The 55,822-nt window shown below is 70.2% G+C and carries 60 protein-coding genes and 1 riboswitch (1 of these 61 cut by a window edge); of the genes, 38 read left to right on the forward strand and 22 right to left on the reverse strand.

Annotation, left to right across the window (positions count from 1 at the left end):
• From ABZ656_RS11715 to ABZ656_RS11725, 3 genes are all read left to right on the forward strand, one after another.
• A partial coding sequence (locus ABZ656_RS11715; RefSeq protein WP_360266894.1) for a putative Ig domain-containing protein occupies positions 1-657 on the forward strand: 657 nt, incomplete at its 5' end.
• A gap of 872 nt (positions 658-1,529) precedes the next feature.
• Positions 1,530-2,534 (forward strand): permease, encoded by a 1,005-nt coding sequence (locus tag ABZ656_RS11720; protein ID WP_360266897.1) that lies wholly within the window; start codon positions 1,530-1,532, stop codon positions 2,532-2,534.
• The gene (locus ABZ656_RS11725) at positions 2,531-3,259 is read left to right on the forward strand and encodes a TIGR03943 family protein (protein ID WP_360266900.1); all 729 of its coding nucleotides are present in this window, start codon (positions 2,531-2,533) and stop codon (positions 3,257-3,259) included. The genes ABZ656_RS11720 and ABZ656_RS11725 overlap by 4 nt, the downstream gene beginning before the upstream one ends.
• An 896-nt stretch (positions 3,260-4,155) precedes the next feature.
• On the opposite strand, the gene rpsN is transcribed toward ABZ656_RS11725, so the two are convergent.
• Both rpsN and rpmB read right to left on the reverse strand, forming a co-directional pair.
• On the reverse strand, positions 4,156-4,461 hold the full coding sequence (gene rpsN / locus ABZ656_RS11730; RefSeq protein ID WP_360266903.1) for a 30S ribosomal protein S14: 306 nt from the start codon (positions 4,459-4,461) through the stop codon (positions 4,156-4,158).
• Positions 4,461-4,697 carry a 50S ribosomal protein L28 gene (gene rpmB / locus ABZ656_RS11735; RefSeq protein WP_360266906.1) on the reverse strand — a complete coding sequence of 79 codons (237 nt, stop codon included), beginning with the start codon at positions 4,695-4,697 and terminating at the stop codon, positions 4,461-4,463. Before rpmB ends, rpsN begins: the two co-directional genes overlap by 1 nt.
• Before the next feature lie 75 nt (positions 4,698-4,772).
• On the opposite strand from rpmB, the gene rpmG reads away from it, so the two are divergent.
• The 4 genes from rpmG to rpsR all read left to right on the forward strand — a co-directional run bounded on the left by rpmG (position 4,773) and on the right by rpsR (position 6,737).
• A complete protein-coding gene (gene rpmG / locus ABZ656_RS11740) occupies positions 4,773-4,937 on the forward strand; it encodes a 50S ribosomal protein L33 (protein WP_009192555.1) in 165 nt (54 codons plus the stop codon).
• Positions 4,938-4,942: 5 nt separating this feature from the next.
• Complete coding sequence (locus tag ABZ656_RS11745; RefSeq protein WP_168500112.1) at positions 4,943-5,200, forward strand: type B 50S ribosomal protein L31; 258 nt, start codon at positions 4,943-4,945, stop codon at positions 5,198-5,200.
• Positions 5,197-6,372 (forward strand): GTP-binding protein, encoded by a 1,176-nt coding sequence (locus ABZ656_RS11750; RefSeq protein WP_360266911.1) that lies wholly within the window; start codon positions 5,197-5,199, stop codon positions 6,370-6,372. The genes ABZ656_RS11745 and ABZ656_RS11750 overlap by 4 nt, the downstream gene beginning before the upstream one ends.
• A 122-nt stretch (positions 6,373-6,494) precedes the next feature.
• The gene (gene rpsR, locus ABZ656_RS11755) at positions 6,495-6,737 is read left to right on the forward strand and encodes a 30S ribosomal protein S18 (protein ID WP_360266914.1); all 243 of its coding nucleotides are present in this window, start codon (positions 6,495-6,497) and stop codon (positions 6,735-6,737) included.
• 75 nt (positions 6,738-6,812) lie between these two features.
• Here rpsR and ABZ656_RS11760 read toward each other — a convergent pair whose 3' ends face one another.
• From ABZ656_RS11760 to ABZ656_RS11800, 9 genes are all read right to left on the reverse strand, one after another.
• Positions 6,813-7,538: a TIGR03943 family protein gene (locus ABZ656_RS11760; protein ID WP_360266917.1), complete on the reverse strand. Its 726-nt coding sequence runs from the start codon at positions 7,536-7,538 to the stop codon at positions 6,813-6,815.
• Positions 7,535-8,560 (reverse strand): permease, encoded by a 1,026-nt coding sequence (locus ABZ656_RS11765; protein ID WP_360266920.1) that lies wholly within the window; start codon positions 8,558-8,560, stop codon positions 7,535-7,537. The genes ABZ656_RS11760 and ABZ656_RS11765 overlap by 4 nt, the downstream gene beginning before the upstream one ends.
• Positions 8,561-8,650: 90 nt before the next feature.
• A complete protein-coding gene (locus ABZ656_RS11770) occupies positions 8,651-9,313 on the reverse strand; it encodes a hypothetical protein (RefSeq protein WP_360266923.1) in 663 nt (220 codons plus the stop codon).
• Positions 9,314-9,461: 148 nt separating this feature from the next.
• Positions 9,462-10,013 (reverse strand): GNAT family N-acetyltransferase, encoded by a 552-nt coding sequence (locus ABZ656_RS11775; protein WP_360266926.1) that lies wholly within the window; start codon positions 10,011-10,013, stop codon positions 9,462-9,464.
• Between the two features lie 170 nt (positions 10,014-10,183).
• A complete protein-coding gene (locus ABZ656_RS11780) occupies positions 10,184-10,507 on the reverse strand; it encodes a hypothetical protein (RefSeq protein ID WP_360266929.1) in 324 nt (107 codons plus the stop codon).
• A 260-nt stretch (positions 10,508-10,767) separates the two neighbouring features.
• Positions 10,768-11,649 carry a metal ABC transporter permease gene (locus ABZ656_RS11785; protein ID WP_360266932.1) on the reverse strand — a complete coding sequence of 294 codons (882 nt, stop codon included), beginning with the start codon at positions 11,647-11,649 and terminating at the stop codon, positions 10,768-10,770.
• Positions 11,646-12,452 carry a metal ABC transporter ATP-binding protein gene (locus ABZ656_RS11790; protein WP_360267096.1) on the reverse strand — a complete coding sequence of 269 codons (807 nt, stop codon included), beginning with the start codon at positions 12,450-12,452 and terminating at the stop codon, positions 11,646-11,648. The genes ABZ656_RS11785 and ABZ656_RS11790 overlap by 4 nt, the downstream gene beginning before the upstream one ends.
• A gap of 74 nt (positions 12,453-12,526) precedes the next feature.
• Positions 12,527-13,465, reverse strand: coding sequence for a zinc ABC transporter substrate-binding protein (locus ABZ656_RS11795; protein ID WP_360266935.1), 939 nt, complete (start codon positions 13,463-13,465; stop codon positions 12,527-12,529).
• A gap of 191 nt (positions 13,466-13,656) precedes the next feature.
• Positions 13,657-14,094 carry a transcriptional repressor gene (locus ABZ656_RS11800; protein WP_360266938.1) on the reverse strand — a complete coding sequence of 146 codons (438 nt, stop codon included), beginning with the start codon at positions 14,092-14,094 and terminating at the stop codon, positions 13,657-13,659.
• Between the two features lie 62 nt (positions 14,095-14,156).
• Here ABZ656_RS11800 and ABZ656_RS11805 point away from each other — a divergent pair, with 62 nt between their 5' ends.
• The 3 genes from ABZ656_RS11805 to ABZ656_RS11815 all read left to right on the forward strand — a co-directional run bounded on the left by ABZ656_RS11805 (position 14,157) and on the right by ABZ656_RS11815 (position 16,039).
• Positions 14,157-14,420 carry a hypothetical protein gene (locus ABZ656_RS11805; RefSeq protein WP_360266941.1) on the forward strand — a complete coding sequence of 88 codons (264 nt, stop codon included), beginning with the start codon at positions 14,157-14,159 and terminating at the stop codon, positions 14,418-14,420.
• Positions 14,421-14,592: 172 nt separating this feature from the next.
• Complete coding sequence (locus tag ABZ656_RS11810) at positions 14,593-14,841, forward strand: hypothetical protein (RefSeq protein WP_360266944.1); 249 nt, start codon at positions 14,593-14,595, stop codon at positions 14,839-14,841.
• Positions 14,842-14,851: 10 nt separating this feature from the next.
• Complete coding sequence (locus ABZ656_RS11815) at positions 14,852-16,039, forward strand: GTP-binding protein (RefSeq protein WP_360266947.1); 1,188 nt, start codon at positions 14,852-14,854, stop codon at positions 16,037-16,039.
• A gap of 177 nt (positions 16,040-16,216) precedes the next feature.
• On the opposite strand, the gene ABZ656_RS11820 is transcribed toward ABZ656_RS11815, so the two are convergent.
• The 3 genes from ABZ656_RS11820 to rpmF form a co-directional block, all read right to left on the reverse strand.
• On the reverse strand, positions 16,217-16,726 hold the full coding sequence (locus tag ABZ656_RS11820) for a hypothetical protein (RefSeq protein WP_360266950.1): 510 nt from the start codon (positions 16,724-16,726) through the stop codon (positions 16,217-16,219).
• Positions 16,727-16,800: 74 nt separating this feature from the next.
• Positions 16,801-17,982, reverse strand: coding sequence for a GTP-binding protein (locus ABZ656_RS11825; RefSeq protein WP_360266953.1), 1,182 nt, complete (start codon positions 17,980-17,982; stop codon positions 16,801-16,803).
• Between the two features lie 6 nt (positions 17,983-17,988).
• The gene (rpmF, locus tag ABZ656_RS11830) at positions 17,989-18,159 is read right to left on the reverse strand and encodes a 50S ribosomal protein L32 (RefSeq protein ID WP_242330402.1); all 171 of its coding nucleotides are present in this window, start codon (positions 18,157-18,159) and stop codon (positions 17,989-17,991) included.
• 184 nt (positions 18,160-18,343) lie between these two features.
• Between rpmF and ABZ656_RS11835 the strand changes: the two genes are divergently transcribed.
• The 5 genes from ABZ656_RS11835 (at position 18,344) to ABZ656_RS11855 (ending at position 22,280) form a co-directional block, all read left to right on the forward strand.
• Complete coding sequence (locus tag ABZ656_RS11835) at positions 18,344-18,640, forward strand: hypothetical protein (protein ID WP_360266957.1); 297 nt, start codon at positions 18,344-18,346, stop codon at positions 18,638-18,640.
• 178 nt (positions 18,641-18,818) lie between these two features.
• A complete protein-coding gene (locus ABZ656_RS11840; protein WP_360266960.1) occupies positions 18,819-19,751 on the forward strand; it encodes a zinc ABC transporter substrate-binding protein in 933 nt (310 codons plus the stop codon).
• Positions 19,751-20,635, forward strand: coding sequence for an ATP-binding cassette domain-containing protein (locus ABZ656_RS11845; protein ID WP_360266963.1), 885 nt, complete (start codon positions 19,751-19,753; stop codon positions 20,633-20,635). Before ABZ656_RS11840 ends, ABZ656_RS11845 begins: the two co-directional genes overlap by 1 nt.
• Positions 20,632-21,450 carry a metal ABC transporter permease gene (locus tag ABZ656_RS11850; RefSeq protein ID WP_360266966.1) on the forward strand — a complete coding sequence of 273 codons (819 nt, stop codon included), beginning with the start codon at positions 20,632-20,634 and terminating at the stop codon, positions 21,448-21,450. Before ABZ656_RS11845 ends, ABZ656_RS11850 begins: the two co-directional genes overlap by 4 nt.
• The gene (locus ABZ656_RS11855; protein WP_360266969.1) at positions 21,447-22,280 is read left to right on the forward strand and encodes a metal ABC transporter permease; all 834 of its coding nucleotides are present in this window, start codon (positions 21,447-21,449) and stop codon (positions 22,278-22,280) included. The genes ABZ656_RS11850 and ABZ656_RS11855 overlap by 4 nt, the downstream gene beginning before the upstream one ends.
• Before the next feature lie 19 nt (positions 22,281-22,299).
• On the opposite strand, the gene ABZ656_RS11860 is transcribed toward ABZ656_RS11855, so the two are convergent.
• From ABZ656_RS11860 to ABZ656_RS11885, 6 genes are all read right to left on the reverse strand, one after another.
• Positions 22,300-22,626 (reverse strand): metalloregulator ArsR/SmtB family transcription factor, encoded by a 327-nt coding sequence (locus tag ABZ656_RS11860; RefSeq protein WP_360267099.1) that lies wholly within the window; start codon positions 22,624-22,626, stop codon positions 22,300-22,302.
• Positions 22,627-22,711: 85 nt separating this feature from the next.
• The gene (locus ABZ656_RS11865; RefSeq protein ID WP_360266971.1) at positions 22,712-23,116 is read right to left on the reverse strand and encodes a (2Fe-2S) ferredoxin domain-containing protein; all 405 of its coding nucleotides are present in this window, start codon (positions 23,114-23,116) and stop codon (positions 22,712-22,714) included.
• Entirely contained in the window at positions 23,113-24,138 is a 1,026-nt protein-coding gene (locus ABZ656_RS11870) for a hypothetical protein (protein WP_360266974.1), read from the reverse strand. Before ABZ656_RS11870 ends, ABZ656_RS11865 begins: the two co-directional genes overlap by 4 nt.
• On the reverse strand, positions 24,135-25,148 hold the full coding sequence (locus ABZ656_RS11875; protein WP_360266977.1) for a GTP-binding protein: 1,014 nt from the start codon (positions 25,146-25,148) through the stop codon (positions 24,135-24,137). Before ABZ656_RS11875 ends, ABZ656_RS11870 begins: the two co-directional genes overlap by 4 nt.
• Entirely contained in the window at positions 25,145-25,363 is a 219-nt protein-coding gene (locus ABZ656_RS11880) for a hypothetical protein (protein WP_360266980.1), read from the reverse strand. Before ABZ656_RS11880 ends, ABZ656_RS11875 begins: the two co-directional genes overlap by 4 nt.
• 8 nt (positions 25,364-25,371) lie before the next feature.
• Positions 25,372-25,842: a Fur family transcriptional regulator gene (locus ABZ656_RS11885; RefSeq protein ID WP_360266983.1), complete on the reverse strand. Its 471-nt coding sequence runs from the start codon at positions 25,840-25,842 to the stop codon at positions 25,372-25,374.
• Positions 25,843-26,095: 253 nt separating this feature from the next.
• On the opposite strand from ABZ656_RS11885, the gene ABZ656_RS11890 reads away from it, so the two are divergent.
• From ABZ656_RS11890 to ABZ656_RS11905, 4 genes are all read left to right on the forward strand, one after another.
• On the forward strand, positions 26,096-27,610 hold the full coding sequence (locus ABZ656_RS11890) for a Y4yA family PLP-dependent enzyme (protein WP_360267102.1): 1,515 nt from the start codon (positions 26,096-26,098) through the stop codon (positions 27,608-27,610).
• Positions 27,607-28,932, forward strand: a complete 1,326-nt coding sequence (locus ABZ656_RS11895) for a pyridoxal-phosphate dependent enzyme (RefSeq protein ID WP_360266986.1) — start codon at positions 27,607-27,609, stop codon at positions 28,930-28,932. Before ABZ656_RS11890 ends, ABZ656_RS11895 begins: the two co-directional genes overlap by 4 nt.
• A gap of 4 nt (positions 28,933-28,936) precedes the next feature.
• Positions 28,937-30,133: an aminotransferase class V-fold PLP-dependent enzyme gene (locus tag ABZ656_RS11900; RefSeq protein WP_360266989.1), complete on the forward strand. Its 1,197-nt coding sequence runs from the start codon at positions 28,937-28,939 to the stop codon at positions 30,131-30,133.
• A 114-nt stretch (positions 30,134-30,247) separates the two neighbouring features.
• Entirely contained in the window at positions 30,248-31,018 is a 771-nt protein-coding gene (locus ABZ656_RS11905; protein ID WP_360266992.1) for a class I SAM-dependent methyltransferase, read from the forward strand.
• Between the two features lie 755 nt (positions 31,019-31,773).
• Here the strand turns inward: ABZ656_RS11905 and ABZ656_RS11910 are convergent.
• A complete protein-coding gene (locus tag ABZ656_RS11910) occupies positions 31,774-32,745 on the reverse strand; it encodes a ferritin-like protein (protein ID WP_360266995.1) in 972 nt (323 codons plus the stop codon).
• A gap of 412 nt (positions 32,746-33,157) precedes the next feature.
• A complete protein-coding gene (locus ABZ656_RS11915; RefSeq protein ID WP_360266998.1) occupies positions 33,158-33,376 on the reverse strand; it encodes a hypothetical protein in 219 nt (72 codons plus the stop codon).
• A gap of 80 nt (positions 33,377-33,456) precedes the next feature.
• A riboswitch (cobalamin riboswitch) is annotated at positions 33,457-33,660 on the forward strand.
• A gap of 27 nt (positions 33,661-33,687) precedes the next feature.
• Here ABZ656_RS11915 and ABZ656_RS11920 point away from each other — a divergent pair.
• The 19 genes from ABZ656_RS11920 to ABZ656_RS12010 all read left to right on the forward strand — a co-directional run.
• On the forward strand, positions 33,688-34,779 hold the full coding sequence (locus ABZ656_RS11920) for a HoxN/HupN/NixA family nickel/cobalt transporter (RefSeq protein WP_360267001.1): 1,092 nt from the start codon (positions 33,688-33,690) through the stop codon (positions 34,777-34,779).
• A gap of 851 nt (positions 34,780-35,630) precedes the next feature.
• Complete coding sequence (locus ABZ656_RS11925; RefSeq protein ID WP_360267105.1) at positions 35,631-36,377, forward strand: YcnI family protein; 747 nt, start codon at positions 35,631-35,633, stop codon at positions 36,375-36,377.
• A 365-nt stretch (positions 36,378-36,742) separates the two neighbouring features.
• Complete coding sequence (locus ABZ656_RS11930) at positions 36,743-36,994, forward strand: hypothetical protein (RefSeq protein WP_360267004.1); 252 nt, start codon at positions 36,743-36,745, stop codon at positions 36,992-36,994.
• Positions 36,994-39,282: a heavy metal translocating P-type ATPase gene (locus ABZ656_RS11935; RefSeq protein WP_360267007.1), complete on the forward strand. Its 2,289-nt coding sequence runs from the start codon at positions 36,994-36,996 to the stop codon at positions 39,280-39,282. Before ABZ656_RS11930 ends, ABZ656_RS11935 begins: the two co-directional genes overlap by 1 nt.
• Positions 39,279-39,821, forward strand: a complete 543-nt coding sequence (locus ABZ656_RS11940) for a copper chaperone PCu(A)C (protein WP_360267010.1) — start codon at positions 39,279-39,281, stop codon at positions 39,819-39,821. The genes ABZ656_RS11935 and ABZ656_RS11940 overlap by 4 nt, the downstream gene beginning before the upstream one ends.
• A gap of 134 nt (positions 39,822-39,955) precedes the next feature.
• Complete coding sequence (locus tag ABZ656_RS11945; protein ID WP_360267013.1) at positions 39,956-40,651, forward strand: hypothetical protein; 696 nt, start codon at positions 39,956-39,958, stop codon at positions 40,649-40,651.
• A gap of 225 nt (positions 40,652-40,876) precedes the next feature.
• Positions 40,877-41,476, forward strand: a complete 600-nt coding sequence (locus tag ABZ656_RS11950; protein ID WP_360267016.1) for a sigma-70 family RNA polymerase sigma factor — start codon at positions 40,877-40,879, stop codon at positions 41,474-41,476.
• A 406-nt stretch (positions 41,477-41,882) separates the two neighbouring features.
• Entirely contained in the window at positions 41,883-42,638 is a 756-nt protein-coding gene (locus ABZ656_RS11955) for an aspartyl/asparaginyl beta-hydroxylase domain-containing protein (protein ID WP_360267019.1), read from the forward strand.
• A gap of 222 nt (positions 42,639-42,860) precedes the next feature.
• Positions 42,861-44,234 carry an MFS transporter gene (locus ABZ656_RS11960; protein WP_360267022.1) on the forward strand — a complete coding sequence of 458 codons (1,374 nt, stop codon included), beginning with the start codon at positions 42,861-42,863 and terminating at the stop codon, positions 44,232-44,234.
• 59 nt (positions 44,235-44,293) lie between these two features.
• Positions 44,294-45,343, forward strand: a complete 1,050-nt coding sequence (locus ABZ656_RS11965; protein ID WP_360267025.1) for a beta-ketoacyl-ACP synthase III — start codon at positions 44,294-44,296, stop codon at positions 45,341-45,343.
• Positions 45,340-45,579: an acyl carrier protein gene (locus ABZ656_RS11970; protein ID WP_360267028.1), complete on the forward strand. Its 240-nt coding sequence runs from the start codon at positions 45,340-45,342 to the stop codon at positions 45,577-45,579. The genes ABZ656_RS11965 and ABZ656_RS11970 overlap by 4 nt, the downstream gene beginning before the upstream one ends.
• 41 nt (positions 45,580-45,620) lie before the next feature.
• On the forward strand, positions 45,621-46,511 hold the full coding sequence (locus tag ABZ656_RS11975) for a TauD/TfdA family dioxygenase (RefSeq protein WP_360267031.1): 891 nt from the start codon (positions 45,621-45,623) through the stop codon (positions 46,509-46,511).
• On the forward strand, positions 46,508-47,056 hold the full coding sequence (locus ABZ656_RS11980) for an FcoT family thioesterase (protein ID WP_360267034.1): 549 nt from the start codon (positions 46,508-46,510) through the stop codon (positions 47,054-47,056). Before ABZ656_RS11975 ends, ABZ656_RS11980 begins: the two co-directional genes overlap by 4 nt.
• 68 nt (positions 47,057-47,124) lie before the next feature.
• Positions 47,125-48,708: a long-chain-fatty-acid--CoA ligase gene (locus ABZ656_RS11985; protein WP_360267037.1), complete on the forward strand. Its 1,584-nt coding sequence runs from the start codon at positions 47,125-47,127 to the stop codon at positions 48,706-48,708.
• 33 nt (positions 48,709-48,741) lie between these two features.
• Positions 48,742-48,999: a phosphopantetheine-binding protein gene (locus ABZ656_RS11990; RefSeq protein WP_360267040.1), complete on the forward strand. Its 258-nt coding sequence runs from the start codon at positions 48,742-48,744 to the stop codon at positions 48,997-48,999.
• A complete protein-coding gene (locus ABZ656_RS11995; protein WP_360267043.1) occupies positions 48,986-53,302 on the forward strand; it encodes an amino acid adenylation domain-containing protein in 4,317 nt (1,438 codons plus the stop codon). Before ABZ656_RS11990 ends, ABZ656_RS11995 begins: the two co-directional genes overlap by 14 nt.
• A 93-nt stretch (positions 53,303-53,395) precedes the next feature.
• Positions 53,396-54,436, forward strand: a complete 1,041-nt coding sequence (locus ABZ656_RS12000) for an ABC transporter substrate-binding protein (RefSeq protein ID WP_360267046.1) — start codon at positions 53,396-53,398, stop codon at positions 54,434-54,436.
• Positions 54,437-54,492: 56 nt separating this feature from the next.
• Positions 54,493-55,458 carry an iron ABC transporter permease gene (locus tag ABZ656_RS12005; protein ID WP_360267049.1) on the forward strand — a complete coding sequence of 322 codons (966 nt, stop codon included), beginning with the start codon at positions 54,493-54,495 and terminating at the stop codon, positions 55,456-55,458.
• Positions 55,459-55,461: 3 nt separating this feature from the next.
• Positions 55,462-55,822, forward strand: the beginning of a protein-coding gene (locus tag ABZ656_RS12010; RefSeq protein ID WP_360267052.1) for an ABC transporter ATP-binding protein. The gene runs 464 nt beyond the window's last position; 361 of the gene's 825 nt are visible here — the first part of the coding sequence; the start codon lies at positions 55,462-55,464; its stop codon lies beyond the right edge, outside the window.

The following is a 55,822-nucleotide window of genomic DNA, read 5'->3' on the forward strand; positions in this document are numbered from 1 at the left end:
TCGGCCAGCGACAGCGCGGGCGCGACCCTCACCTACAGCGCGAGCGGTCTGCCGACCGGCCTGTCGATCAGCAGCTCCACCGGTCTGATCTCCGGTACGGCGTCCACCGCGGGCACCTATCAGGTCACGGTCACCGCGAAGGACTCGACCGGCGCCTCCGGCTCGACCTCCTTCACCTGGACCGTCGGTTCGGGTGGTGGCGGCTGCACCTCCGCCCAGCTGCTGGCCAACCCGGGCTTCGAGTCCGGCAGTACCGGCTGGAGTGCGACCAGCGGGGTTATCACGACCGACAGCGGCGAGGCCGCGCACAGCGGCTCGTACAAGGCGTGGCTGGACGGCTACGGCTCCTCGCACACCGACACGCTCTCCCAGTCGGTGACCGTCCCGGCCGGCTGCAAGGCCAGCTTCACCTTCTACCTGCACATCGACACCGCGGAGACCACCCGCAGCACCGCGTACGACAAGCTGACGGTGACCGCGGGTTCGACCACCCTGTCGACGTACTCGAATCTCAACGCCGCCTCTGGGTATGCGCAGAAGACCTTCGACCTGTCCTCGTTCGCGGGTCAGACGGTCACCCTGAAGTTCAGCGGAGTGGAGGACTCCTCCCTCCAGACCAGCTTCGTCGTGGACGACACCGCCCTGACGACCAGCTGACCCACCCGAGGGGAGCACCCGATCCCGCACGCGGAGACCGTCCGCGTGCGGGACACCCGTTACCCGCTCGGTCGCCCACCGCCTGCGGTATCGGAAGACGCGTTCGAAACCGGGTGCGGATGGGGGCCGCTCACTGGGAGCGGGTGCTCACCGCGCTGATGGCCCAGCCCGACGCGGAAAGGGACCAAAAGTGGCGTCAGCTCGGTGAGTTCACGATCGTGGGGCTCACAGCAATCCGGTCGGGGCACACGACGACAGGGAGCCGGCCGGCGAGCCGGACGACCACGCGATCGGCCCGGTTCCGGGGAGGATGGCCTCTCACTGCCCATGCCCATGGTGGGCCCCGCGGTCACAGGGTGGCGTGTTCAGGACTGGTGGCTGTGACGCCCTTGCGCGCCCGGACGGCCATGGCAACCTTCTCCCGTCCGGACTAATGGGGGGGCTGTTCACTCGATCGAGGGACGCGCCAGCGAGCCTCGTCGGCGGTGAGAACCATGCCCCGTGGTCGTTCATGTCCATGGCCATCATGTAGACGTGCGGCGGCGCCCAGGCAGGACTTCACCCGTGGCTCTCGACCGCGCTGGGCGGCTCACCCCAGCGAGGTACCGGCGAGCGCGAACACGGCAGCCCGCAGAACGGGCAGGGGCGCACGGTGCGTCGTCGGACGGAGCTCGGTCATGCCATGCCCATCATCGGGCATGGCCCGCCGGCTGCGGAGCCGGGATCTCCTAAGTGGCTTCCTGTTCTGGTTCAAGGCATCGCCATGTGGCGGCGTGTGCGCCCGGGTATGGCCGCATTCGTCGCATACCTTCTGCGACGACACCGACATCCGGAGTAAAAGTATGAAAACGGATGAAATGGTTAGCGCGGTCATGCCGTCCGTCGAAGGGACTGCGTCGCCGGGGACACTACGACGCAGGGCACTGCCCTGGCCGCTGGTGGTCATCGTCCTGGCGTCCATCGGCCTGGCGGCGGTGCTCGCCCTCGCCGGCACCTCGTGGCTGGAGCGGCCGGCCGTCGCCGCATGGCGCACCGTCTGCCTGGCCATCACCGTGCAGGCGTTGCCCTTCCTGCTGCTGGGCACAGCCCTGTCCGGTGCGATCAACGCATTTGTGCCGGCCGCCCTGTTCACCAAGGTGCTGCCTCGGCGTCCCGCCCTGGCCGTACCGGTGGCAGGTGTGGCCGGAGCGGTCCTGCCGGGCTGCGAGTGCGCCTCCGTGCCCGTCGCGAACAGCCTCATCCGACGGGGAGTGACTCCGGCCGCAGCCTTCGCCTTCCTTCTCTCGGCGCCCGCGATCAACCCCGTCGTGCTGACCGCGACGGCGGTGGCCTTCCCGGGCAACCCGGCCATGGTCGGCGCCCGGCTGCTCGCTTCGCTGGCCACCGCCGCGGTGATGGGCTGGCTCTGGCTCTGGCTGGGCAAGGAGGAGTGGCTGCGAGCCGCGGTACGGCACACCGGACATCGGCCCGGCGGCAGCCGATGGAAGGAGTTTCGTCTCGGCTTCCAGCACGATTTCCTGCATGCCGGGGGCTTTCTCGTACTCGGCGCGATGGCAGCAGCGACCTTCAATGTGACCGTACCGCGTTCCGTCCTCGACACCTTCTCCGGTTCGGCCTGGTTGTCCGTGCTCTTCCTGGCCGCCCTCGCCGTCGTACTCGCCGTCTGCTCGGAGGCCGACGCCTTCGTCGCGGCCTCCCTCACCGGCTTCTCGCCGACCGCCCGGCTGGCGTTCATGGTGGTCGGCCCCATGGTCGACGTGAAACTGATCGCCCTGCAGGCGGGCACGTTCGGCCGGGCCTTCGCCTGGCGTTTCTCCTCCGTCACCACGGTCGTGGCGGTTGCCGCCAGTGCCCTGATCGGAGGCGCACTGCTGTGAAACGTCACGCACAGGTGGTGCTGCTGGCTCTGATGGGTGTCGGCCTGCTGCACTCCACCCTGTTCACCGACCTGTACCTGCGCTATGTCAAGGAGGGGCTGCGCCCCTTGCTGATCGTCTCCGGGGTACTGCTGTTGCTGCTCGCCCTGGCAGGCGCGGCCATGGACAAAGGCCGCAACGAACATCACAGCCATGCTCACGGCCACAACCACAACACGGCGCCCCGTATCGCGTGGCTGCTGTTCCTCCCCGCTCTCAGTCTCGTTTTCTACGCGCCGCCGCCCCTCGGCGCGTACACCGCGGCACGTTCCAGTGGCACAGTGGTCAAGAAGCAGAAGGAGTTCGATTCGCTGCCCGCCACCTCGCCGCTGCCCATGACCCTCACGGACTTCACCACCCGGGTCCAGCAGGATCGCGAAGCGGCCATCAAGGGCCGTACCGTCCAGTTGACCGGCTTCGTCACGCCGGCCGGACAGGGTGGCGCCTGGGACCTGACCCGGATCATCTTCACGTGCTGCGCAGCCGATGCACGCCCCGTGAAGGTCCGCGTGTACGGAACCAAGGTTCCGCCCGCCAACACCTGGCTGGCGGTGACCGGTGCCTGGCACCCCAGCGGCACGCTCGGCACGAAGTCCGCGGCTGCCGCCCTCGACGTCCGAACCGTCCGCCGCATCTCGCCACCGGTGAACGCCTATACCGACGACCTTCCCCTCATGCCTTCCTAGTCCTGTGACGAGTCCATCTGCCGGCGCGCACCACATCCACATCCGTCCCGCGGACGAAGCCACGCGCTGGCCGAACTGGATTTCGTAGTAGAGGTTGTGTCCCTTCACGAAGCGCTCGGGGGAGGTGCTGTCGGAGTTCGACGGGCCGAAGTACGCGCTGGTCGTGCTGCCCTGGGTGGCGTAGCGCTGGCCGGCGAGGAATTCGTAGGGGAGGGGGAGTCGGGCTGGACGTCGACATCGGTGCGCAGGGCTTGCCCCTTGCGGTGCGGCCGGTGAACGGTGGCTGGTTCACGCGGTAGTGCGGCAGGACGGTTACCAGGTCGCTGTCCGGTGCTGCCGTGGTGCGCAGCGGTGCGCCGTGGAGGTCGAAGTGCTGTTGCCAGTTCCAGTACTGTCCCGGATCTCGTGTACCTCCCGGGGTGCTGGAGGCCACGGGGTGACAGGCGGGCGCGATGGGGGCGCACGCGGGCAGCACGGCATGGCCGCCGGTGGCTCCTCGAACATCCACCAAGGTGGCCGGGGTAAGGGAGTTGTCCGTCGACGCGGCCGCTCCCGCTACGTTCTCCCGGTAGGCGGCGTGCGGGGGGCCTGCCGATCTTCACCGGCGCGGCCCGATCTCCGGGCCGGTGCCACCCGTTGGCGGCCAGGCCCCCCACTTCCGGTCGAGGATTGCTGGGCGTGGCAGAGCTACGTCCAGGGGGCGCACGATGTGAGCGGAATGCCGCATTCCCACTGGCGTCCACCGAACGGGTCTTCACTGCCTGGCGGGCCAGACCCACCGGGCTCGGAAATCGCTGCGCGTGACGGAGGGGGGCCGCCCGACCGGGCGCTCGCAACTGGGAAAGAGTCGCTGCGGCTGCGGTGCGGCCTTGAGGGGTGAGCGGATCGGGTGCGCGTCACCAACTGCTCTTGGTCACGCCGGGGAGCTCGCCTGCGTGAGCCATCTCGCGTACGCGGATGCGGGACAGGCCGAACGTGCGCAGGTAGGCGCGGGGGCGGCCGTCCACGGAGTCGCGATTGCGGAAGCGGGTGGCGCTGGCGTCACGGGGCTGTCGGCGCAGTTCCGCCTGGGCGGCGGCGCGTTCCTCGTCGGAGGTTCCGGGGGAGGAGATGATCGCCTTCAGTTCGGCGCGGCGCGCGGCATAGCGGGCCACGATAAGGCGCCGCTGTTCATTCTTCGCGATCTTGCTCTTCTTCGCCATCAGACCTTCCCTCCCCGGGAGCGGATGCGGGCCACCGCGGCCTCGATACCGATCGTGTCGACCGTCTTGACGCCCTTGGTGGAGAGAGTGAGCCGGACATGGCGGCCTTCGCTCGGCAGCCAGTAGCGCTTGCGCTGGATGTTGGGGTCGAAGCGGCGCTTGCTGCGCCGATGCGAGTGGGAGATGTGATGGCCGAAGCCGGGCTGTCGGCCGGTGAGTTGGCAGTGGGCGGACATGGTTCCTCCTCGTGTGATGGCAGCACAGTAGCAGCTGAGTGAAAATGAAAACCAATCTCATGTATGGTGCTGTCCATGGCCCGTAACGAACTCCGCCCGGTCATCAAGCTGAGGTCCACCGCCGGCACCGGCTACACCTACGTGACCCGCAAGAACCGCCGTAACGACCCTGACCGGCTGACGCTGCGCAAGTACGACCCGGTCGTCGGCCGCCACGTCGACTTCCGCGAGGAGCGCTGAGAGCCGTGAAGCCCGGAATCCACCCCGAGTACCGCCCAGTCGTCTTCCGCGACCGGGCCGCCGACCACGCCTTCCTCACCCGCTCGACCGCCACGAGCGACAAGACCATCGAGTGGGAGGACGGCAACACCTACCCGGTCATCGACGTCGAGATCTCCTCGGCGAGCCACCCCTTCTACACCGGCACCCAGCGGGTCTTGGACACCGCGGGGCGGGTCGAGCGCTTCGAGCGGCGCTACGGACGCGGAGGGAGCAAGCAGTGAGCGGGGACCAGGCGCGGCTGCCGGTCGCGATCGTCGCCGGGTTGCACACGGATGCCCGCCGGGCCGCCGTCGAGGAGATCCTGCGCACGGTTCCCGGCTCGGTCGCGCTGCACCACGACCTGACATCCGCGGTCGACAGTGCGGTGCACCGGACGGTACGCGACGCCGGCGGCCTGCTGGACAGCGGCGACGCACCCCTGGTGAACGACTGTGCGTGCTGCGCGCTGCGCGAGGACCTCGTCCCCGAACTCCTGCGGCTCGCAGGGGAGGGCAGCTACCGGCTGGCCGTCGTGGAACTGTGGGACTCCGTCGAACCGCAGGCCATGGCCGCGGTCATCGCCTCCGCAGGCGTACCGCTGGCGCTGACCGGGGTCGCCACCGTGGTCGAGCCGGCACTCGTCCTGCCGTACCTGTCCAACGGCGACGACCTTGTCGACGTGGGCCTCGCCGCTGCCCCGACCGACCAGCGCACGGTCGCCGACACCTTCGCCCGGCAGTTGGAATACCCGACGGTGATCGCCCTCGTCGAGGACAGTTCGCTCGGGGAGGGTGGTGAGACCGCCGACGAGTCCGACCACGCGTTGCTCGCCCAGCTCACGCCGGGTGCCCGAAAGGTACGCGTGGGCAGTGGCGTCCTGGGGACCGCGCTGGTGGAGGGCTTCGACGTGGCAGCGGCCGCCGCCCGTGTGCATCCCGCGTGCGCGCTGCTGCCGCAGGAGTGCGACGAGCACGGCGTGAGCACCTTCGTCTGGCGGCGCGAACGGCCCTTCCACCCGCAGCGCCTCTACGCGGCGCTGGAGGACCTGACCTGCGCCGCCGCCCGCAGCCGTGGGCGGTTCTGGCTGGCGGACCGTCCCGACACACTGCTGTCGTGGGACGCTGCGGGCGGCGCGCTGTGCGTGGAGTCGGCCGGACCCTGGCTGGCCGGGCTGCCCGATGCCGCCTGGGAGATGGTGCCCGCGGAACGGCGCCTCGCCGCCTCCGTGGACTGGCACCCCGAACACGGTGATCGCTGCCAGTACCTCACCTTCACTTCGCCCGGCCTGGACCGTGACGGTCTGCCGGCCCTGCTCGACTCGTGCCTGCTCACCGACGACGAGTACGCGGCGGGCAGGGAGCGATGGAAACAACTTCCCCACGCCTTCGACGACTTGCTCGACCCCGTGACCTGAATCGTGGCTTTTCCGGCGGCGGCACGCCCGGAAGGGACGGGACTCACTCGTTCCGCCCGGCGCTCCGCCGTAACGCCCGCGCATTCCACCACGCCCCGTTCAAAGAGAGGACCGACCTCACCATGCCCCGACGCACCACCACCGGGCGGCAGACCGCCACGCGTCAGCGCGTCAACCCGCTGGACGCCGCAGACATCACCTACGTCGACTACAAGGACACCGACCTGCTGCGGAAGTTCATCTCCGACCGCGGAAAGATCCGCAGCCGTCGGGTGACCCACGTGACGCGTCAGCAGCAGCGGCAGATAGCGCAGGCCATCAAGAACGCACGCGAGATGGCACTCCTCCCTTACAGCTCGCGATAGCCGAGACAGCCGTACGGACAGCCGCGGCGTCTCCACCGCGGGTCGTCCGGCTGCGACCAGGCTGCGCCGATCGACTCAACGCTTCTCGTAGGGGTCCGACGGCTCCTCGACCTTCGTGACCGTCTTCGCGTCCAGCAGAGGCCAGGCCGCCGTCGAGCCCAGCTTGCCCTTGGGATGCCAGATGCCCGTGACCGTCACCCAGGTGTCCGTGGCCGGGGCGTCCGCGCCACGGATCTGCGCTTTGCTCGTGGTCGCGTCGGCCGCGCAGCAGGAGACCAGGAGCCGGGTGACGTACCACGTGCCGCCATCCCCGTGGGTGACGAAGCCGGTCAGCCGGACCGTTCGGCCCTTCAGCGAGCGCCCGCTGTCGTAGATTGCTCGGGAGGCGAAGGAGGCGACGCTCAGATCGACCGGGTTATCGGCCGGCAGCGCCGGGAACGTGCCGACGCCCTGTGCCGCGCGCTGCGTGTCCTCCCGGGCCGCGCTGTAGGCACCGAGCGCGGGCGGCGGGAAGAGCAGCAGGGCCGCGGCGGGGAGGGAGAGCAGCCAGGCGAAGCGCGGGCCGGTCGTGTGGGTGTGATTGTGCCCGTACTCGTGCGGGTCCTCGTCCTGGTCCGGCACCTCCCGCGCGGCCCTCACTCCCGTCGCCACCCCCAGCAGCACCAACAGCACTCCGGACGCGATCAGATAAGGCCGCAGCCCGGACTGCACGTACCGCAAATACAAGGCACTGAACAGCGAGATCCGCAGCACCGCGGCGCCCACCAGCAGCAACAGCAGAGCCGGCCCGTATCGCCTCACAGCAGCCACCACCCCACGAGCACACTGCTCACCAGCGCGACCACCCAGGTCGCCGACGAGAACCGGACGGCGAAGGCCCGGCCGAACGTACCTGTCTGAAGCGCGATCAGCTTCAGGTCGACCATCGGCCCGACCACCATGAACGCCAGCCGCGCAGTCGGCACGAACCCGCTCAGCGAAGCCGCCACGAAGGCATCGGCCTCGCTGCACACGCACAGCACCACGGCGAGCAGCGCCAGCAGTGGGACGGACAGCCAGGCCGATCCCGTGAAGACGTCGAGGACCGAGCGCGGCACGGCGATGTTGAAGGTCGCCGCTGCCGCCGAGCCGAGTACGAGGAAGCCCCCGGCGTGCAGGAAGTCGTGCTGCAGCCCGGCCGCGAAGGCACCCCTGCGAGAGGTCCCGGATCCGGTCGTACGTGCCTTCGGTAGCCGCAGCCACTTCTCCCTCCCGAAGCGCGCCCACAGCCAGCCCATCACGACGGCTGTGGCGAGGGAGGCAACGAGCCGGGCCGCCACCATGAGCGGCTGCCCGGGGAACGCGATGGACGTGGCGACGAGGACGACGGGGTTGATCGCGGGCGCGGAGAGCAGGAACGCGAGCGCGGCGGCCGGGGCGACCCCGCGCCGCATCAGGCTGCCGGCCACCGGCACGGAGGCGCACTCGCACCCAGGCAGGATGGCACCGGCCGCGCCCGCGACCGGCACGGCGAGGGCCTGGTTCCGCGGCAGCAGTCGGCTGAAGACGCGCTCGGGCACGAAGGCGCCGATGGCGGCGGAGACGACCGTGCCCAGCAACAGGAACGGGACGCCCTGGACGACGACGGCCGTGAACACCGTCCACCAGGCGGCGACGGGCGGGGTGTAGAGGTCGAGCGCGATCGTCGGCCCGAGGACGCTGGCGACCGTGGCGATCGCGGTGAGCGCGAGGCCCCCGAGGACGAGGTACACGAGCGTCCGCACGACGACGCGCACAGCGTCGGCGAGCCCGCCACGCTCCTCCGTGTAATCCTGCTTGCTCACGCCACTCGCTTCGCCGTACGACACAACGGACGCGCCGCACTCTAGCGACGGCGGCTGTGTGCCGGCCGGGCCCTGGCCCGCAGGAATCTGTCAGAGTGACGGCTGCTCTGGTGCCGGACCAGGGGACCTCCTGGTGCCAGCAGTGGTGGCGGGTACCGCAGAGCATGCCAGTGTGCGGGGCGTCAGGCGCACCGGTCCTCTCTCCTGACGGTCTGCCGGATCGGTGTCCGTGCCGGGCGGCGCCGTGGCTGCGTTCGCCGCCCGGCAAGGGGTCCTCAGACGCCCACTACGGGTTCGGACTGCTTGTGCTCGCAGGTGTCGTCGATGCCGTACGCGAACGGGCCGACGGGCGGCAGACTCTCCCGGTCGGCCATGAGGCAGCCGGGTGACGTACCAGGTGCCGCCGTCTCCGTGGGTGACGAAGCCGGTCAGCCGGACCGTACGGCCCTTGAGCGAGCGCCCGCTGTCGTAGATCGCGCGGGAGCTGAAATGGGCCACGTTCAGGTCGACCGGGTCGTCGGCGGCCAGCGCCGGGAACGTGCCGACGCCCTGTGCCGCGCGCTGCGTGTCCTCCCGGGCCGCGCTGTAGGAGCCGAGCGCGGGTGGCGGGAAGAGCGGGAAGAGCAGGAGCGCGGTGGCGGGGAGGGAGAGCAGCCAGGCGAGGCGCGGGCCGGTCGTGGCGGTGGGATCGTGGCCGTGGTCGTGCGGGTCCTCGTCCTCGTCCGGAACCTCCCGCGCGGCCCCGTGGATCACTTCCGTCGCCCCGCCACCCCCTCCGGTGGTCGGACGCGAGCACGCGGTCGTCCGACGGTTCCCCTGTACATAGGTGTCGACGGGTTTTTTGCGCCGCGTTTCCACGGTCGGAACAACTGCCGGTCAGGCAACGGCCGGTCACGGCGGTTCAGAGGCTGAGGCACATGAGGACGTCGTCACGGTCGTCACCAGGGCCCACGCGCAGCGCACCTGGCCATCGGCCCACCTCCGTCCAACCCAGGCTCAGATAGAAGTCCTCCAGCCCGATGCCCGCTCGCGCACTGAGCTGGAGCTGTTCCAGCCCCATGTCCCCTACGGCGATTTCCCGGACACGGGTCATGAGGGCGATCCCGATTCCTCGTCGGCGGAAGTACGGGTGGGTCTGGAGGTGGTTGACCACTCCGCAGTGCGCGACCAGGGGATGGGGATCCCGGCGAACGATCAGCCACCCCGCCAGTGCTCCGTCCACGAGGGCGATGAGGAGTCGGCCGTGGGACGGATCGAGTCCGGCGATGAGCTGGTCCGTCGCCGGGCCGACGTCTCGCAGGGTGACGGGAGGCGGGGGAATCGTGGGCGCGATCACCGCACCGCCCGCGTTGACGACGTCTGTCCAACAACGGGTCAGTTGCCCTCTGAGGTCCGGCGTGATGTCACCCGGCCGGGTGATCTGCAGGAACTCGGGGGAGTTAGGTGCCGGCATGGCTATCACCCTTCCAGAGCCTCCGCGACACTCGCTGGAGCCGCGCACAGAGGGCCATCCTCCGGGGTCAGTGTCAAGAGCTTGGTTCGCATTCCGCCTGGCCGGGCTGGTCCTGAGCGGGCTGCCCGCCTGCTGGTGAACCGGGCGATGTCCAGTTGGCCTCCGGCTCGTCAGCCCGCGTCTTCTCGGTGGTCCGTCAGTCCGGGCTTCAGGACCGTGGCGTTGAATTCGCCTCGGCAGGCGCCGGCTGCGTGGTCGGTGGTCTCGGCACAGATACGGCGGTGCTTGCGGTGTTGTGCGTGCTGGGCGCACAGGTCGTGGCTGCGCCGGCAGGCGAAGAGTTTTGCCTCGACCTGCGTGGTGAGCAGCGCGGGGTCGTGGCTGCTGCCGTGGATGAGGACGCGGCGGGTCGGCGCGGTCACGTCGGCGCAGTCCAGGCCCTGGTTGATCGCGGTGCGCAGGTCGTCGGCGTCCTTACCTGCGTGCATGTCCATGGCAGACGCTCTGCGGCAAGCTCGCACTCGGCGAGCAGATCGGCGACCGGGCGAGAGCCTCGCTGCTGAGATGCTCACGGCGCTGACGCTGTCGAAAATTTCCCTGGTCGGAATCATGGCTGCCCAAGGGCTCACAGCGGGTAGGCGTTGCGCGGTCGACACTGATACCGCGGGCTGGGGGTGGTGAGTGGGCCCGCGACCGGCCTGCCTCGTGCGGTACGCAGTCCATCCCGGCCTGCCGGTCCATGGGGCCCCGTCGGTCAGCTCGGCTGCGGGACTGTCCTCCCGGCTCCCCACCGTCGGGTGCGGTAGGCGCCCGTGAGGCGGCAGACGACGTAGATGGTGAACGAGATGGTCGTGACGTAGGGGCTGATGGGGATGCTGCTGCCCAGGGCGAGAAGGATGCCGCCCTCGATCGAGGCCACGGCGAAGACCACGCTGAGTAGTGGCAGCAGCACCGGGGAGGCGGTGATGCGGGCGGCGGACGCGGCGGGAGTGACCACGAGGGTGAGGACCAGCAAGGCGCCGACGATCTGGACCGACAGGGCGACCGCGAGGCCGAGCACGATCATGAAGGCGACGGACAGCGTATGCACCGGTACTCCGCGGGCCTCGGCGACTTCCGGATCGCTGCTGGCGAAGGCCAGAGGGCGCCAGATGACCGCCAGGGCGATCAGGACCAGGGCGGAGGTGCCCAGCAGCCAGGAGAGCTGCGGGGTGTTTACAGCGACGATCTGGCCGGTGAGGAGGCCGAATTTGTTGGCCGCCCGGCCTTTGTAGAGGGCGAGGAAGAGCACGCCGAGTCCCAGGCCGAACGGCATGAGGATGCCGATCACTGAGTTGCGATCCCGGGCGCGTACGCCCAGGAGGCCGATCGTGAGTGCCGCGACGATCGAACCGACAATCGAGCCCGCCACCACGTTGGCCTCCAGCAGGAGCGCCGCTGACGCTCCCGCGAAGGACAGTTCGCTGATGCCGTGCACCGCGAAGGGCAGGTCGCGCATGATGACGAAGACCCCGGCCAGGCCGCCGACGAGGCCCAGTGCGGCACCGGCGATGAGGGAGTTGCGGACCAGCGTCAGGAGTTCGCCGTAGTGGTCGAAGCTGAAGATCTGCTGCCAGATCCCGTCGGCGAGCGTCATGGGAGGACTCCGTCGGTCTCGTGGGCGTGGTGGGGCGGCGCGGCCGGCTCGTCGGGTGTTCCGATCACCACGATCCGGCCGTGGACGCGGACCACGTCGACCTGGGTGCCGTACAGCTCGGACAGTGACGAGGAGGTCAGGACCTCCTCCGGCGTCCCGACCCGGTAGCCGCCGCGTGCCAGGTACAGCACGCGGTCCACGAGGCCGAGTACCGGGTTGATCTCGTGGGTCACGAAGACCACCGCCGTGCCGTGGGAGCGGCGCCGGACGTCGATCAGTTCGGTGACGGCCCGCTGGTGGTTGAGGTCGAGGGAGAGCAGCGGCTCGTCGCACAGCAGGATCCGCGGGTCGGTCGCCAGGGCCTGCCCGATCCGCACGCGCTGTCGTTCGCCTCCGGACAGCAGGCCGAGGGGGACGTCGGCGTATGCCGAGGCCCCTACCGACTCCAGGATCTCGTCGACGCGCCGGCGGACGGCGCCCGAGCGCAGCCGTGGTCCGAAGCGGTGCCCGTCGATCCCGAAGCGCACGAGGTCGCGGGCGCGCAGCATCGCCTGCGCGGACAGTGCCGCCTGCTGGGGGACGTAGCCGATGTCCCGGCTGGCGTTGCGGGGCGGCCGGCCCAGCACGGTCAGCGTTCCGGCGGACAGCGGCTGTCGGCCCAGCAGGGCCCGTACGAAGCTGGTCTTGCCCGATCCGTTCGGCCCGAGGACGGCCAGGAACTCCCCGGGCCGTACGTCGAGGTCGAGGTCGTGCCACAGGGCGCGCTCGCCGTAGGACAGAGCGGCTCCGCGCAGGCTGATCACCGCGGCGGTGTCCTTGCCGTCGGTTCCGCTTCTGCCCTGGTGGGCCTGGGGCACGGGGGCCACGTCCGGCCGCCTCACTGGTCCAGCGCGCTCGCGAGCGCGTCGACGTTGGAGGTCATCCAACCAAGGTAGTCCTTGCCCTTCGGCAGGGTCTCGGTCACGGGCACGACTGCAATTCCGGCCGCTTTGGCCGCGCTCTCGGCCTTCTCCGTCTGCGGACCGGAGGTCTGCGCGTTGTAGACCAGCGCCTTGACCTGCTTGCCGGTGAACAGCGCCAGGGTGGACTGCAGGACCCGCGGGGAGACGTCGCTGCCTTCTTCGATGGCCTTGCTGAAGTCCGTGGGGGTCTTGTTGACCAGGCCGCTCGCCTCGGTCATGTACAGCGGCACGGGCTCGGTGATGGCGATCCCCTCGCCCCCGTGCTTCTGCTTGATCTGTGCTTCCTTGGTCTCCAGCGGCTGGAGTTTCGCCTTGAAGTCCGCGGCGTTCTTGGTGAAGGTGGCGGCGTTGCCGGGATCGGCCTTGCCCAGGGCGGCGGCGATCTGGTCAGTGACCTTGGCGACGGTGGGGAAGTCGTACCAGACGTGCTCGTTGAGCTCGCCGCCCTTCGGGGCGGTCTTGCCGGAGACCTTGACGGCGTTGACGACCTCGGCGGAGCTGTTGTTGCCGCTCTTCAGCATCTTGTCGACGAAATCGTCGTAGCCGCCGCCGTTCTCGATGACGACCTTGGCCTTGGACAGGGCCAGCTGGTTCTGGGTGTCGGCCTCGTAGGAGTGCGGGTCCTGGGAGGGGTCGCTGATGATCGAGGTGATGTCGACCTTCGCGCCGCCTATCTGCTGGGCGATGTCGCCGTACACGTTCGTGGAGGCGACCACTGGGACCGTGGACGAAGAGGCCGAGCCCTTCGAGGCGCTCCCGCCGCTTCCGGAGTCCGACGAACTGCCGCAGCCTGCCAGCAGGGCCAAGGAGGCGCCGGATATCAGGGCAAGACGTCGGGACGGTGGCGTGCGCATGGATCCTCCACGGCGGATATGAGCAGGAAGGTCTTCGTGAGAACGTGCGTCATCCCGGGTCGACCCCGGTGGGCACCACGCTAGTTGGAAACGAATGTCAAGACCAGATCCGGACCTCGCCGATATGAAAATCGTTGCCAAGGCTTGACTCGGGTGTCCATTTCGACCGCGCGCGACTCGGTGCCCACCGGCTATGAGGGGGTGGCTGCATCGAGAAGCCGACACTGCTCGCAGATCCCCGTGAGCTCCACGGTGTGCTCGATCTCCGCGAATCCGGTGGCGTCGGCCACGCTGTCCGCCCAGCGTTCGACGGTGTCCGCGTCCACGGGCCGGCTGAGGCCGCAGCGGCGGCAGACCAGGTAGTGGCGGTGTCCGTCGGTCGGTCGGGGCCGGTAGAGCCGCTCGCCCGTCCTCTCGCGTACGACGTCGACGCGCCCGCCCTGCTCCAGCGCCCGGAGCGTCCGGTACACGGTGGTCAGTCCCACCGCGGTGCCTTCGAGGGTGAGCGTCGCGTGCAACTCCCTCGCGGAGGCGAAGTCGCGGCATCCGCTCAATACCCGCAGGATGGCGACGCGTTGCTGGGTCGACCGCCAGGCCGGCAGCCATTCCCCGACTGACGATCCATGCATGACGCATGCCTCCCGGGCCGCTGGGATCGGTCCGCCGTACAGGCTAGTTGAACATGATAGCCATGACCATCACTTCGGAAACGGTGGTGCAGCAAGCCATCGACCAACTGGTGGCCGGGGAGGCGGTTGTCGTCGTCGTCCACTGCCTGTCCACCGTCGTGGGCGCCGACCAGATGCTGGTCGTCGAGGCCGGCCGCATCACCCGGCGCGGCACCCGCAGCGACCTGCCGGCGAACCCCGTCGGCTGGTACGCCCGCATGTGGGCCGCCCGGTCGGCGTCCCGTCAGTGGCGCCTCCCCGCGGGCGGTTCCTCCGCCATGATATAAAAATGGAAACCATGTTCATAAGTGCCCCGGAGGGAACCCAGGCATGAATGACGCCGTCCGCGGTCGTCGGGACCGCCCTTTCACCCTCGTCGTCTGTGCGTCTTGTGATCCCACCACCGGCCAGGTGATGGACGGACTGCGCAGGGTTGTTCGGGGCTGCCGCCATGGAGTCATGGTCTCCACCGGATGTCTTACGAAGCTCCTGCACTGCCGCCACGGCCAGGGCCTGTACGCCGCCGTGCAGTCGTGCATGGTGGACCGCAGGCCCACAGGGGCTGTCGTACGGCTGGGTCCGCTCGTCACCGAGGCCGACGCCGAAGCGGTCGGGGCGTGGCTGCTGGCCGGTATGCCGGATGACGGTACGCTGCCCGACCGGCTGCGCGCGGCGCCCGCTCCGCAGCACGTCGCCCACCTCAACTGAGGGAAACGGCGTGCGCAAGGGTTTGTTGAGCGTGGTGGCCGGCAACACACCCGGCGTGCGCGGTGCGGTCGTCGACCGACTGCTGCGGCTGTCGCCGCGCGCCGTTCTCCTGGCCGTATCCATCGAGGGTCGGGAGGCCGGGCATCCGGTCGTGCAGCGCTACCTGTCGGGCGCCGAAGCAACCCGGCCGGAAGCATCGAGGGGCGCGACGGGCGACCCGGTGGTCATCCTGCGCCAGGACCTGCTGGAGCTGCGGCGCACGGCCGAGCCTGCGCACGTCGTCCTCGCCTTGCCCGAGGACGTGGACGTTCTGCCACTCATGGTGGAGCTGTGGCGCGCTCGCGTCGGGAGCGGCTCCCTGGGCGAGTTCTACGACCCGGCACCTGTCGTGGTCGGTGTCGACCCGGTGTCGTTCATGGCGGACATCGGCTGCGTACACCAGTCTCTGCGGCTGTGGACGGGACGAGATCGCAGCGAGCCGCTCAGTCCTGCCGAGGCCGCTGCCCGGCAGGTGGAAGCAGCGGATGCGGTGATCGTTCCCGAGGACGCCTCGGACGGGAGTGAACAGACGTCCGCGTTCGCCGCGCTGGCCGCCCAACTCAACAGCCACGCCCTGCTCCTGACGCCGGTGGAGGCCGGTACGCCGGAGACGGAACTGCCCCAGTCCCTCGTCGGGGCCGGGCGCGAGGGCGCCGCGGAGGAGTGGCAGGCACGGCTGGAGCCGGTGACGGTACCGCGCTCGCGGCAGGGCGGGAGCCGCCGGGTGGGGTCGCTGCTCTGGCAGGCCCGCCGCCCGCTGCATCCCGAACGGCTGGCCGACGCACTCCCCACGGTGATGTCCGGTGTCGTACGGGGCAGGGGGCACCTGTGGCTGTGCAGCCGCCCCGAGTCCGTCGTGACCTGGCGTTCGGCAGGGGCCTACCTGGAACTGAGGGAGGCGGACCGCTGGCTGGAAGCGGCCGACTCACGCGCCTGGAACGCCGCTTCCCCGCAACGGCGCACCCTCGCCTCTTGGTTCTGGGACGTTTACTACGGGGAACGGCGCAACGAGATCGTCCTGACCGGCATCGACCTGGAGCAGGAGGGCATTCGCGCCGCGCTGGACGCGGCCCTGCTCACCGACGCGGAACTGTCACTGGGGCGGGACGGCTGGACGTCGTTCCCCGATCCCCTTCTCAGCAGCACCGATTCCCAGTGACGGGGCTCCCGGTGATCAGAGCAGCCGGACGAGGCTGAGCCGGTACTCCTCGTTTTGAGGCAGTCGCTGGGTCATCGACCTTGCTCAGCGCGTCGTGGTGGTCCTGGGTGTCGATGATGCCGGGGCCTGCGGTGTCCAGGGCCGACAACGAGCCGGGGAAGCGATCGGCGAGGAGATCTACGACGTGGTGGACATGCGCCTTCTGCAGGAAGGGTAGGACGGCCTCGGGGGCGAAGAAGTACGGGCCGTCGGAGCGCGCGGCGACGGTGTCCGCCCACACGCCGTCCGCCACGGAAGGAGCATCGTCCGCCGTGGTGTGTCGGCGAAGAAGGCCCGGCGCAGGTCGATCACGTCGGGCAGGTCGAGTTCGAACGAGCGGGCCCGGCCGTTGTCGGCCCGCTCATAACGGGTGTTGAGACCCGCGCCGATTCCGCCACGGTGCCGGCGGGATGATCGGCGAGGAAGTCGGTGACCAACCGGTCGAAACAGGCTGGTGCGCAGCACCGTGCCGATCAGGCTCGGCAGGTTGTCGAAGCGTGTGAAGTCGTAGTCGATCGAGGTGGCGATCTTCTCGGCCGGGTTGTCGCGTAGGGCGGCGCCCTGCTTGCGGTTCTCCACCGCCCGGCCGTAGAGCGGGATCAGCAGTGCCTCCTGGACCGTGCCCAGACGTACGCCTTGCGGGGGCATTGCAGCCTCCCGGTTTCGGTTCCGTACCGGGTCGGGCGGCGCCGTGGCTGCGTCGGCCGCCCGACCCGGAGTCCTCAGGCCCCCGACACGAGTTCGGGGTGTTCGTGCTCGCAGGCGTCGTGGATGCTGTAGGTCTCCCAGGCGGGAAAGGCGTCGACGCTCGGGGCGGTCTCCTCGGCGGTCATGAGGCACGCCGCCAGGGCGGTGCGCAGGGCTGCGGCCCGCAACTCGGTGCCGATGAAGACCAGTTCCTGGGCGAATGGGGCTTCATCGTCCCGTGCGGTGGACGGCTCGAAGCGGGCCACCGCACCGGCCTGCGACCACAGGCCCGTCACATGCGGACGGCTGGCCAGCGTGAAGAAGCCCTTGGAGCGCAGGACCTGTCCGAAGGTTCCACTGTCGAGCTGTTCGCACACGAAGGTCCACAACCGGTCGGGGTGGAAGGGCAGTTCGGAGCGGAAGACCGTCGACGAGATCCCGTACTCCTCGGTCTCGGGGACGTGGTCGCCGTTGAGTTCCCTGACCCAGCCGGGCGCCTGCTGGGCGCGCTCCAGGTCGAACAGCCCGGTGCCCAGCACCTCCTGGAGGTTCACGCGGCCGTGGGTGGTGGTCACGATCCGGGCGGCGGGGTTGAGACGTCCGAGCGTCGCCCGCAGCCGGTCGGCGGTCCTGGCATCGACCAGGTCGAGCTTGTTGAGAACGATGACGTCGGCGAACTCGACCTGGTCGACGAGCAGATCGCTGACGGTGCGCTCGTCCTCCTCGTACTGGTCGAGCCCGCGCTCGGCGAGCTCGTCCCCGCTCGCCAGCTCGGGGAGGAAGTTCGCCGCGTCCACAACCGTGACCATGGTGTCCAGGCTGGCGACGTCCCCGAGAGTGGCGCCGTCGTCCCGGGCGAAGGCGAAGGTGGCCGCAACGGGCATCGGTTCAGAGATGCCGGAGGACTCGATGAGGAGGTGGTCGAAACGGCCCTCGCGGGCCAGCCGGTCGACCTCCTCCAGAAGGTCGTCGCGCAGGGTGCAGCAGATGCACCCGTTGGTCATCTCGACCAGGCGTTCCTCGGTCCGGGAGAGAGCGGCCTCGCCGCCGCGCACGAGGGCGGCGTCGATGTTGACCTCGCTCATGTCATTGACGATCACGGCGACACGCAGGCCGTCGCGGTTGCCGAGGACGTGGTTGAGCAGCGTGGTCTTGCCCGCGCCCAGGAATCCGGAGAGGACGGTGACGGGCAGTCGGTCGTACGCGTCGTACGGCATCCGCGGTCAGCCCTCGGGGCGCAGCAGCCCGCGCTCGTACGCCTTGGCCAGCCGCTGGGGGACGAGGTAGCTGACGCCGTCGACGGTGATCGGCACGAGCTGCGGCGTCGTGGCCTTCCACTGGGCGCGGCGGTGGCGGGTGTTGCTGCGGGACATCTTCCGCTTGGGGACGGCCATGCGAGTTCCTCCTGTAGGGGCGAGCGCGGCCACGCTACATGAAAATGGATCCCATTATCAAGGCGTCTGGTGGGCCCTCTGGTGCGTGGCGTGGGTGCAGAAAGCGCTCATTGGGGAGCAAGGTTGAGTCAGTGGCGCGAATGCGTCGCGAACGGCTGGCCCCACAGGATGGCTGGAGGGGCTCATGACCACTGCGCACGCTCTCCATCCCGACCACACGCATGAGCATGGAGAGGGCTGCGGCCACGTCGCCGTCCCGCATCGGGGCCACGTGGGCTACGCCCACGACGGACACCTGCACCGTGTCCACGAAGGCCACGCGGACGAGTGCGAACCCGCCGGGCGCGCCGCGCATGAGGGGCATGCGCACCAGCGCGGCGAGGGGTGCGGTCACGTCGCGGTGCCGCATGGGGATCACGTCGACTATGTGCATGACGGTCATCGGCACGCAGGTCATGGCGGGCACTGGGACGACCACTGAGTGGACGCATGGTGGACTCCGCGGCGGGCGTCGCCATGTCAAGAAGTGGCAATGGTTTTCAGTAAGAGCCACCCAGATGTAGTGGTGAAAATCGTTTTCATTTACTCTCCGGGGTGTCCGCTGCTCGCGCCGGGCACCCTCTCGGGCTGCCCGGCAGGCTCCCTAAGGAGACCCCGCCATGCGCCCCGCCCCGTCCCGCCGTACTACCTCCGCCCTCGTGACCGCGCTGCTCGCCGCCGGCGCGAGTGCCTGCTCGACGTCGGCCTCCTCGGATACCGCCGCGTCGTCGGACGGTCCCATCCGGGTGGTGGCCGCGGAGAACTTCTGGGGCAGCGTCGCCCAGCAACTCGGCGGCAGCCACGTCAAGGTCGCGAGCGTCATCACCAACCCGAACGCCGATCCGCACGACTACGAGCCGACCGCCGCCGACGGCCGCACGGTGGCCACCGCCCGCTACGCCATCGTCAACGGCATCGGCTACGACGCCTGGGCCGACAAGCTGCTCGCCGCCAACCCCGACAGCGAGCGCACCGAGCTGAAGGTCGGCGACCTGGTCGGCCTCAAGCCCGGTGACAACCCGCACCGCTGGTTCTCCCCGGACGACGTGCACCGCGTGATCGAGAAGATCACCGCCGACTACAAGGAGATCGACCCCGACCACGCCGCCTACTTCGACGCGCGTAAGAAGACCTTCGGGGACAAGACCCTCGCGCCCTACAGCGACCTGATATCGAGCATCAAGAAAACCTACGCGGGCACGCCCGTCGGTGCTTCGGAGTCCATCGTCACCCCGCTCTCCGACGGCCTCGGCCTGAAGATGCTCACGCCCGAGACCTTCCTCGACGCGATCAGCGAGGGCACCGACCCGACGGCCAAGGACAAGTCCACGATCGACGAACAGATCACGGACAAGAAGATCAAGATCTACGTCTACAACAGCCAGAACTCCACCCCGGACGTGCAGGCCCAGGTCAAGGAGGCCAAGGCGCAGGGCATCCCGGTCGCGACCGTCACCGAGACGCCCACGCCGGCCGGGGCGTCCTTCCAGGACTGGCAGGTACGGCAACTGCGAGCAATCAAGCAGGCGTTGGCCGAGGCGACGGGCAAGTGATGACGCCCGAGACCATGGGGCCCCGCGTTCCGGCACAGCGGACGGAGGCCGCCGAGTCCGAGGCGCCGGTCGTCTGCCTGCGCGGGGCCGCGGCCCGCGTCGGCGGCCGCACCCTGTGGTCGGACGTGGATCTGGACGTCGGCGCGGGTGAGTTCGTGGCCGTGCTCGGCCCGAACGGCGTGGGCAAATCGACCCTGGTGAAGATGCTGCTGGGCATGGTGCCGCCGGCTGAAGGCCAGGTACGGGTGCTGGGCGAGGAGCCCGGCCGGTCAGGCGAGCGCGTGGGCTGTCTGCCGCAACGCCGCAGCTTCGACACGGCGTTGCGGATCCGGGGCACCGACATCGTGCGCCTCGGACTGGACGGTCATCGATGGGGCGTACCCCTCCCGTGGCCCACCCGTTTCAGCGCACGTCGACGGCAGGATCGGCAGCGCGTCGCCGACGTCGTCGAGCTCGTCGGTGCCACCGCCTACGCGTACCGTCCGATCGGCGCGTGCTCCGGTGGCGAGCAGCAGCGGCTGCTGATCGCCCAAGCCCTCGTACGACGGCCGGAGCTGCTGCTCCTCGACGAGCCGCTGGACAGCCTCGACCTCTCCCACCAGGCGGCGGTGGCCGCGCTGATCGGCCGGATCTGCCGGGAGCTTGGGACGGCCGTGGTGATGGTGGCCCACGACGTGAACCCGATCCTGCCCTGGCTCGACCGCGCCGTGTACATCGCCGAGGGCGGGGTGGCCGCCGGCCCGCCCGAGCAGGTTGTCACGACGGAGGCGCTGACGCGGCTGTACGGCGTACCCGTCGAGGTGTTGCGGGCGAGCGACGGGAGGCTGGTGGTGGTCGGGACCCCGGAGCCGCCCGCCGTGCACGTCGATCGGCACGCCTCGTGAGCGTGATCCAGGAGCTGTGGTCGTTCCGCTTCATGGTCAACGCCTTCCGCGCCGGCACGATCGTGGCCGTACTCGCCGCCGTCATGGGCTGGTTCATGGTGCTGCGGCGGCAGAGCTTCGCCGGGCACACCCTCGCCATGGTCAGCTTCCCGGGCGCCGCCTGCGCCACGCTGCTCGGCATTGCCGCGGGCGTCGGCTACTTCGTGTTCTGCATCGCCGCGGCCCTGGTCATCGCGGCCGTGCCCCGACGGGAGGTGTCCCAGGACGCGGCGCTGACCGGGACTGTCCAGGCGTTCCTGCTGGCCTGCGGCTATCTGTTCGTCGCCCTGTACAAGGGCTTCCTGGGCGGGGTCAACTCCCTTCTGTTCGGCAGCTTCCTGGGCATCACCGACGTCCAGGTGGTGGTGCTGGCCCTGGTCGCTCTGCTCGCACTGGGCGCGCTGGCGGTGATCGGGCGGCCGTTGCTGTTCGCCTCGGTCGACGCCGAGGTCGCCGCCGCGCATGGCGTTCCGGTCCGGGCGCTGTCCGCGGTCTTCCTGGTGCTGCTGGGGTCGGCCACGGCGGGCGCCAGCCAGATCACGGGGGCGCTACTCGTCTTCGCCTTGCTGGTGATGCCTGCGGCAAGCGCCCAACTGCTTACGAATCAACCGGTGTTGAGTCTGTCCCTGTCCGTGCTGATCGCGGTCGCGGTGACCTGGGGCGCGCTGACGGCGGCGTACTACTCGCCGTATCCGATCGGGTTCTACGTGACCAGCTTCGCCTTCGCCGTCTACGTCGTGGTCCGGCTGGGCCGGGCGTTCAGGAGGGTCGCGTGAGCGCGTTCCAGCATCCCTTCTTCGTGCACGCCCTGCTCGCGGGGACCGGCATCGCGCTCGCGGCCGGACTGGTCGGCTACTTCCTGGTGTTGCGGGCGCAGGTGTTCACCGGGGACGCACTCGGCCATGTTGCGTTCACCGGGGCGCTGGGCGCGCTCGCGATCGGGGTGGATCTGCGGCTGGGGCTCTTCGCGGCCGCGATCGGGGTGGCGGTGCTGATCGGGATGCTGGGGCGGCGGGGGAGGGCCGACGACATCGCCATCGGCAGCGTCTTCTCCTGGCTGCTGGGCCTGGGCGCCTTCTTCCTCACCCTCTACACGACGTCGCGCAGCGCAGCGCACGGCACCGCCGGGGTGAGCGTGCTGTTCGGCTCGATCTTCGGCCTGTCGGCCGGACAGGCGTGGACCGCGGCGGCGGTGGGCGCCGTAGTCTGCGCGGGCGTCCTGCTGCTGGCCCGGCCCCTGCTGTTCGCCTCTGTCGACGAGATGGTGGCCGCCGCGCGGGGGGTGCCCGTACGTGCGCTGGGCATCGCGTTCCTGGCGCTGGTCGGTGCCTGCGCGGCCGAGGCCACCCAGGCGGTCGGCTCGCTGCTGCTCCTCGGCCTGCTCGCCGCCCCGGCGGGAGCGGCGCACCGGCTCACCGACCGTCCGTATCGCGCTCTGTGGCTGTCGGCTGCCCTCGCGCTGGCCGAGATGTGGACCGGTCTCGCCCTCAGCTACGCCGTCCCGGTACTGCCGCCCAGCTTCGCCATTCTTGCGGCTGCGGCCGTGGTGTACGCGGCGGTGCTCGTACGGGCCCCGGTGCGGAGGCTGCGTGCGGCCCTGACGTGAGCCGAAGCGAGACCCTGGCTCAGCCGATGTCGCGCACCCCGAGACGCAGATGCTCGATGTGGTGGACGGCCTGGTCGAGGAGCTGGGCTACGTGGTCGTCGTAGAGGCTGTAGACGACGCGGCGGCCCTCTCGCCGTCCCGTGACCAGGCCGAGAGCGCGCAGCAGGCGCAGTTGGTGGGAGACGGCGGACTGCTCCATGCCGACGGCGGCGGCGAGTTCGCCGACCGGGTACGAGGCGTGCCGCAGGGTGGTGAGGATCAGCAGCCGGGAGGGTGTGGCCAGGGCCTGGAGGGTGGCGGCGACGGAGGCGGCGGTGCCTTCGCCGAGCCGGGCGGCCGCGAGGATGTCGCGGCCGCCGTCGTCCGTTCCGTCGGCGAGCGTGGGACCGAGCCTACGACCACCGTCCGTGTCCACGGACAAGGACCGCCCGTCACCGGCGTGCACGGGCCCGGGCCTCGCGCGGCGGGCGGATGACCTGCAACGCCAGGGCGGCCGACGGCTCGGCGACGCCCGGCCCGCCCTCGGCCGCCCAGCGCAGCAGGTCGTCCGTGCAGTCGTCGTCCATCGCGAAGCCGACCCACACGGCGCGGGCCCCGGCCTGCCGCCCGGTGGTGGAGGGCTGGACGACGATGACGTTCGCCTGGTCGCAGGGGCCCAGGCAGTCCGTCGTACGCACGGCGAACCGGCCACCCGAGTTGACGGCACCGGCCCGCAGCCGGTCGAGCTGCCAGGCGTGGTCGGTGCCGGGGTACTTGCGCGGGTTGCCGCAGCAGCAGCCACGGCACACGACGAGGGTGCACGGTCGGTGCGCGGCCCGGATCACGGAGCGGTTCACAGGGTGTTCCGGGAGGGCACGCTGTACGTTCGGACGTGGCCGTCACGCAGGGCGGTGACCAGCAGATGCGGACCGGCCCAGACGAGTGCGGCCAGAGCCGTGCCGTCACCGTCCAGCTCGCGCGCCGGGCGCAGGCGCGCTTGGGGGCGCCCGGTCGTGGCGTGCCACAGCGCCACCGTCCCGTCGGCGCCGCCGCTGGCGAGGTGTCCGGCCGCGCCCGGCCGCCAGGCGAGCGCGGTGACCGTCTCGTGGCAGCGCAGCGAGCGGGGTGCCGTGCCCTCGGGTCCCTTGCCGGAGAAGTCCCACACGGTCACGTCCGGCGCGCCGTCGGCGGCCAGCCAGAAGCCGGTCATGTCGAAGGCGAGGTGGGAGACCTTCTCCGGGTAGCCGGACATGGTCAGTTCGCTGCCGTCCCGGGTGCGCCAGATGTGGATGGAGGCGTCCTGGTTGCCGCTGCAGATCCACCGGCCGGTGGGCGCGACGGCCAGCGCGAGATGCGAGCCGACATACGGATAGGTCGCCACGGGCGTCCCCGTGTGCCGTTCGTGGCAGCGCACGGCGCCATAGGCGGCCACGGCCAGGCGTCGGCCCTGCCGCATCCAGGCCACATCGGTGACGGTGGACACGGCGGGCTCCGTACGCCACAACTCGCTGCCGTCCGCGTTGAGTACGAGTGCGCGACGGCCGGAGGCGACCGCGACGCGCCCGGCGTCCGCCCAGGCGGCGGCAGCCGCCCAGGCGCCGGACTCGCGGACCGTCGTACGGCCGTCCGCGCGCCGCCATAGCGCGTACCCCATCGGCCCCACGGCGGCCAAGTGCCCGGCATCCGGGGACAGTTCGACGCTCAGGGCGCCTCCGGGCAATTCGAGGGCCCCGACTTCGGCACCCATGGCGGCGTCCAGCACCCGGACGGTGCCCTCGGCGCCGGCCACGGCCACCAGGTCGCCGCGCGCGCTCAGCGCGACCGGCGCGTCGTCGACGGTGATGTCCCAGAGGGGCGGTGCTTCCACAGCGGTGCTCACGCGGCGGCTCCCGCCGTGGCCAGGCACTCGGCGAAGCCGCGCTCCAGCACATCCCGGTCGAGGTTGCGGCCGATGAAGACGAGCCGGTTGCGCCGCTCCTCACCGTCGCGCCAGTCCCGCCCGAACTCCCCGTCCAGCAGCATGTGCACGCCCTGGAACACGTACTGCTTCGGCGCGCCCGCGATGGCGAGGACGCCCTTGGACCGGAAGAGATCGACACCCTTCGTACGCAGCAGAGTGCCGAGCCAGCGGTTGAGCCGGTCCTCGTCGAGCTCGCCGGGCAGGTCGATGCCGACCGAGGTGACGGTGGTGTCGTGCTGGTGCTCGGTCTCGGTGAGGAAGGACGGGTCGTCGGCGAGCACCCGCTCCAGGTCGAACGCGCCCACGTCCAAAACCTCCTGGAGGTCCAGCTCGGCATGCCGGGCCGGGATGACGCGTACGCCGCCGTTGATGGCACGGATGCGTGAGACGACCTCGGCGAGGGTCGACTCGTCCGCCAGATCGGTCTTGTTGAGCACGATCCGGTCGGCGAACGCGATCTGCTCGACGGCCTCGTTCTCCACCCCTTCGGGCTTGACCTCGTCGAGGTGCTGGAGCACGTGGGCGGCGTCGACGAGGGTGACGATGGCGTCCAGGCGCAGCTGAGAGGCGATCTCGTCGTCCATGAAGAAGGTCTGCGCGACGGGCGCGGGATCGGCGAGGCCGGTGGTTTCGATGAGGATGTGGTCGAACTTCTCACGTCGGCGCATCAGCGCGCCCAGGATGCGGATGAGGTCGCCCCGCACGGTGCAGCAGATGCATCCGTTGTTCATCTCGAAGATCTCCTCCTCGGCGTCGAGGACGAGCGCGTCGTCGATGCCGACCTCGCCGAACTCGTTCTCGATGACAGCGATCCTGAGGCCGTGGTGCTCGGTGAGGATGTGGTTGAGGAGGGTTGTCTTGCCCGAGCCGAGGAAGCCGGTCAGGACGGTGACGGGGACGCGCTGGTCCTGTGGTTCGGGCGCGGTCATGAGGAGGCTCCATCCGGGGCAGGGGTGAGCAGGCCGGCCCGCAGGTCGTCCTCGGTGATCTGGTCTGCGGGGCGGCGCAGGGTCCAGCGCCGGGCCGCGCCGTCCATCGGGAGAACGGCGACGACGGTCTCCAGCGGTGGGCAGCCCGGCTCGGTGCAGGCGAGCTGCCGGATCATGACGGCGGTGTCGTCGTCGAGACCGAGCAGGGTGCGCACGGTCTCCTTCAACTCGCCCAGTCGCGGGCTTGGTTCCGGCTGTCGGGGCGTACGGGCTCCCAGGGGCATGGCTGTGGTGCTCCTTCGTGGGTGGCGGGTTGGCAGTCGGCACAGATGCCGCTGAGTTCGACGGTGTGTTCCACCGAGGCGAAGCCGGTGTCGGAGGCGACGCGTCCAGCCCACTGCTCGACGACCTCGGAGTCCACGGGCCGACTGCGGCCGCAGCAGCGGCAGATCAGGTAGTGGCGGTGCCCGTCGGCCGGCCGCTGCCGGTAGAGCCGTTCCCCGCCGTCGTCGCGTACGACGTCCGCACCGCCGGATGCCTCCAGCTCACGCAGCGCCCGGTAGACGGTGGTGAGGCCGATCGTGTGGGTGCCGGCGACCAGCAGGGCGTGCAACTCCTGGGCCGACACGAAGTCCTGGCAGCCCGCGAGTATCCGCAGGACTGCCATCCGCTGCCGGGTTGTCCGGCCGCCCACGGCAGATCACCTCCAGCTTGTGCTCGCCGCATCGGTACCCCATGACCGTAAGTGAAAATGACATCCATGTCCATATGAACGAGGAATCATGTGTCGCTGAAGATGAGTGCCTTCGGAATCGAGCATCTTGGGCGGATCTTGGGCTTAAAGGAGCCTGTAATAGGAAATGACTACCCTCGAACGTTCGGTGCAACAACTGTCGGTGCCCGGCAGGGGTGGCTCTCGACCGCCGAGAGTCGCCGTCGGCCGGTGCATGGGGGAGGGGCCCTGCGTGGCTGTGCCGTTGTATCTCCAGCCGCGGCTGGAGCCGCCCCTCGCATCCCTGCTGGACGATCCGCTGTTCCTGCACTCGCTCGTGGACGCGCTTGGTTCACCGCTCAATGTGCTGCTTCCCGACCGCATCGCCGAGAACGCCGAGCGCTTCCGTTCCGTCTACCGCAAGCATCACCTGACGGGCCGGGTGTTCTTCGCGCACAAGGCCAATCGTTCCAGTGCCTTCGTGCGGCGACTCGCAGCGACCGATCCTGCCGAGGTAGGCGTCGACGTGGCCTCGCTCGGCGAACTCCAGCACGCCCTCGGCGCCGGATTCACCCCCGGCAGAGTCATGGCGACCGGCCCCAAGACCCCGGAGTTCCTGTGGCTGGCGGCCCGGGCCGGGGCGGCCGTGAACGTCGACTCGAGCGCCGAGCTGGGGCAACTGGCCGATCTCGTCCGGAAATACGCGCTGCCCCGGGTCGAAGTCCTGCTGAGACTGTCCGAGTTCGTCTCGGCGGACGCCGGGACCGGGGTGAAGGTGCTCTCCCGGAGCAGCCGCTTCGGATCGCCGGCGGGAGAAGTGAGTGCGCTGCTGGACACGGTCGAGCGGCACCGGGACGCCGTGGAGCTGATCGGCTTCGCGTACCACCTGGACACGACCGGACTCGCCGAGAAGGCCCTCGCCCTGGAGCGCTGTGTCATGGTCATGGACGAGTGCCACGCCATGGGGTTCGCGCCACGCGTCATCGACATCGGCGGCGGCTTCGGGGTCGGCTATGTCGCCGACGCGGGCCAGTGGGAGCGCTACACCACCGAGCTGACGAACGCGGTGCTGGGCACCCGCCCCGCTCTGACCTGGCAGGGCCACGGTTACGGCTTGCGCAACGAGGGCGGCACGCTGCGCGGCGCCCTCGGGCTGTATCCGGCCCATCGCCCGTCGGCCGGTCCCGGCTATCTCGACGAACTCCTCTCCCTGCCGGCACCGTCCCTGGGCCGCCCCCTGGGCACCCTGCTCCTCGAACACCTCTATGAGCTGTACACCGAACCGGGGCGTGCCCTTGTCGACCAGTGCGGGCTCACGTTGGCACGGGTGCTCGACGTACGCCCCGCGGGCGCGGGCACGGGCTCCGGGGGCCACCTGGTGCGACTCGGCCTCAACGCCGGGGACGTGAGCCTGGAGGAACACGGTGTCCTGGTGGACCCCGTACTGCTCCCGCGTACGGAGGGCGGGGATGAGGGCGAGGGCCCTGTCGGTGTCCATCTTGTCGGCAACCTCTGTCTGGAGGGCGACCTGATCACCCGGCGGACGGTCTTCCTGCCCCGGCTGCCGCGCATCGGCGACCTGCTGGCCTTCGCGAACACCGCGGGCTACGCGATGGACTTCCACGCCCACTCCGCGCAGCGGCAGCCCGTCGCGCGCACCGTCGCCGTCCTGCGGGACGGCGGCTCGTGGCGCTGGTGTCTGGACGAGGAGTACTGGCCGATCACAACTCCGGGGGGACCGGTGTCATGAGGTACGACAGCATCACGGAGGCCATCGGCAACACCCCGCTCGTCCGCATCGACCCCGCCGTGCACGGCCTGCGCCACATCGACCTGTACGCGAAGCTGGAGATGCTCAACCCCTTCGGCTCGGTCAAGGACCGCTCCGCCTGGAACATGGCACGCCCGGGGCTGGCCGGCGCGGCCGAGCGCGGAGAGACCGTCGTCGAGCTGTCCAGCGGGAACACGGCGAAGGCACTGGCCCTCCTCGCGGGCATGCACGGCCTGCGGTTCAAGAGCGTCACCAACCGGATGCGGGTGCCGGAAATCAAGGAGCTGCTTCTGCTGCTCGGCGCGGAGATCGAGGAACTGCCCGGGCAGAGCGAGTGCCTCGACCCGACCGACACCGAGGACCCGCTGACCCGCTTCCACCAGGCGCTCGCCGAACCGCAGAGCACGTATCTGCACACCGACCAGTACTTCAACCCGCGCAACACCGAGGCGCATGTGGCGGGTACCGGTCCGGAGATCGTGAAGGACCTGGACGGCCGGGCACCGGACTGGTTCATCGCCTGCGTCGGCACGGCAGGCTCGTCCACCGGTGTGGCCAGGGTGCTGCGCGAGCACGACCCGGACGTGCAGGTCGTCGGCCTGGTCGCCCACAAGTCGGACTTCATCCCCGGCATCCGCACCATCGACGAGGTCCACCAGGTCGGACTCTTCGACCCGGCCACCTACGACACGATCGCGTCGGTGACCGCCGACGAGGCACTCGACGGGATGCTCACCCTGATCCGCCGCTGCGGCCTGCTCACCGGACCCACGGGAGGCGCCGCCTACCACGGCGCCGTACGCCATCTCCATACCGTGGACGCGGACTCGACGGAGCGCCGGACGGCCGTCTTCATCGTCTGCGACCGGGCCGAGAGCTATCTGAGCTACGTACGTCAGCGGCGGCCGGAGCTGTTCGGCAGGCCGGCCCCGAAGAACTCCGCCCACACCCTCACCGACGCCGAGGTGCGCGCGGAGGCCACCGTCATCGACACCGAAGGCGCCCGGCGATGGCTCGCGAGCGAACACCCCCCGCTCGTCGTCGATCTGCGGGGCCCGCACGCCTACGCCGCACTGCACATCGACGGCTCGGTCAACATCGTCGACGAGCTCTTCGATGAACTCGTCCGGACCGGGCTCCCCTTCAGCAAGAACCGGCCGGTGCTGCTGGCCTGCCCGGTCGGAGAGAAGTCCACCCGCTACGCCGCGCTGCTGACCCGCATGGGCCATCCCGATGTCCGCAGCCTGTCCGGCGGCATCGTGGCCTGGCGCGACGCAGGCGCTCCGCTGGTACGGGACTGACGCCATGCCCCTGGAGGAGATCGCGGAGCTGGCGGCCTGGCAGCGAGACCTGCGGGTGCAGTTCCCCATCATCACCGCGCACCCGGAACTGGCCTACCTCGACAGCGCGGCCACCGCACAGAAGCCGAGGGCCGTGCTCGACGCCGTACAGACCTATCTGACGACGGCGAACGCCAACGCCGGACGAGGCACCTATCCCTGGGCCAACCGCACGACGGAGCTGGTGGAACGCACCCGCCGGCGCGTCAAGGAGTTCCTCGGCGATCACGATCCGGACGGACCGTCCGCCGTCCACCTCACCAGCGGCACCACCGAAGGACTGCGGATTGTCGCCCGCGACTGGCTCACCGACCACCTCACCGACGGCGACGAGATCCTCGTCCCCTTCGCCGACCACCGAGCGAACCTGGACCCGTGGCTGGAGGCGCAGCAGACGCTGGCCGACCGGGGCGTGGCCGTACGCGTGCGGGAACTGCCCTACCAGGAAGCGTCCGGCGACTACGACCACAGGGCACTGGCCCAGAACGTCGGCCCGCGCACCCGCTTCGTCGCCGCCACCCACCTCCACCATGTCTACGGCGGCGACATGAACGTGCACCGCATCCGCGAGGCCGTCGGCCCGGACGTACCGATCTGCCTGGACGCAGCGCAGAGCATCGGCCACCTTCCGGTCTCCGTGACCGACCTCGACGTGGACTTCATGGTCTTCTCCGGACACAAGGCGCTCGCCCTGCCCGGCTCCGGGGCGATCTGGGCCAGGAACGCACGCGGACCCGTACTCCGTCCCGGCGGCTGGGACGGCACACCGAACACCGTGGGCTGCGCCGCCCTGGAGGCAGCGCTCGACTGGCTGGACGGGGCCGGCACGGACCGGATCGCCCGCTGGAGCGTCGCCCTCACCTCCCGCCTGACCGAGGGACTCCGACACCTCGCGCCCTACGAGATCCTGGGCTGCAGACACAGCCTGGCCGCCGACTCCACCGCCCAGCGGCGCCACGGCATCGTCACCTTCCGCCACCGCGACATCCCCTCCGACGACCTCGGCTTCATCCTGTTCAGCCACGGCTTCATGGTCCGGGCCGATGGCCTGTGCCAGGCGGGCGCGGACAAGGCGGAGGGTTCCGTACGGGTCAGCGTCCATGTGTACAACACAGAAGAGGAAATCGACCGGTTGCTCGCCGTGCTCGCGACGTTGGGCTGAATGCCAGCGAGACGCCAATGGAAACCGTTTCCATCTTATAGGTTGGCGCCGCGATGGTGCGTGACGCGCGAGGCGCGAGACGCGTGGTGCGAGACGACAGAGGTGGCGCGACGGATGGGCGTGAGCATGGCGACGGCCAGGCTGTGGGTGGAGCGCTGGGAGCGGCAGCAGGAGCGGTACGCCGTCGATCGCGAGGAGCGGTTCACCGTGATCTGCGATGTGGTGGAGCACGTCACGGCAGGCCGGACGAGACCTCTCCTCCTCGACCTGGGCTGCGGGCCCGGGTCGCTGTCCGCCCGGCTGGCCGAACGCCTGCCGGACGCGGAGATCGTCGCCGTGGACATGGACCCGCTGCTCCTGGAGCTGGGCCGTACGCACCACCCGGGCGCCGCCCGCTACGTGGACACGGTGATCGGGAGCGACGGATGGACCCATGACCTCGTTCTGAACCGCCCCCTGGACGCGGTCGTCTCGACCACCGCCCTCCACTACCTCGCCGAGCCGACCCTCGTGCGTACCTACCGACGTCTGGCGGCGCTCCTGCGTCCCGACGGCGCCTTCGTCAACGGCGACCATTTCCCCCAGGGCGGCCCGCACTGCTCGCACCTCACCGCACATGTGGGACGCCGCCGGGCGGAACGGCTGCGGGCCTTCGAGCACGAGGACTGGGAAACCTGGTGGAAAGCGGCGGCTCAGGACCCCGAACTGGCCGATCTGTTCGCCGAGCGCGGGCAGCGGCAGTCGGCGCACGGCAATGAGGGCGGAAACGACAACGGCCTGACGCTGGCCCGCCATATCGAGCTGCTGCGGCAAGCGGGACTTCAACGGATCACCCCGGTCTGGCAGTTCGGCGACAGTCACGTCCTCGTCGCGGTCAAGGACTGACCGCCGATCTCGGTGCCGGCGAAACCAGTACGTCGAATCCGTGGCGCGGCGCTGAACCTCAGGGGCGGCCGGTGGTCGCAGCCACGGCATTTCCCGCCCCGGCAGCTGCCTCGCGGGATCGTCCGGAACGGATACCGCTCTCGACGACGCAGGAGGTCCATGACCGATCATGGGACCTTGATTTCCGGTGCTTCCGGCAGGAAATGTTCGCCGGGGCGCCGCCCACGTGGCTCGGTTACGAGCGCCTCGTGCCCGCCACGTCCGTGAGGCAGCCTGGAAGTCTTGTCTTGTCAGGGGCGTGCCAAACTGAGGAAGTGACCCCTGCTGCGCACGTCGGACTACACCGCCCCACCGACGCCAGCGCCGACCTGGCCGGGGCCGGCTTCCTCACGTCTTTCCCGTACATCTCCTGTGCGTCAGCCGAAGGATTGAGCCCTCTAGAGGAATAGCGCAAGGGCCCTGCACAGACGTAACGCACGTGCCACATCGCTGACATGACGCACAGCCACAACGCGCCGCGGACGATGCACCGCGCTGCCAGCGGAACGTTCAGTGTCCGCCGGTCCTCCTGGACTCACCGCGGGCTCCGGCGGGGCTTCTGCGCGCAGCGGCTACGACGGGACGCAGTGTCCGGCGCGGGCACCGGCGTACTCTGGCTTGCCGCTTTCGAGGACGCGGAGCAAGGACGCAGTCACGATACGCGTCGTATGGCCGATCCGTAGGACACGGCACGGGAACTCCCCGACCGGCGTGGGTCATCCGCGGGGGCGGAACTGAGGGCCATAGGTCTCCTTGGCGCCGGTGATGGGCATCTCCATCAGGTCCACGGCAGGAGCCTCCAGTCTGCGCATACGCCGCACAGCCGTCCTGAGACTGTGGGGGTCGCCTTCGCCCCACGCCGTGTCGAGCGCTTCCAGAACTGCGGTGTACGTGCTGTCGAAGTCTTCCAGGAGCCGCCGGGCCTCGGCGGGCGGCCGGCTCCAGCCGCCCGTCGGGACCATGGACATGGGCCGTGTGTCGGGGAAGGGGACCGGTGCTCCGGTGAACTGCCACTTGCCGCCGGTCTCACGCAGTTGCCGGCCGTGGTAGATCTCGGCGAAGGCGTAGTAGTGCGCCATGTGGCCGTCGCCCAGGCCGTCGGCCGGGGAGACCGAGGTGCCTTCCCCCTGGTCCTTGATGATCTCGATCGAGCGCTCGATGTCCTCCAGGGTCTTGGCGGGTCTGAGTGTGTCCTCACCGATGCGTTCGTGCATCTGCCGGTCGACGGAAAGATCGGGTGCCACCACCCGGAACGCCTTCAGCAGTTCGTCGTAGAAGTGGCCGATGCTGAGGGGTTCACGCGCGCTGTCGGTCAGTGGCGCCGCAGGCGCCTCGATGGCCATCATCACGTCCCGCACGAGTGCCTTGGTCAAGCCCGACAGGTACACGTCGACCCCTGGATGCACCCCGCCCGGCAACGGACCCGGGTAGACCGGTGCCGACTCCCTGATCCGCGGGCGGCCTCCCAACCCCACCAGCAGATTGCAGACGATGCCGAGGTGGTACATCTCGTCGGAGACGATGCGCCGGATCAGCTGGGCGGCATCACACTTGCGGTTCTTGATGGACCACCAGCCGCACAGATAGGGCGGGATGGTGGAGAACTCGATTTCCACGGCCACCTGAAGGGCCGATCTGAGCCAGTCGACGCCGCGGTTCTTCTCCGGGACGGCGACCAGGCGGGCCACGGTCCCGTGTTGCGGTGGGGCGTACCGTTCGGGCTCCGAACGCCGGGGGCTGTGAGTGCAAGCGGCCACCGAGACCGGTGGGCCCGCCGCCAGTGCAGCCGACGTCAGCAGGCTGCGACGCCGAACAGGAACACCGGCCGCTTCCTCGGGAATTCCATTCGCCTTCGCCACGGCCGCCTCCGCACCCGCCGGTGATCCCGGCATCGCCCTCGAACCAGGTGCGCGAAGCTAGCAGCCTCGCCCGGTCTCTCCGTGGCGCCTGCAGCGCACGACGCGCCTCACCACGCCATCGGTCCAGGGCCGGGAACCAAGCGGCCATCGGCCCCGACTACATACAAATTGAGGTGACCGGGATTCGCGGGACGGCTCCCGTTTCGGACCGGCCCTGCGGGCTGGGGCACAGCGGAGTCGTTCATGCCGGTCGCGATCGCCAGGTCCGACGTACGGCGAGGGGGCCTGTCTGCCGCGGGGCCATGAAGAGGGGAGGGCGGAGAGGCCAGGAGAGCGGGGAGAAACGCTCGGCCCAGGGGGGCAGGATGCGGCCGGGCTCGCCGATGGTGTCGATGACATGGCAGATCCGGTGTCCGTCGATGAGGCGGTGGTGGGAGTGCTCGGCGGGAACGAGGCACACGGGGACCTCCTCTCGTGTGGCCCGATGTGATCTTGGATACCTGCGTGGCGGCGCAGCTGTGCAGCCGTGCGTGTTGGCCCGTACGGTGGGCAAGCCGTGGTGTTCGGGAAGACCGGTGACAGCCCTTCGCGGGGTTCAGACCGGAGCGGCCCTCGCCACTGTGATCGGGGAGTATCCATCCCAGTTGTGCACGGTCACTGTTCGCCGCCCGGCGGACGGGAAGGCCGGGACGGACACGCACGCACCCGTAAGCCAGGAGACCGGCCACGGCACTTCACGAGGTGATCCACGAGGTGCTGGAGCGTGATCGTATGACCCTGCCCACCGAGTCCACACACTTTCGCTGGAGGCGCGAGGACACCGTCCGTACCGCCGGGCTGCTGGTGGTGATCGCCGCGCTGCACGTCGTGGCGTTCGGCATCCTGTTCCTGCTGGTCGTGCCGGGGCACTACGAGGTCGGTTCCAAGGCGTTCGGGCTCGGCCTAGGGGTGACCGCGTACACGCTGGGCATGCGGCACGCGTTCGACGCCGATCACATCGCCGCGATCGACAACACCACCCGCAAGCTGATGGCCGACGGCAAGCGGCCGGTGTCGGTCGGCTTCTGGTTCGCGCTCGGTCACTCCAGCGTGGTGGTCGCCATGGCGGCCCTGGTCGCGGGAGGCGCACAGCTCGCCGGCACACTGCTCAACGACGACTCCCGTACCCACCAGACTCTCGGGGTCGTCGGCACGACTGTCTCTGGGACCTTCCTCTACCTCATCGCGGCGCTCAACCTCGTGGCGCTCGCCGGCATTCTGCGGGTCTTCCGGGCGATGCGATCGGGGACGTACGACGAGGCCGCTCTGGAACAGCACCTGGACTCGCGCGGGTTCATGAACCGTGTCCTGGGCCGCTTCACCAGGTCGATCACCCGGCCCGGGCAGATGTTCCCCCTGGGTTTCCTGTTCGGTCTCGGCTTCGACACCGCGACCGAGGTCACCCTGATGGTGATGGCGGGCAGCGGTGCCGCGGCCGGGCTGCCGTGGTACGCGATCCTGTGCCTGCCGCTGCTGTTCGCCGCAGGGATGAGCCTGTTCGACACGCTCGACGGCACCTTCATGAACTTCGCCTACCAGTGGGCGTTCTCCAACCCGGTGCGCAAGGTCTTCTACAACCTCACCATCACCGGCCTGTCCATCGCCGTCGCCTTCCTGATCGGCACCATCGAACTGGTCGGGGTGCTGCACGAGAAGCTCGATCTGCGCGACGCGGTGACCGGCTGGATCGCCGGGCTGGACCTGGACAACGTGGGCTATGTCATCGTCGGCCTCTTCGTCGTCGTCTGGGCGGCGGCGCTGGCGTACTGGCGGCTGGCCAGGGTGGAACAGCGGTGGTCCGCCCGTCTCGGAGCGGGTGGCTGACACTCGACGCGTGATCCATCCTCACGCCGCCTGTCCGGGTCGGCGAAGAGCAGGGACGCCGTGCTTGCGACCTCTTCGTCGCTGCGGCCTCTGCGCGAGAGCCGGGAACCGGACGGCGCCTGCATCCGACTCCTGAGAGGAGGGCAGGCCGAGCCGGACAGGGCGCACTGGTGGTGCTCACGGCCCAGGCGAGGGAGAAGGTCCCTCGGCCGCATGGCAGCATCGGGGGCATGAGTGCGTCCCCGGCGGTACGGAGCCTGCGCGCGGCGGTGTTCGCCGCGCTGTGCGTGCTGCTCGCCGCCGGGGGGCACACGCTGGCGACCGGTGTGGCACCGCTCGTGTGGGTGCAGGGCATTGGGCTCGTGCCGGTCTTCGCGGCCGGGTATCTGCTGGGCGGCCGGGAGCGGTCGCTCGCGGCCATCGGTGGCGGGACGCTCACCGCCCAGGGCGGACTGCACCTCGTGTTCGGCGCCGCAGGGCCGCACACCACGATGGTCATGCACGGCATGCATATGTCCTCCACTCACGCCCTGACCCCGCACGCCACCGCCGCTCATGCCGGTGCGGCACTCGTGCTGACATGGTGGCTGCGGTGCGGGGAGGCCGCGCTGTGGTCGCTGCTGCGCCGAACCGCCGTGCTGGTTCCGGGCCTGGTGGCCTGGTGGCGGGTGAGCGGCGGGTGCCCATTCGTGCCGGACGCCGGGGAGGCTGGACGGCCTCGCGGCGGGGAACCGTGGCGAGTGCGGCGTGTCCTCCTGCGGCACGCGGTGCAGCGGCGCGGTCCGCCGCCGGGACCTGGTACCCGAGCTGACCCCGGCACACTCCTTCCAGTCACGGAGATCGACCCACCCATGTCCCGAGTACGCACCACGCTGCGCCGCGCCGGCACCGTCACGGCCCTGGCCGCCTTTGGAGTCCTGGCCGCCGCGGGCATCGCGTCCGCGCACGTCACCGTCCACCCCGACAGCTACGCCAAGGGTGCCACCGACGGCGTCCTGACCTTCCGGGTCCCCAATGAGGAGGACACCGCCTCCACCACCAAGGTGCAGGTCTTCCTGCCCACCGACCACCCCGTCCTCGGCGTCCTCGTCTCCCCAGGGGACGGCTGGACGGCCAAGGTCACGAACACGAAGCTCAAGACACCGGTCAAGACCGACGACGGCACCATCACGGACGCGGTGTCCGAGATCACCTGGACCGGCGGCAAGATCGACCCCGGGCACTTCGAGGACTTCGATGTGGCCTTCGGCCAGCTTCCCGAGGACACGGACCAGCTGACCTTCAAGACTCTCCAGACGTACTCCGACGGCAAGACCGTCCGCTGGATCGAGGAGGCGGCGAAGGGTGACGAGGAGCCGGAGAACCCGGCGCCGGTCCTCAAGCTCACAGCCAAAGACGCACAGGACCTGGGAAGCGGTGCTTCGGCCACCTCGTCGGCGGCCCAGAAGGGCTCCGACAGCTCCGACTCGACCGTGGCCGGCAGCGACTCGACGGCCCGTGAGCTCGGTGTCGCCGGGTTGATCGTGGGTGTGCTGGGCCTGGCCGCGGCGGCCTTCGCCATCGTGCGCAGCCGCTCCGGCGGATCTCGGCCCGAGTGAGGGTGGTGTGCTCTGCCGACGGTGACCCGTCGGCAGAGCACACGTCCGCCGAGCGGTCATCCTTCTTGGGGCGTACGCCAAAAGGCGTGCCGGAACTCGGACCTTGCTCTGTCCGACTCCTCCAACGCGTGACGGACCCGACTGCCTGTCGAGGGGCTCCCGGGTGCGCCTGCCCGTGTCCCGTATCCGTGGCCGCCGCCCGCGCCTGCGGCTCCCGCTCCGCGGGTTTCGGTGGTGTCAGCGATTGTGAGGCAAGTCACGATTAGGTCCCGGAACTTGTCTCTCCGTCGATCCGACAACTGGAACGGTACGGCTACAACTGCCATCACCTGCACGACGGTTCGATGCGACCAGGAAGGCCGGGCATGGCCGATATTCCGTTGTCACCCCGCTCCACCGGTGCGACCCGCCGCAGACTGCTGCCGCCTCCGGCGCTCTGCGGATTCCTGATCCTGCTGGTGCTGCTGTTCTCGGTGTCCTATGCCGTCGGGTCGGCGGCGGGGCCGGTGGCGCCCGGCATGCACGGCACCGGAAGAACCGGGGGCAGCGGCGGGAGCGGTGGGAATGGCGGGGGCATGGACGACATGCCCGGGATGAGCCATGGGAGCGGTGAGTGATGGCGGTCGAACCGACGGCGAGCCTGGTCGTCACGGACATCACCGTGGGCGGGATGACCTGCGCGGCCTGTGTGCGGCGGGTGGAGAAGAAGCTCGGCAAGCTGGAGGGCGTCACGGCCACGGTCAACCTGGCCACGGGGCTCGCCCGGGTCAGCCATCCGGCCGATGTCGCGCCCGAGGCCCTCGTCACCGCGGTCGAACAGGCCGGGTACCAGGCCGCACTGCCTGCGAGTGAGGACGGCGAGGACTCCGGGGCGGTGGACGAGGACGAGGCCGAGTCCCGGCGCGAGCGGGAACGGATCACGGTCACCGCGCTGCTGGCCGTGCCGGTGCTGGTGCTGTCGATGGTGCCGGTCCTGCAGTTCCGCAACTGGCAGTGGCTGTGTTTCGTACTGGCCGCCCCGGTGGCGGTGTGGAGCGCCTGGCCCTTCCACCTCAGGGCGCTGCGCGGGCTGCGTCACTCCACGGCCACCATGGACACCCTCGTCTCGCTGGGGGTCGTGGCGTCGTTCTCGTGGTCGGTGTACGCGCTGTTCCTGGGCGGGGCGGGCGAGTCCGGGATGCGGATGTCGTTCAGCCTCCTGCCTGCCGCGTCGGAGGGCATGGCGCACCTGTATCTGGAAGCGGCCGTGAGCGTCCCGCTGTTCGTGCTGACCGGGCGGTTCCTCGAGGGACGGGCCCGGCGGGGGACCGGGGCGGCGCTGCGGTCGCTCGCCGAGCTGGCGGCCAAGAAGGTGTCGGTACGGGACGAGCTCGGCGAGCGGTCCATTCCCATCGGGCAGCTGTGCGTAGGGCAGGTCTTCGTGGTGCGCCCGGGTGAGCGGGTCGCGACCGACGGGCGGGTGACGCAGGGTACCTCCGCCGTGGATTTGTCCCTGGTCACCGGCGAGAGTGAGCCCGTGGAAGTGAGCCCCGGCTCGGCTCTGGTCGGCGGTGCCGTCAACGCCGGTGGACTGCTTCTCGTCGAGGCCACGGCGGTCGGCGCGGACACCCAGTTGGCGCGGATCACCCGCCTCGTCACGGAGGCGCAGGCCGGCAAGGCGCGGGCACAGCGGCTGGCCGACGCGGTCGCCGGAGTGTTCGTACCCGTCGTCCTCGCCATCGCGGTGACCGTCCTCGGGTTCTGGCTGGGTGCCGGGGCCGATCTGCAGGCGGCCCTAACGGCCTGTGTGGCCGTTCTCGTCGTGGCCTGCCCCTGCGCGCTGGGGCTGGCGACACCGACCGCCCTGATGGCCGCGACCGGGCGTGGGGCGCAGTTGGGCGTGCTGGTGAGAGGGCCGCAGACGCTGGAGGCCCTTCAGCATGTGGACACGGTCGTCCTGGACAAGACCGGCACGCTGACCACCGGTCACATGACGGTGGCCAAGGTCACCGCGCTGCCGGGCACCCTCGGGCAGGAGACGGTGGTGCGGCTGGCCGGGGCCGTGGAGCAGGGCTCCGAGCACCCGATCGGGCGGGCGATCACCGCGTACGCGCGCCGTACGGGGGACGACGAACCGCTGCCGGACGTCACGGACTTCGCCGCAGTCCCCGGGTACGGGATCAGCGGTTGTGTGGACGGTGTTGTGATCGAGGTGGGCGCGCCGGACGGCAAGCTGCCGCGCGCGCTGGCCAAAGCGCTGACCGCGGCGGAGCAGGCCGCGCACACACCGGTTCTGGTGCGGGTGGACGGCCGGGCGAAGGCGCTGATCGCCGTCGGTGACGTGGTGCGCCCCGGCAGCTACCGGGCGGTGGACCGGCTGCGTCGGCTCGGCATCCGCCCGGTGCTGGCCACCGGCGACCGCAAAGCGCCTGCCGAGGCCGTCGCAGCCGCGCTCGGCATCGACGAGGTGCACGCCCGCTGCACCCCCGAGGACAAAGCCGCCCTCGTACGGGAGCTGAAGCTGGAGGGCGCACGGGTCGCGGTGGTCGGCGACGGTGTGAACGACGCCGCAGCGCTCGCCGGCGCCGATCTGGGCATCGCCATGGGCAGCGGCACCGACGTGGCCATCGGCGCGGCCGATCTGACCCTGGCCCGCGGAGACATCGAGGCCCTTGTCGACGCGGTCCGGCTGGCCCGGCGCACTCTGGGCACGATCCGGGCCAACCTGGCATGGGCCTTCGGCTACAACGTCGTCACCGTGCCGCTCGCCATGGTCGGCCTGCTCGACCCCATGGTCGCCGCCGCGGCGATGTCGGTGAGCTCCGTGCTCGTGGTGGCGAACAGCCTGCGGCTGCGCAGCTGGCAGCCGTCTCCGGCCCGTGGCCGGGCGCACGGGACGCGCGGTGGGAAGGCCGGTGTGCGATGAGGCGGATCAAGGATCGGCTCTCCTCACCGAGGGGCTTCGACCGGCGGCGGCTGCGGGACGGCACGCTCGCAGTCCTGGTGCCCGTCGCGGCGTGCAGTGTGGCGTTGGCGGGGCTGACCACCTGGGTCGGCACGGGCAGGGCCGGCAGCCCGGCGCGTATCCGCGTCACGGAGGGGCGGGTCCTGCTGCCGTCCGCCGGAGTCCCGGACACGGCGGCGTTCTTCCGCATCGCCAACGAAGGCGGCTCCGCCGACGCACTCGTCCGGATCACCGCCCGTGACGTCCCCGGCGACGTCACACTCTCCCGGCACCGCATGAAACAGGGCAACGCGGCCTACCGGTCCGCCATCGACTCCGTCTCCGTCACGGCGGGCGACAGCCTCGCCATGTCGCCGAGCGGGATCGACCTGACGGTGCCCGCGCCCTCGCACGCGTGGCGTTCGGGTGATCTCGTGCCGTTCACCCTGGAATTCCGACGCAGCGGCCCGGTCAGAGTCCTGGCCGTGGTGGTGCGACCGGGTACGGTGTCGCTGCAGTAGTCGTCCCCTGCGCTCCCTGAGTTCCCGTGCGTCTGCTGTGAGTTGTGTCACCTCCTTGTCGGTGAGTCGGAGGATGGGGGATCCTACGTACCCCCTGACGACGATCGGACCCCGGGTGCGAGGATGAGCGGGCTATGACTGTCCCAGGGTGGTGCCGCACAGCGCGGGCCGGCGTGTTCGCCGCCGCCTGCGTGCTGCTCGCCGCCCTCGGTCACGCGACCATGTCGGGAACCCCCGTCCCCTGGTGGGCCATGGCCGCGGGAGCGATCGGGACCGGCGTGGCAGGCTGGCTGCTCGCCGGGGACGAACGCGGCCGCACGTCGATCGTCGCGGTCGTGACTGCTGCCCAGGCGGTGCTCCACGAGACCTTCTCGCTGGCGCAGTCGTCGGCGTCCGGCCCCACGGCCATGCCCCACACCCGTCCCTCGGTGGGCGCGAGCACCATGGGCATGGGCTCCACGGGCGGGATGGACATGGGGTCGGCCGGCCACACGGTCCACGGCATGGCCGGCCTCGACCATATGCACGTCATGCACGATATGGCCGGCACGAGCGGTGCGGCCTCGGTCGGCATGTTCGCCGCGCACCTCTTGGCCGCGGTCCTGTGCGGGCTGTGGCTCGCCTACGGCGAGCGGGCCGTCTTCCGCGTTCTCCGGGCGGCGGCGGCCTGGCTGGCGGTCCCTCTGCGGCTGCTCGGGGCCCTGCCCACGCCGTTCCGCCGCCCTGACGTACACAGGCGCCGTGCTGTCGACGCTCCGGCCCCGGTGCGTCTGCTTCTGTGCTGTTCGCTCACCTTCCGGGGGCCGCCCGTGGGTGCCGCTGTCCGCTGAGACAGCCGGATCCACCGGAGCCCCTTTGTCCTCTCGTCCTGCGGTGTTCTCGCGCGCAGATGTGCCTAGCTCCTCTGCTCGGCACACCCACGCGCCGCCGCGAGCGGACTGTTCCTGACGGGCTCCGGGCATCGCCCTACCTCTGCGTACGGGCGCACCCATGCGCCGGTGAGCCATACCCCTGTGCGGGCCTGGCCCCGGAAGACCCGAGAAGGACATCACGAGATGATCTCTGTCATGCCCGCACGGGCGGATCGTGCCTCCATGGACGCGTCGGCGACCACGTGGGCGCTGGCCGCCCGCGGCGGAGACCCCGACGCGGCCGAGCACTTCGTCCGCGCCCTGCACGGTGACGTGCTGCGTTACGTGGCTCACCTCAGCGGTGATCCCCAGACCGCCCGCGACCTGACCCAGGACACCTTCGCGCGGGCGTTCGGCAGCCTGCACCGTTACGAAGGCCGGGCCTCGGCCCGTACCTGGCTGCTGTCGATCGCGCGCCGCGCGGTCGCCGACAGCCTGCGTCGCGCCGCGGTCCGCCCCAGGATCGCGGACGCCGTCGACTGGCAGACGGCGGTGGAGGGCACCCAGCCCCGCGACCTGCCGGGCTTCGACGACGGTATTGCCCTGCTCGACCTCCTGGAGACCCTGCCCGACGAACGCAGGGAGGCGTTCCTGCTGACCCAGGTGGTCGGGTTGTCGTACGAGGAGGCGGCCGGTTTCGTCGGCTGTCCTGTCGGCACGGTCCGCTCCCGCGTGTCCCGAGCCCGCGTAACCCTCGAACGGCTGCTGCAGGAGGCCGAGGCTGCGAGCGCCCTCGCTGCCTGACGCCTTTCGGCGCTGTGAGCGATGTTGCCTCCATCCCCGGCGGTACGGTCCTCGGATCGGGCCGTGCCGCCGGGAACTCGACGGCAAGGGCGGCCGACTACTGAGGTGTGGGAATCAACATCAAGCGATTCCGCTGCCTGGCACCGCGGGTGACTCTGCTGGTGTGGACCGCGGATCCCGTGCTCACCGCCCTGTGCGACCGGCGCGTGCCCACGACGCCGGGCCGGTCCGGCGCGGTCCTCGGTGCGCCCCGTTCACCTACGGCGCTGGAGGGAGGGGGGTAAGTCCTGTGCCGTTCCGCAGAATTGACGGAATCTCGCGGGAACTCCCCGGGCTCTTGCCCCGACTACTACTGCGACACCGACCTGGCGGTCGGCCGCGACGGTAGCGGTCAGGAGGGGCCTGCATGACACCCGAGATAGAGAACGCCTTCGCAGAGATCAGAGGCGAGCACGGCGCGGACTCCATCAGACGTGTGGAACTCATGCTCGAACCCGGGGGAGGGGGCCCGCGACACCTGCTCCAGCAGGGCGCAAAGTGGATCCTTCCGGGGCTGTCGCCCACCCCCTGGCACGACCCTCGCAGCCATCCCGAACTGACCCCGGTCGTCGAGGCGCTCGAAGCCGCTCATCCGGTGATCAAGGAGGAGCTGACCGCCGCCTGGGCGGGGCGCCGGGAGGCGTTCTCGGGCTACGAGCACTATCTGACCCGCCAGGAGGACTGGCAGGCCCTCTATCTGTACCGGGGCGGCGGACTGGTCGAGGAATCGGCGGGCACCGTGCCCACGGCGTACAAGGTGCTCGACGAGTTCGCCGTCAGGACGGAAAAGATATGTCCCCTCCTAGAATGTCATTTCTCCACCCTGTTGCCGGGTGCGGCCATAGCCCCGCACTGCGACCTGTGGAACTTCAGTATCAATCTGCATCTCGCCGTGGATATTCCGGATGGTTGCAGTATCACGGTGGCGCGTGAAACCCGTTCCTGGGTGGAGGGGAAGTGTCTGCTTTTCGACTACTCCTTTGAGCACGAGGCACGTAATGACGGTGACAGGCCACGGACGTGTCTTCTCGTAGACCTCTGGCATCCGGAAACGACCATTCCGGAGCGGCAGGCCCTCACCACGCTCATCAACGAGATCAGGCGCCTCATGGGAGACGGCTGACGGTCTGAATATCCGTACCGAATAACCATCCGGCAGTGTGGCGCTGTCGGAATTATGTGCTGCCCTGAAATGGAATCGGCGCTCTCGGTGCATGTTCCCTCGCGGGGCATTTCCTAGCCCTCTTCGGAGTGTTATGGTGACTGAAAATGATCGACCGATTCGATTTTTTGATCTGAGTTTTCTTTTCCGTTTCCCATTGGCGGGTGAGGAGGATGTCGACCGGTGCGGGCGCGACTGTCCCTTCTCGTTCTGGCGCTGGCCCAGCTGGTCATCGCGCTCGACTACAACATCGTCTACGTCGCCCTTCCCGACATAGGCACCGGCCTCGGCTTCTCCCCGCACGATCTCCAGTGGGTGGTGAGCGCCTACGTCGTGACGACGGGTGGTTTCCTCCTGTTGGGCGGCCGGATGGCCGATCTGCTGGGCCGACGCCGGACCTTCGTCGCCGCGGCCCTCGTATACGCGGGGTCCTCGCTGGTGGGCGGGCTGTCCGGGTCGGCGGCCGTCCTGGTCGCCGTCCGCGCGGTGCAGGGCATCGGCGGCTCGCTGCTGTTCCCGGCCACTCTCGCCCTGATCAACACGATCTACGAGGAGGGTCCCGCCCGGAACCGGGCCCTGGCGGTGTGGGGCGCTGCGGGGGCCGGCGGCCTGTGCTTCGGTTCACTGCTGGGCGGCGTGCTCGTCGAGGCGTTCGGCTGGCCGTCCGTCTTCTTCGTGAACGTGCCCGTGGCGGCGGCGCTGGCGTGGGCGGGGCGGAGGCTCTTCCCTGCGGACGGCCCGCGGACCGGCCCCCGTCGGTTCGACGTCATGGGCGCGCTGGCCGGAACCGGCGGGATCACGCTCCTGGTGTTCCTGCTGGTGCACGCCCCCGAGGCTGGCTGGGGCAGCCCGTCAGCGCTGCTCAGTGCCACACTCGCGGTCACCTTGCTGGCCGTCTTCGCGGTCGTCGAGACCCGTGCGCGCGACCCCCTGGTGCCGACGCGTTTGTTCGCCCACCGCGGGCTGGTCGCCGCGATGACGGTCACCGCCCTCTACAGCGCCACCTTCAGCTCACTGCCCTACTTTATGACCCTCTACTTCCAGAACGTGCGCGGCTACAGCGCGTTCGCCACCGGACTGGCGTTCCTCGTCCCCGCCGTGGTGACCGCCCTGGGCACCAAGGCCGGTGAACTGGCCGTCGCCCGCGTCGGGGTGGGGCGCATGCTGGCCGGCGGCATGATGCTGGGCGCGGGAGGGGCGGCCACTCTCGGGCTCGCGCTCACCGGAGACGGCTCGTACACCCTGCTGCTGCCCGGCATCGTGCTTCTTGGGCTCGGCCAGGGTGCCGCCTGGACCGGCATGTGGATCGCCGCTGCCTCAGGAGTGGCCGCCGAGGACCAGGGCGTGGCCTCCGGCATGGCCTCCACCACCCTCCAAGTGGGCGGCGCGGTCGGCCTCGCCCTGCTGGTCGCCCTGTCGTCGGGCGTCGGCCAGGGCCCGCCGGCCGACGCCCTGCTCACCGGCATACGTATCGCCGTCTTCACCATCGCGGCCGGCCTCTGCTGCGCCGTGCCGCTCACCCTGGCCCTGCGCACCACCACGACCTCCGCCGCCTAGACGCCTCACCCGGCCCCGTTCTGACCCACGAGCCTTCTCATCCCACGAGGAGAACCGCTGTGCCCAGCAAGACCCCCAGACCGCCGGGTCCGGCTGCCGTCCTGTGCGGACTCGCCGGATGGGTGCCGCCCCGCGTGGTCACCAACGACGAACTCGCCGAGCGGCTCGACACCGACGACACCTGGATCCGCACCCGCACCGGGATTTGCCGACGGCACTTCGCCGAGCCCGGGCAGGCGACCTCCGACCTCGCCGTCGAGGCCGGGTGGCGCGCACTGCGGTCGGCCGGAACCGAGACGGTCGACACGCTGATCGTCACCACGACGACCCCGGACCGCCCCTGCCCGGCCACCGCGCCCGTGGTGGCCAACCGCCTCGGCCTGGCGGGAGCCGCGGCGTTCGACGTCGGCGCGGTGTGCACCGGATTCGTGTACGGCCTCGCCACGGCGTCCGGGCTGATCGCCTCCGGCGTCGCCGAGCGGGTCCTGCTGATCGGCGCGGACACCTACTCCACCATCGTCGACCCGCTGGACAGGAGCAACGCGATCATCTTCGGGGACGGCGCCGGAGCGGTCGTCCTGCGCGCGGGACACGCTGAAGAGCCCGGCGCGGTGGGCCACTTCGACCTGGGCAGCGACGGCGCTCACGAGGACCTGATCACGGTCGCCGCCGGCGGCTCCCGCCAGCGTTCCACCGGCGGCGAACCCACCCACGCCGAACAGCACTTCGCGATGCGCGGCAAGGAGGTCTACCGCCACGCTGTGACCCGCATGGCAGCCTCCGCCCGAACCGCGCTGTCCGGGGCCGGCTGGACGACCGACGACGTCGACCACTTCGTGCCCCACCAGGCCAACCTGCGCATCCTTCACTCCGTCGCCGACGACCTGGGTCTGCCCCAGGAACGCTGTGTCACCAACGTCGACACCCGCGGCAACACCGGAGCCGCCTCCATCCCGCTCGCCCTGGCCGATGCCATGGCGGCCAAGCGGATCCACCCCGGCGACCGCCTCCTGCTCACCGCCTTCGGCGGCGGCCTCACCTGGGGCTCCTGCCTCCTGACCTGGCCCACGCTCGTCCCAAGCCCTCAACCGGAACGGACCACACCATGACCACCTACGAGCGGCTCGTCGACGTCATCGTCGGCCTGCACGACGTACCCGCCGACCTCATCCGCCCCGAGGCCACCCTCGGCGCACTGGACGTCGACTCCCTGACCACGGTCGAGATCAGCATCCGCATCGAACGCGACCTCGGTGTCACCGTCGGCGACGACGAACTCAAGCCCGACCTCACCCTCGGCCAGATCGCCGCTCTCGTCGACTCCCGCCGCACCACCACCGTCTGACCCCACACCACCCCGCCCGAACCCCGGAAGGACCGGTAGCCATGCAGATCAAGAAACAGCCCGGCGCCGCGCTCGGCGTCACCGTCGAGGACTTCGACCACACCACGGCCTCCGACGCCGACATCCAGACCCTCAAGGAGGCCGTCTACACGAAGAAGATCGCCGTACTGAAAGGACAGGACCTCACTCCCGAGCAGTTCCTCGCCCTCGGCAAGCGCCTGGGCCGCCCCGAGACGTACTACGAGCCGATGTACAAGCACCCGGACGTACCGGAGATATTCGTCTCCTCCAACGTCCCGGAGAACGGCAGGCAGATAGGCGTGCCGAAGACGGGCAAGTTCTGGCACGCCGACTACCAGTTCATGCCCGACCCCTTCGGCATCACCCTGATCCACCCGCAGGTCGTCCCGGAGAAGAACCGCGGCACCTACTTCATCGACATGGGCCGGGCGTACGAGCGGCTGCCCGAGGAGCTGAAGAAGGAGATCGCCGGAACGCGGTGCCGGCACTCCGTGCGGAAGTACTTCAAGATCCGCCCGCACGACGTCTACCGCCCGATCTCCGAGATCATCGAGGAGGTCGAGACCAAGACCCCGGCCGTTCGCCAGCCGACCACCTTCGCCCACCCCATGACCGGCGAGACCGTCCTCTACATCAGCGAGGGCTTCACCGTCGGCATAGAGAACCAGGACGGCGAACCGCTCGACGAGGAACTGCTCAAGAACCTCTTCGAAGCCACCGGCCAGCTCGACGACACCTTCGAGCACCCCAACATCCATCTCCAGAGCTTCGAGAAGGGCGACCTGCTGGTCTGGGACAACCGCGGCCTCATCCACCGCGCTCGCCACACCACCACCCCGGAACCCACCGTCTCCCACCGCGTCACCGTCCACGACGAGCGCAGGCTGTACGACGGGATACCGGCCGCGTGACCGCGCCCGTCACCGGCCAAGCCGTCGTTCCGTCCCAGCGGTCGTACCCCACCGACGAGGAACTGCTGGCCCGAGTCCTGACGCCCTACAAGCAGCACTGCAAGTACCTGAGGTCCGCCGAGGTCACAGCCTCCGCCGGACTCACCTCCGTCCGCTCTGCGTTCGCGATCCCGGAGTCCTGCTACATCGACGACACCGGCCACCTGAACTCGGTCGAGGTCAACATCGCCTACAACCAGATGATGTACTACCTGGTCGCCAAGTCCGTGCAGGAAGGGTTCCTGACCGGGTTCGAGACCTGGACCCTGGACGACTTCTGGCGCCACCAGCTCCCAGACATCCTCATCGCCCGCTTCGCCGGTAATTTCCGCCGCCCGGTCAACGCCCGTGCCTTCTCCGGGGAGATGGCCTTCTGCTCGGTCAGCCGGCGCACCCCGGGCGGCGGCAGCCCGTTCCTGCACGCCGAGACGTCGTACCGCTACTGGGACGCCGACGGCGGCCGGTGCGACGGCGAGGCGACCCTCGCGTTCGTCAACATCCCCTGACACCGACTTCGTCAGCGTCGCCTGATCACCACCTTCGTCAACATCCTCTGACCACCGAAGGACTGTCCATGGAGACATCCACGGCGTCACCGCCGGCGAACGGCAGGGTCCACCACCCCGGACTGCGCACCCTCGTCCAGACCACCCGCTTCCACGCCGAACACCGGCCCGACACGGCCGCGGTGATCTGCGAAGGCCGCACCCTCACTTACGACGCGCTGCACCGAGGCAGCAACCGGGTCGCCCACGCCCTCCGCGCCGCCGGACTCGGCGAGGGCGACCGGGTCGCCTACCTCGGCAAGGAGTCCGAGCACTACTACGAGATCCTCTTCGGCTGCGCCAAGAGCGGCACGGTCCTGGTGCCGGTCAATTGGCGGCTGACCGCACCGGAGGTGAGCCACATCCTCCAGGACTCCGGGACTCGACTTCTCTTCCTGGAGGACGAGTTCACGCAGGTCGTCGAGGGCATGCCCACCGCGCCGCCCGAAACGGTCGTACGACTTAGCGCGTTCGGGACCTGGCGGGCCGAACATGCCGATTCGGAAGCGGAGTTCGAGGCCACCTCCGACACCCCGGTCGCCCAGCTCTACACCAGCGGGACCACCGGCCTGCCCAAGGGTGTCGTGCTCGCCCACCGCAGCTTCTTCGCGATCCGCGACGCCCTGGCGAGCGAGGGCTTGGACTGGATCGACTGGCGCGCCGGGGACATCGCGCTGATCGGCATCCCAGGGTTCCACGTCGGCGGCCTGTGGTGGGCCACCCAGAACTTCAACGCCGGCACGACCGTCGTCGCGATGCGCGCCTTCGCCGCCCGCCGGGCCGTCGACCTGATCCGCGACCTGGGCATCACCACGGCCTGCGTGGTGCCCGCCATGCTCCGCATGATGCTCACCGAACCCGGCGTCAGCGCCGAGGACTTCACCACGCTCCGCAAGACGGTCTACGGCGGCTCGCCGATCGCCGAGGCGCTGCTGGAGGAGAGTCTCGCCGTCCTGGAGTGCGAGTTCGCCCAGATCTACGGCCTGACCGAGACCGGCAACACCGCCGTCTGCCTGCCCCCGGCAGCCCATGTCCCGGGCGGCCCCCTCATGCAGGCGGCGGGCCACCCCTACCCGGGGGTACGCAGCAAGGTGATCGACGAGCAGGGCCGCGAACTGCCCCCGGGCGCGGTCGGAGAGGTCTGCCTGCACACCCCGGCCCGGATGGTCGAGTACTGGGGACTGCCCGACAAGACCGCCGAGACCCTCGTCGACGGCTGGATCCACACCGGGGACGCGGGCTACGTCGACGAGGACGGCTACGTCTTCATCCGCGACCGCATCAAGGACGCGGTCCTCGTCGCGGGGGAGAACGTCTACCCGGCCGAGATCGAGAACGTACTGGAGGCGCACCCCGGCGTGGCGGAGGCCGTCGTCGTCGGTGCCCCCGACGAGCGCTGGGGCGAGTACGTCCACGCCTTCGTCGTCCCCGTCTCGGGCCACGAGCCGAGCCCCCGGGACCTGCACACCTTCCTCGTCCCGCGGCTGGCGGCCTTCAAACTGCCCGCCCGCTACGAGTTCATCGACAGAGTCCCGCGCAACCCCAGCGGCAAGATCCTCCGACGCGAACTGCGCGACCGCTTCTGGAACGACTCCGCGCGCAAGGTCAACTGACCCATCCCGGCCGTGCCATTGAGAGAGAACCCCATGCCTGAAGCCCTCACCCCGGACAGTTTCCGTTCCGACCTGGCGGAGTGCCTGTTCCTGAGGCCCGACGAAGTCGACCTGGAAGACAGCCCGTTGGACGCGGGGCTGGACTCCCTGCGCATCGTCACCCTGCTGGAGCGGTGGCAGGCCGCCGGCGCCGACGTGAGCTTCGTCGAGCTCGCCGAGCGCACCTCCTTCGCCCAGTGGTGGCAGCTGCTGGCCGAACGCCGGAAGGGAGCAGCCCGTGCCGACATCTGACAGCACGTCGGCAGGCGGGCGTCATCCGCTACTGGCCGCCCAGGAAGGCATCTGGGCCGGCCAGCAGCTGGACGCGGAGAGCCCCGCCTACAACACCGCCGAGTACGTGCGTATCGACGGCCCGGTGGACACGGCCGTCTTCGACACCGCACTCCACCACGTCGTCGCCGAGACCGAGGCCCTCAACGTCACCTTCGTCACCGACGACACCGGCCGCCCCTGGCAGGTCGACACCCCGGCCGGCGACTGGCACACCCGCGTCACCGACCTCACCGCCGAGCCCGCCCCGCAGACCGCCGCCCTCGCCTGGATGGACCAGGACATGGCCCGACCCGTCGACCTCACCCGCGGCCCGGTCTTCGGCCACGCCCTGCTGCGCACCGGCCAGGACCAGTACCTCTGGTACCACCGCGTCCACCACATCGCCCTCGACGGCTTCGGCCTCTCCCTCGTCGCCCGGCGCGTGGCCCAGGTCTACACCGCTCTCACGGCTGGCGAACCCGTCTCCGACAGCGGCTTCGGCACCCTGGAGTCCGTCCGCGCCGAAGAGCTGGCCTACCGTGAGTCCGCCCGCCACACCAAGGACCGCGCCTACTGGACCGACCGGTACGCCGACCGTCCCCCGGTAGCCAGCCCGGCAGGCCGCTCCGTCCTGCCCGCCCGCACCTTCCACCGTCACGTCACCGACCTCGCCCCGGCCCGGACCGGCACCCTGCGCACGGTCTCCCGTGACCTGTCGGCGACGTGGTCCGAGGTACTGCTCGCGGTGACCGTCGCCCACCTGCACCGGGTCACCGGCGCCCCGGAGATCGTCCTGAGCCTGCCGGCGATGGGCCGCCTCGGGTCCGTCTCCCTGCGCGTGCCCGCCATGGTCCGCAACATCCTGCCCCTGCGCGTGCCCGTCAGCGCCGACGACAGCCTGCGCGACCTCACGGCCCGCGTCTCCCGCGAACTGCGCGCCGGGCTGCCCCACCAGCGTTACCGCTACGAGCAGTTGCGCCGCGACCTGAAGCTGGTGGGCGGCCAGCGGCGGCTGTCCGGGCCGGGCGTGAACATCATGCCGTTCGAGTACGACCTGCGGTTCGCCGGTCACCGCAGCACCGTCCACAACGTGTCCGCGGGGCCCGTCGACGACCTGGCTGTCAACATCTACGACCGCTCCGACGGCACCGGTCTGCGCATCGCCCTGGACGCCAACCCGGACCTGTACACGGAGAGCGAGGCGGCCGCCTTTCAAGAGGACCTGCTCGCTCTCCTCGACGGGGCGGTCGCCGCCCCGGACCGGCCGCTGCGGGAGCTGGAGGGCGCGTCCCCAACCGTGGCTGTGTCCGTCCCTGCCACCCTCCTGGACGGCGGCCCGCTGCCGACCCCCGCCCGCCCGGTGCTGAGCCTGATCGCCGACCACGCCGCCCGCGGCGGCGGAGCCGTCGCCGTCGAGCACGCCGGGACCAGGACCACCTACACCCAACTCCTCGACTCCGCACAGGACATCGCCAGCCGTCTGGCCGCCCGGGGCGTGGGCCGGGGCGATGTGGTGGCGGTGGCCCTGCCCCGGGGCATCGACGCCGTCACCGCCATCCTGGGTGTGCTGCTGTCGGGCGCCGCCTACTGCCCCCTCGACCCCGCGGCCCCCGCCGAGCGCAGAGCCCACCTCCTGGCCGACGCCACTCCCGCACTCGTCGTGACGACCGGCGACCGCGCGGCCGACTTCACGGACCACGCCGTACTCCTGCCGGACCAGCCGGACCCCGGGCCCGCCACCAGCACCCTCCCTGCGGCGCCCGCACCCGCCGACCTGGCATACGTGCTGCACACCTCGGGCTCCTCCGGCCGTCCCAAGGGCGTCGAGATCGGCCACGACGCGCTGGCCCACTTCGTGGCCGCGGCCACACACCGCTACGGCATCCGACAAGGAGACAGGGTCCTGCAGTTCGCCCCCCTGCACTTCGACGCCAGCGTGGAGGAACTCTTCCTCACCCTGTGCGCCGGCGGCACACTGGTGATCCGCGCCGACGACATGACCCAGTCCGTGCCGCGCTTCCTGGAGGAGTGCGCCCGGCTGCGGGTGAGCGTGCTGGACCTGCCCACCGCGTACTGGCACGAGCTGGCCTACGCGGTCTCGACCGGCGCCGCCGCGCTGCCCGAGGGCGTGCGGACCGTCGTCATTGGCGGCGAGGCGGCCCTGCCCGAACGGGTCGACCGCTGGCGGAAGGCCGTCGGCACCTCCGTCCGGCTGCTCAACACCTACGGGCCGACCGAGGCCACCGTCGTCGCCACCGCCGCCGACCTGCACGACCCCGCGCTCGTCCCCGGTGACGTCCCCATCGGCCTGCCCCTGCCCGGTACCCGGGCCGCCGTCGTCGACGGCGAGCTGTACCTGCTCGGCGCCTCCCTCGCCCGCGGCTACCGGGGCACACCGCCGGACAGCTCCCGCTTCGCCCCGTTCCCCTCACTCACCGGTGCCCCCCGCGCCTACCGCACCGGCGACCTGGTCCGTGTCGGCGAGGACAGCCAACTGCGCTTCCTGGGCCGGGCGGACGACGAGTTCAAGATCAGCGGCCACCGCGTCCAGCCCGCCGAGGTCGAGAGCGCCCTGCACACCCATCCCGGGATCCGTGAGGCGGCCGTCGTGGGACAGACCCTGCCCGACGGCACCCGCCGCCTGGTCGCCCACCTGGTCACGGAGTCCCCGGCGCCGTCGACGTCCGAGGTCAGGGAACATCTGCGGGCGCGATTGCCCGCCACCATGATCCCCTCAGCCGTCGAACTCCTCGACCGGCTGCCCCGTACCGGCTCGGGAAAGATCGACCGGGCGGCCCTGAGTACGCCTTCCGCACCACAGGTCCCCTCCCAGGGCAACCCGTTGGAGCGGACGATCACCTGCGTCTGGCAGCAGCTCCTCGGCGCGGAGGCCGTCACGGTCGACGACGACGTGTTCGACCTCGGAGCCCAGTCCCTCCAGGCCATCCAGGCGGCCAACCGGCTCGGTGTCGAACTCGGCCGCGAGATACGGGTCGCCTGGCTCTTCCAGTACCCCACAGCCGCCGCACTGGCCCGCTTCCTCGGCGAGGACGCACAACCACCCACCGCCCCGACCGGACTTCCGCCGGCCCTCCTCGCCGACGCCGTCCTCGACCCGGGCATCCGCCCCGGCATCAACCGCGCCCCGGACGGCGCCCCCCGCCGCATCCTGCTCACCGGCGCGACCGGTTTCGTAGGCGCCCACCTGCTGGCGGAACTCCTGGCCGGCACGGCGGCCGAGATCGTGTGCACGGTGCGGGCCGGCGACCAGGCCGAGGCCACCGCCCGCGTCCACGAAGCCCTCACTCACCACGGCATCGTGCTCGACGAGCGGGCCCGCCTCCGCGTCACCGCGCTCCCCGCCGACCTCACCCGCCCCCAACTCGGCCTGAACCGTGAGGCATTGACCGACCTCGCCGGGACCTGCGACGCGATCTTCCACAACGCCGCGACGGTCAGCATCATGCGCGACTACGGCACCCTGCGCGCCGCCAACACCGAGTCCACCCGCGACCTGCTGCGCCTGGCCGCCGTACGCATGACCCCCCTCCACTACGTCTCCACCCTGTCCGTGGCCCCGCCCGCGAGCCGCAGTCCCGAGGTGCCGGAGGCGTTCCTGCCGCCGCACGAGGGACTGCGGTACGGCTACCAGCAGTCGAAGTGGGCCTCCGAACGTCTGCTGGAGCAGGCGACCGAACGCGGCCTGCCGGTCACCGTGCACCGGCTGGGTCGGGTGGTCGGACCATCCGGCACGGGATACGTCAACGAGCGGGACTTCCTGTGGAGTGTGCTGCGGGCAGGGATCCCGGCGGGGATCGTCCCGGACCTGTTCGAGGACGAGGTCTGGACGCCGGTGGACTTCGTGGCCCGGTCCCTCGTCCACCTCTGTCTCAACTCGAACCCGGCGGCCGGCGGCCCGGTCTTCCAGCACGCGACCCTGCCCCGGGTACGCCTCGGCGACGTCTACGACTGGGTGGAGGCGTATGGCTATCCGGTACGACGACTGCCGCTGGCGCGGTGGCGGGAGCTGCTGCCCCGCTCGGCCGACGTCGCCGCCACGACCCTCGCCTTCTTCGATTCCACCGAACAGGACGCCCGAACAGACCTGCGCCTGGGCTACATCCACGCCGAGAACGTCCGCACCGGTCTGAAAGGCAGCGGCATCACCTGCCCGCCCGTTGACCGCGACCTGGTCTTCGGCCAGCTCGACCACTGCGTCACCGCGGGTGTGCTGCCGGCCCCGGCCGGACGGCGGCCCCATCCCGCAACACCCGGAAAATAACCGGGACTTGCCGGGAACTCACGGTCACCGCGCACCGACTACTGCAACAGAACCCGTAAGCCGATGAACGCATCCCGTATGCAAGGAGCCCGCATGTCGATGAACCGGCCGGTCGCCACCGCCCTGGCCGCAGCCCTCTGTCTGCTCACGGCGGCATGCGGCGACTCCTCGGACGACGACAAGGCGAGCGGCACGACGACCGAGGCCGCCGCATCGAAGACCGGCTATCCGGTGACCCTGGACAACTGCGGCCAGAAGGAGACCGTCAAGAAGGCCCCCAGCCGGGTGGTCGTCATGAACGGCGCCTCCGTCGCCGAGGTCTCCACCCTCCTCGCCCTCGGCCTCCAGGACAAGATCGTCGCCAACCAGCAGACCTACGGCATGTCGGAGGTCGCGGGCCGCGCCGCCGCCATCAAAAAGCTGCCCACCGGTGACGTGAAGCTCAACGACGCCTACGACATCCCGCGCGAGGCCATGCTCGGCCTGCGCCCGGATCTCGTCCTGTCCACCACCTCGTACGGCTTCGACGAGAAGAACGGCTTCGCCACCCGAGAGCAGTTGAAGGAGGTCGGCGCCAACAGCTATGTCTCCCCGCAGGGCTGCGACCAGGACACTTCGAAGATGACCATCGCCGACAGCTACACGCTACTGCGGGACATGGGCAAGATCTTCAACAAGAACGACGAGGCCGAGAAGCTGATCGTCGCCTCCGAGAAGAACATCGCGGCGGTTTCGGACAAGGTGAAGGGCGAGAAGAAGCCGAAGGTCATGGTGCTCTTCTCCAACATGACGATGGGCGGCAACGACTTCAGCTCCGTCGTCGCCAAGGGCATCTACAACGACATCCTCGCCAAGGCCGGCGGCTCCAACGCCTTCGAGAACGCCTCCAAGACCTCCTTCGCCGACCTGAGCAAGGAGAAGGTGGCCGCCACCGAAATCGACGCGCTCGTCGTCATCGGCTACAACGACCCGAACCCGGCGGCCTACGCCAAGAAACTGCTGAAGGAGTTCCCCCAGTGGCCGGCCGCGAAGAACAGCACGTACGTGGCACTGTCGGACTCGATGTACCTCGGCCCCAGCAACGACCTGGCGGTGGAGAAGGTCGCCAAGATGCTGCACCCGGCCGCGTTCTGACCCGGCTCAGGACCCCTCTGGCGTTCACGTTCCTGCCTGTCGCGCTGATCGCCACGATGATCGTGGCGATCAGCATCGGCGCCGTCACCATCCCGCTCGGTGACGTGTGGAGCATCGTGCTGCACCACGTCACCGGCGCGGGGACACCGCCGAGCGACCCCGCGCTCGACCAGATCGTCTGGAACTTCCGCACCCCCCGGGTGGTCCTGGCCGCCCTCGTCGGCGCGGCGTTGGCCGTGTCCGGCGCGGTGCTCCAGACGGTGGTGTCCAATCCCCTCGCGGACCCCATCGTCCTCGGCTTCTCCTACGGCGCCACGCTCGGCGCGGTCCTCGTCATCACCCTGGGCGGCGGCGCCGCGCTCGCCGGGCTCGGGGTGTCGGCGGCGGCCTTCATCGGCGCGGTGGTGGCGGGCGCGCTGGTCTTCGCCCTCGGGCAGCGGCGGGGCAGGCTCGCGCCCACCCGGCTGGTACTGGCGGGGGTCGCGGTCGGCTACGTCTTCCTCTCCGCGACCAGCTTCGTCCAGTTGCAGGCGACTCCGACCGAGCTGCGGACGGTCATGTTCTGGATGCTGGGCAGCGTGGCCGGCGCCCAGTGGGACCAACTCCCCACGGTCGCCGTGGTGGTGCTCGTCGGCACCGCGCTGCTCACTCTCTTCGGCCGGCGGCTCAACGTCCTGCTGGCCGGCGACGAGTCCGCCACCGCCCTCGGCGTCGACGTCAACCGGCTGCGCGCCGTCCTCCTGGTGCTCAGCGCGCTGCTGACCGGAACCGTCATCGCCGTCGCCGGCAGCATCGGCTTCGTCGGCCTGATGATCCCGCACCTCGTCCGTCTCACCACCGGCGCCGACCACCGCCGACTCCTGCCCCTGACCGCCCTGCTGGGCGCGGTCTACCTCGTCCTCGTCGACCTGCTCTCCCGCACCCTCAACCGCCCCAACGAACTGCCACTGGGCATCCTCACCGCCCTCCTCGGCGCCCCCTTCTTCCTGTGGCTGCTGCGCCACAACAAGGGCCTGGACTGACCCATGAAACTCACCGTCGATCAGCTCCACATCTCCCTGGACCGCAGTCCGATCCTCCGCGACGTGAGCCTTCAGGCCCGCAAGGGCGACATCGTCGGCCTCGTGGGCCCCAACGGCAGCGGCAAGTCGACCCTGCTGCGGGCCGTCTACCGTTCACTGCGCCCGGCGGACGGCGTCGTCAGGGTCGGCGAGGACGACGTATGGGCGCTGTCCGCCCGCACGGCGGCCCGCCGCACCGCCGCGGTCCTCCAGGACGCCACCGGCAACACCACCGGCCTGACCGTCACTGAGATCGTCGCCCTCGGCCGCGCCCCCCACCACGGCCTGCTGGGCCGCGACGGCGCCGAGGACCACCGGGCGGTGG

It is taken from the genome of Streptomyces sp. NPDC007095, from assembly GCF_040634475.1.
Taxonomy (GTDB): Bacteria; Actinomycetota; Actinomycetes; order Streptomycetales; family Streptomycetaceae; genus Streptomyces.

Coding starts and splice junctions, on each gene's coding strand:
- ABZ656_RS11890 (WP_360267102.1), top strand. CDS start 26,096: ATGGGGGAGGGGCCCTGCGTGGCTGTGCCGTTGTATCTCCAGCCGCGG.
- rpmB (WP_360266906.1), bottom strand. CDS start 4,697: ATGTCCGCCCACTGCCAACTCACCGGCCGACAGCCCGGCTTCGGCCAT.
- ABZ656_RS11840 (WP_360266960.1), top strand. CDS start 18,819: ATGCGCCCCGCCCCGTCCCGCCGTACTACCTCCGCCCTCGTGACCGCG.
- ABZ656_RS11895 (WP_360266986.1), top strand. CDS start 27,607: ATGAGGTACGACAGCATCACGGAGGCCATCGGCAACACCCCGCTCGTC.
- rpsR (WP_360266914.1), top strand. CDS start 6,495: ATGCCCCGACGCACCACCACCGGGCGGCAGACCGCCACGCGTCAGCGC.
- ABZ656_RS11845 (WP_360266963.1), top strand. CDS start 19,751: ATGACGCCCGAGACCATGGGGCCCCGCGTTCCGGCACAGCGGACGGAG.
- ABZ656_RS11795 (WP_360266935.1), bottom strand. CDS start 13,465: ATGCGCACGCCACCGTCCCGACGTCTTGCCCTGATATCCGGCGCCTCC.
- ABZ656_RS11820 (WP_360266950.1), bottom strand. CDS start 16,726: ATGCCCCCGCAAGGCGTACGTCTGGGCACGGTCCAGGAGGCACTGCTG.
- rpmG (WP_009192555.1), top strand. CDS start 4,773: ATGGCCCGTAACGAACTCCGCCCGGTCATCAAGCTGAGGTCCACCGCC.
- ABZ656_RS11905 (WP_360266992.1), top strand. CDS start 30,248: ATGGGCGTGAGCATGGCGACGGCCAGGCTGTGGGTGGAGCGCTGGGAG.
- ABZ656_RS11805 (WP_360266941.1), top strand. CDS start 14,157: ATGACCATCACTTCGGAAACGGTGGTGCAGCAAGCCATCGACCAACTG.
- ABZ656_RS11975 (WP_360267031.1), top strand. CDS start 45,621: ATGCAGATCAAGAAACAGCCCGGCGCCGCGCTCGGCGTCACCGTCGAG.
- ABZ656_RS11780 (WP_360266929.1), bottom strand. CDS start 10,507: ATGGACATGCACGCAGGTAAGGACGCCGACGACCTGCGCACCGCGATC.
- ABZ656_RS11950 (WP_360267016.1), top strand. CDS start 40,877: ATGATCTCTGTCATGCCCGCACGGGCGGATCGTGCCTCCATGGACGCG.
- ABZ656_RS11955 (WP_360267019.1), top strand. CDS start 41,883: ATGACACCCGAGATAGAGAACGCCTTCGCAGAGATCAGAGGCGAGCAC.
- ABZ656_RS11970 (WP_360267028.1), top strand. CDS start 45,340: ATGACCACCTACGAGCGGCTCGTCGACGTCATCGTCGGCCTGCACGAC.
- ABZ656_RS11990 (WP_360267040.1), top strand. CDS start 48,742: ATGCCTGAAGCCCTCACCCCGGACAGTTTCCGTTCCGACCTGGCGGAG.
- ABZ656_RS11935 (WP_360267007.1), top strand. CDS start 36,994: ATGGCGGTCGAACCGACGGCGAGCCTGGTCGTCACGGACATCACCGTG.
- ABZ656_RS11810 (WP_360266944.1), top strand. CDS start 14,593: ATGGTCTCCACCGGATGTCTTACGAAGCTCCTGCACTGCCGCCACGGC.
- ABZ656_RS11720 (WP_360266897.1), top strand. CDS start 1,530: ATGCCGTCCGTCGAAGGGACTGCGTCGCCGGGGACACTACGACGCAGG.
- ABZ656_RS11945 (WP_360267013.1), top strand. CDS start 39,956: ATGACTGTCCCAGGGTGGTGCCGCACAGCGCGGGCCGGCGTGTTCGCC.
- ABZ656_RS11940 (WP_360267010.1), top strand. CDS start 39,279: ATGAGGCGGATCAAGGATCGGCTCTCCTCACCGAGGGGCTTCGACCGG.
- rpsN (WP_360266903.1), bottom strand. CDS start 4,461: ATGGCGAAGAAGAGCAAGATCGCGAAGAATGAACAGCGGCGCCTTATC.
- ABZ656_RS11775 (WP_360266926.1), bottom strand. CDS start 10,013: ATGCCGGCACCTAACTCCCCCGAGTTCCTGCAGATCACCCGGCCGGGT.
- ABZ656_RS12000 (WP_360267046.1), top strand. CDS start 53,396: ATGTCGATGAACCGGCCGGTCGCCACCGCCCTGGCCGCAGCCCTCTGT.
- ABZ656_RS11920 (WP_360267001.1), top strand. CDS start 33,688: ATGACCCTGCCCACCGAGTCCACACACTTTCGCTGGAGGCGCGAGGAC.
- ABZ656_RS11825 (WP_360266953.1), bottom strand. CDS start 17,982: ATGCCGTACGACGCGTACGACCGACTGCCCGTCACCGTCCTCTCCGGA.
- rpmF (WP_242330402.1), bottom strand. CDS start 18,159: ATGGCCGTCCCCAAGCGGAAGATGTCCCGCAGCAACACCCGCCACCGC.
- ABZ656_RS11875 (WP_360266977.1), bottom strand. CDS start 25,148: ATGACCGCGCCCGAACCACAGGACCAGCGCGTCCCCGTCACCGTCCTG.
- ABZ656_RS11930 (WP_360267004.1), top strand. CDS start 36,743: ATGGCCGATATTCCGTTGTCACCCCGCTCCACCGGTGCGACCCGCCGC.
- ABZ656_RS11785 (WP_360266932.1), bottom strand. CDS start 11,649: ATGACGCTCGCCGACGGGATCTGGCAGCAGATCTTCAGCTTCGACCAC.
- ABZ656_RS11835 (WP_360266957.1), top strand. CDS start 18,344: ATGACCACTGCGCACGCTCTCCATCCCGACCACACGCATGAGCATGGA.
- ABZ656_RS11800 (WP_360266938.1), bottom strand. CDS start 14,094: ATGCATGGATCGTCAGTCGGGGAATGGCTGCCGGCCTGGCGGTCGACC.
- ABZ656_RS11925 (WP_360267105.1), top strand. CDS start 35,631: ATGTCCCGAGTACGCACCACGCTGCGCCGCGCCGGCACCGTCACGGCC.
- ABZ656_RS12005 (WP_360267049.1), top strand. CDS start 54,493: ATGATCGTGGCGATCAGCATCGGCGCCGTCACCATCCCGCTCGGTGAC.
- ABZ656_RS11900 (WP_360266989.1), top strand. CDS start 28,937: ATGCCCCTGGAGGAGATCGCGGAGCTGGCGGCCTGGCAGCGAGACCTG.
- ABZ656_RS11985 (WP_360267037.1), top strand. CDS start 47,125: ATGGAGACATCCACGGCGTCACCGCCGGCGAACGGCAGGGTCCACCAC.